This is a genomic window from Sphingomonas sp., assembly GCF_025353885.1.
Classification (GTDB): Bacteria; Pseudomonadota; Alphaproteobacteria; order Sphingomonadales; family Sphingomonadaceae; genus Sphingomonas_O.
Window position 1 is genome coordinate 1 of record NZ_JANXNX010000114.1, and the last position, 51,521, is coordinate 51,521.

Annotated in this window: 60 protein-coding genes and 1 tRNA gene; 34 read left to right on the forward strand and 27 right to left on the reverse strand. The window is 61.9% G+C overall.

Going from position 1 to position 51,521, the window contains the following annotated elements:
- A partial coding sequence (locus Q0R02_RS12900; protein WP_293884111.1) for an Hsp70 family protein occupies positions 1 to 743 on the reverse strand: 743 nt, incomplete at its 3' end.
- 144 nt (positions 744 to 887) lie between these two features.
- Between Q0R02_RS12900 and Q0R02_RS12905 the strand changes: the two genes are divergently transcribed.
- From Q0R02_RS12905 to Q0R02_RS12915, 3 genes are all read left to right on the forward strand, one after another.
- Positions 888 to 1,322 carry a copper chaperone PCu(A)C gene (locus Q0R02_RS12905; RefSeq protein WP_293884113.1) on the forward strand — a complete coding sequence of 145 codons (435 nt, stop codon included), beginning with the start codon at positions 888 to 890 and terminating at the stop codon, positions 1,320 to 1,322.
- A gap of 7 nt (positions 1,323 to 1,329) precedes the next feature.
- Positions 1,330 to 1,794 (forward strand): vgr related protein, encoded by a 465-nt coding sequence (locus Q0R02_RS12910; RefSeq protein WP_293884115.1) that lies wholly within the window; start codon positions 1,330 to 1,332, stop codon positions 1,792 to 1,794.
- A gap of 600 nt (positions 1,795 to 2,394) precedes the next feature.
- Positions 2,395 to 2,592 (forward strand): hypothetical protein, encoded by a 198-nt coding sequence (locus tag Q0R02_RS12915; RefSeq protein WP_293884117.1) that lies wholly within the window; start codon positions 2,395 to 2,397, stop codon positions 2,590 to 2,592.
- Here Q0R02_RS12915 and grpE read toward each other — a convergent pair.
- The 3 genes from grpE to Q0R02_RS12930 are packed head-to-tail and all read right to left on the reverse strand — an operon-like array spanning position 2,589 to position 4,394.
- A complete protein-coding gene (grpE, locus tag Q0R02_RS12920) occupies positions 2,589 to 3,128 on the reverse strand; it encodes a nucleotide exchange factor GrpE (RefSeq protein ID WP_293884119.1) in 540 nt (179 codons plus the stop codon). The two genes, Q0R02_RS12915 and grpE, sit on opposite strands and share 4 nt — an antisense overlap.
- Positions 3,125 to 4,165, reverse strand: a complete 1,041-nt coding sequence (hrcA, locus tag Q0R02_RS12925) for a heat-inducible transcriptional repressor HrcA (protein WP_293884121.1) — start codon at positions 4,163 to 4,165, stop codon at positions 3,125 to 3,127. Before hrcA ends, grpE begins: the two co-directional genes overlap by 4 nt.
- Before the next feature lie 31 nt (positions 4,166 to 4,196).
- A complete protein-coding gene (locus tag Q0R02_RS12930; protein WP_293884123.1) occupies positions 4,197 to 4,394 on the reverse strand; it encodes a hypothetical protein in 198 nt (65 codons plus the stop codon).
- Between the two features lie 82 nt (positions 4,395 to 4,476).
- Here Q0R02_RS12930 and rph point away from each other — a divergent pair, with 82 nt between their 5' ends.
- Positions 4,477 to 5,193, forward strand: coding sequence for a ribonuclease PH (gene rph / locus Q0R02_RS12935; protein WP_293884125.1), 717 nt, complete (start codon positions 4,477 to 4,479; stop codon positions 5,191 to 5,193).
- The gene (gene rdgB / locus Q0R02_RS12940; protein WP_293884127.1) at positions 5,190 to 5,792 is read left to right on the forward strand and encodes an RdgB/HAM1 family non-canonical purine NTP pyrophosphatase; all 603 of its coding nucleotides are present in this window, start codon (positions 5,190 to 5,192) and stop codon (positions 5,790 to 5,792) included. The genes rph and rdgB overlap by 4 nt, the downstream gene beginning before the upstream one ends.
- A gap of 34 nt (positions 5,793 to 5,826) precedes the next feature.
- Here rdgB and Q0R02_RS12945 read toward each other — a convergent pair whose 3' ends face one another.
- A complete protein-coding gene (locus Q0R02_RS12945) occupies positions 5,827 to 6,483 on the reverse strand; it encodes a CAP domain-containing protein (RefSeq protein ID WP_293884129.1) in 657 nt (218 codons plus the stop codon).
- Between Q0R02_RS12945 and hemW the strand changes: the two genes are divergently transcribed.
- Positions 6,482 to 7,639: a radical SAM family heme chaperone HemW gene (hemW, locus tag Q0R02_RS12950; RefSeq protein WP_293884131.1), complete on the forward strand. Its 1,158-nt coding sequence runs from the start codon at positions 6,482 to 6,484 to the stop codon at positions 7,637 to 7,639. The two genes, Q0R02_RS12945 and hemW, sit on opposite strands and share 2 nt — an antisense overlap.
- 1 nt (position 7,640) lies before the next feature.
- Here the strand turns inward: hemW and Q0R02_RS12955 are convergent, their stop codons facing one another.
- Positions 7,641 to 8,831: a penicillin-binding protein activator gene (locus tag Q0R02_RS12955; protein WP_293884132.1), complete on the reverse strand. Its 1,191-nt coding sequence runs from the start codon at positions 8,829 to 8,831 to the stop codon at positions 7,641 to 7,643.
- Between the two features lie 13 nt (positions 8,832 to 8,844).
- Between Q0R02_RS12955 and rsmI the strand changes: the two genes are divergently transcribed.
- The 3 genes from rsmI to gshB are packed head-to-tail and all read left to right on the forward strand — an operon-like array spanning position 8,845 to position 11,014.
- The gene (gene rsmI / locus Q0R02_RS12960; RefSeq protein WP_293884133.1) at positions 8,845 to 9,678 is read left to right on the forward strand and encodes a 16S rRNA (cytidine(1402)-2'-O)-methyltransferase; all 834 of its coding nucleotides are present in this window, start codon (positions 8,845 to 8,847) and stop codon (positions 9,676 to 9,678) included.
- Positions 9,675 to 10,040, forward strand: a complete 366-nt coding sequence (locus tag Q0R02_RS12965; protein ID WP_293884134.1) for a YraN family protein — start codon at positions 9,675 to 9,677, stop codon at positions 10,038 to 10,040. Before rsmI ends, Q0R02_RS12965 begins: the two co-directional genes overlap by 4 nt.
- Before the next feature lie 23 nt (positions 10,041 to 10,063).
- Positions 10,064 to 11,014: a glutathione synthase gene (gshB, locus tag Q0R02_RS12970; RefSeq protein WP_293884136.1), complete on the forward strand. Its 951-nt coding sequence runs from the start codon at positions 10,064 to 10,066 to the stop codon at positions 11,012 to 11,014.
- On the opposite strand, the gene Q0R02_RS12975 is transcribed toward gshB, so the two are convergent.
- A complete protein-coding gene (locus tag Q0R02_RS12975) occupies positions 11,011 to 11,862 on the reverse strand; it encodes a tyrosine recombinase XerC (protein WP_293884137.1) in 852 nt (283 codons plus the stop codon). The genes gshB and Q0R02_RS12975 overlap by 4 nt on opposite strands.
- Before the next feature lie 18 nt (positions 11,863 to 11,880).
- Positions 11,881 to 12,531, reverse strand: coding sequence for a fructose-6-phosphate aldolase (gene fsa / locus Q0R02_RS12980; protein ID WP_293884138.1), 651 nt, complete (start codon positions 12,529 to 12,531; stop codon positions 11,881 to 11,883).
- A 205-nt stretch (positions 12,532 to 12,736) separates the two neighbouring features.
- Here fsa and Q0R02_RS12985 point away from each other — a divergent pair, with 205 nt between their 5' ends.
- The 3 genes from Q0R02_RS12985 to Q0R02_RS12995 all read left to right on the forward strand — a co-directional run bounded on the left by Q0R02_RS12985 (position 12,737) and on the right by Q0R02_RS12995 (position 16,894).
- Positions 12,737 to 13,066: a hypothetical protein gene (locus Q0R02_RS12985; RefSeq protein ID WP_293884140.1), complete on the forward strand. Its 330-nt coding sequence runs from the start codon at positions 12,737 to 12,739 to the stop codon at positions 13,064 to 13,066.
- A gap of 111 nt (positions 13,067 to 13,177) precedes the next feature.
- A complete protein-coding gene (locus Q0R02_RS12990) occupies positions 13,178 to 15,346 on the forward strand; it encodes a primosomal protein N' (RefSeq protein WP_293884141.1) in 2,169 nt (722 codons plus the stop codon).
- A gap of 30 nt (positions 15,347 to 15,376) precedes the next feature.
- On the forward strand, positions 15,377 to 16,894 hold the full coding sequence (locus Q0R02_RS12995) for a S1C family serine protease (RefSeq protein ID WP_293884142.1): 1,518 nt from the start codon (positions 15,377 to 15,379) through the stop codon (positions 16,892 to 16,894).
- A gap of 9 nt (positions 16,895 to 16,903) precedes the next feature.
- On the opposite strand, the gene ada is transcribed toward Q0R02_RS12995, so the two are convergent.
- From ada to Q0R02_RS13010, 3 genes are all read right to left on the reverse strand, one after another.
- A complete protein-coding gene (ada, locus tag Q0R02_RS13000; protein ID WP_293884143.1) occupies positions 16,904 to 17,953 on the reverse strand; it encodes a bifunctional DNA-binding transcriptional regulator/O6-methylguanine-DNA methyltransferase Ada in 1,050 nt (349 codons plus the stop codon).
- Positions 17,946 to 18,413 carry a DUF1203 domain-containing protein gene (locus Q0R02_RS13005; protein ID WP_293884144.1) on the reverse strand — a complete coding sequence of 156 codons (468 nt, stop codon included), beginning with the start codon at positions 18,411 to 18,413 and terminating at the stop codon, positions 17,946 to 17,948. Before Q0R02_RS13005 ends, ada begins: the two co-directional genes overlap by 8 nt.
- Positions 18,414 to 18,491: 78 nt before the next feature.
- Positions 18,492 to 19,160, reverse strand: coding sequence for a dienelactone hydrolase family protein (locus Q0R02_RS13010; RefSeq protein WP_293884146.1), 669 nt, complete (start codon positions 19,158 to 19,160; stop codon positions 18,492 to 18,494).
- A 138-nt stretch (positions 19,161 to 19,298) separates the two neighbouring features.
- On the opposite strand from Q0R02_RS13010, the gene Q0R02_RS13015 reads away from it, so the two are divergent.
- From Q0R02_RS13015 to Q0R02_RS13045, 7 genes are all read left to right on the forward strand, one after another.
- A complete protein-coding gene (locus Q0R02_RS13015) occupies positions 19,299 to 19,853 on the forward strand; it encodes a F0F1 ATP synthase subunit delta (protein ID WP_293884147.1) in 555 nt (184 codons plus the stop codon).
- Between the two features lie 8 nt (positions 19,854 to 19,861).
- Complete coding sequence (gene atpA / locus Q0R02_RS13020) at positions 19,862 to 21,391, forward strand: F0F1 ATP synthase subunit alpha (protein ID WP_293884149.1); 1,530 nt, start codon at positions 19,862 to 19,864, stop codon at positions 21,389 to 21,391.
- Positions 21,392 to 22,276, forward strand: a complete 885-nt coding sequence (locus Q0R02_RS13025; protein WP_293884151.1) for a F0F1 ATP synthase subunit gamma — start codon at positions 21,392 to 21,394, stop codon at positions 22,274 to 22,276. It begins immediately after the preceding gene.
- 26 nt (positions 22,277 to 22,302) lie between these two features.
- Positions 22,303 to 23,835 (forward strand): F0F1 ATP synthase subunit beta, encoded by a 1,533-nt coding sequence (gene atpD, locus Q0R02_RS13030; protein ID WP_293884153.1) that lies wholly within the window; start codon positions 22,303 to 22,305, stop codon positions 23,833 to 23,835.
- Positions 23,836 to 24,102 carry an ATP synthase F1 subunit epsilon gene (locus tag Q0R02_RS13035; RefSeq protein WP_293884154.1) on the forward strand — a complete coding sequence of 89 codons (267 nt, stop codon included), beginning with the start codon at positions 23,836 to 23,838 and terminating at the stop codon, positions 24,100 to 24,102.
- A gap of 234 nt (positions 24,103 to 24,336) precedes the next feature.
- Positions 24,337 to 25,845, forward strand: coding sequence for a CpaF family protein (locus Q0R02_RS13040; RefSeq protein ID WP_293884156.1), 1,509 nt, complete (start codon positions 24,337 to 24,339; stop codon positions 25,843 to 25,845).
- 59 nt (positions 25,846 to 25,904) lie between these two features.
- Positions 25,905 to 26,726 carry a methyltransferase gene (locus Q0R02_RS13045; protein WP_293884158.1) on the forward strand — a complete coding sequence of 274 codons (822 nt, stop codon included), beginning with the start codon at positions 25,905 to 25,907 and terminating at the stop codon, positions 26,724 to 26,726.
- A 6-nt stretch (positions 26,727 to 26,732) separates the two neighbouring features.
- Here the strand turns inward: Q0R02_RS13045 and phaR are convergent, their stop codons facing one another.
- Positions 26,733 to 27,299: a polyhydroxyalkanoate synthesis repressor PhaR gene (gene phaR / locus Q0R02_RS13050; RefSeq protein ID WP_293884160.1), complete on the reverse strand. Its 567-nt coding sequence runs from the start codon at positions 27,297 to 27,299 to the stop codon at positions 26,733 to 26,735.
- Between the two features lie 179 nt (positions 27,300 to 27,478).
- Here phaR and Q0R02_RS13055 point away from each other — a divergent pair, with 179 nt between their 5' ends.
- Positions 27,479 to 28,657, forward strand: coding sequence for an acetyl-CoA C-acetyltransferase (locus Q0R02_RS13055; protein ID WP_293884214.1), 1,179 nt, complete (start codon positions 27,479 to 27,481; stop codon positions 28,655 to 28,657).
- A gap of 4 nt (positions 28,658 to 28,661) precedes the next feature.
- Here Q0R02_RS13055 and alr read toward each other — a convergent pair whose 3' ends face one another.
- The 4 genes from alr to glmU form a co-directional block, all read right to left on the reverse strand.
- Positions 28,662 to 29,699, reverse strand: a complete 1,038-nt coding sequence (alr, locus tag Q0R02_RS13060) for an alanine racemase (RefSeq protein WP_293884162.1) — start codon at positions 29,697 to 29,699, stop codon at positions 28,662 to 28,664.
- Positions 29,700 to 29,726: 27 nt separating this feature from the next.
- Entirely contained in the window at positions 29,727 to 31,331 is a 1,605-nt protein-coding gene (locus tag Q0R02_RS13065) for an MFS transporter (protein WP_293884164.1), read from the reverse strand.
- Between the two features lie 67 nt (positions 31,332 to 31,398).
- Positions 31,399 to 33,222: a glutamine--fructose-6-phosphate transaminase (isomerizing) gene (gene glmS, locus Q0R02_RS13070; RefSeq protein ID WP_293884166.1), complete on the reverse strand. Its 1,824-nt coding sequence runs from the start codon at positions 33,220 to 33,222 to the stop codon at positions 31,399 to 31,401.
- A gap of 1 nt (position 33,223) precedes the next feature.
- Positions 33,224 to 34,573, reverse strand: a complete 1,350-nt coding sequence (gene glmU / locus Q0R02_RS13075; RefSeq protein WP_293884167.1) for a bifunctional UDP-N-acetylglucosamine diphosphorylase/glucosamine-1-phosphate N-acetyltransferase GlmU — start codon at positions 34,571 to 34,573, stop codon at positions 33,224 to 33,226.
- Positions 34,574 to 34,661: 88 nt separating this feature from the next.
- Between glmU and Q0R02_RS13080 the strand changes: the two genes are divergently transcribed.
- Together Q0R02_RS13080 and Q0R02_RS13085 are read left to right on the forward strand one after the other, a co-directional pair.
- Positions 34,662 to 35,336: an HAD-IA family hydrolase gene (locus tag Q0R02_RS13080; RefSeq protein ID WP_293884168.1), complete on the forward strand. Its 675-nt coding sequence runs from the start codon at positions 34,662 to 34,664 to the stop codon at positions 35,334 to 35,336.
- Positions 35,333 to 35,692, forward strand: coding sequence for a hypothetical protein (locus tag Q0R02_RS13085; protein WP_293884170.1), 360 nt, complete (start codon positions 35,333 to 35,335; stop codon positions 35,690 to 35,692). The genes Q0R02_RS13080 and Q0R02_RS13085 overlap by 4 nt, the downstream gene beginning before the upstream one ends.
- Here Q0R02_RS13085 and Q0R02_RS13090 read toward each other — a convergent pair whose 3' ends face one another.
- From Q0R02_RS13090 to Q0R02_RS13105, 4 genes are read right to left on the reverse strand one after another with little or no spacing between them, the layout of a single operon-like run.
- Entirely contained in the window at positions 35,693 to 36,691 is a 999-nt protein-coding gene (locus Q0R02_RS13090) for a nucleotidyltransferase family protein (RefSeq protein ID WP_293884172.1), read from the reverse strand.
- On the reverse strand, positions 36,688 to 37,542 hold the full coding sequence (locus tag Q0R02_RS13095; protein WP_293884174.1) for an HprK-related kinase A: 855 nt from the start codon (positions 37,540 to 37,542) through the stop codon (positions 36,688 to 36,690). Before Q0R02_RS13095 ends, Q0R02_RS13090 begins: the two co-directional genes overlap by 4 nt.
- Entirely contained in the window at positions 37,539 to 37,799 is a 261-nt protein-coding gene (locus Q0R02_RS13100; RefSeq protein ID WP_293884176.1) for an HPr-rel-A system PqqD family peptide chaperone, read from the reverse strand. Before Q0R02_RS13100 ends, Q0R02_RS13095 begins: the two co-directional genes overlap by 4 nt.
- 9 nt (positions 37,800 to 37,808) lie before the next feature.
- The gene (locus Q0R02_RS13105; protein WP_293884178.1) at positions 37,809 to 38,246 is read right to left on the reverse strand and encodes a hypothetical protein; all 438 of its coding nucleotides are present in this window, start codon (positions 38,244 to 38,246) and stop codon (positions 37,809 to 37,811) included.
- Positions 38,247 to 38,365: 119 nt separating this feature from the next.
- Here Q0R02_RS13105 and Q0R02_RS13110 point away from each other — a divergent pair, with 119 nt between their 5' ends.
- The 5 genes from Q0R02_RS13110 (at position 38,366) to Q0R02_RS13130 (ending at position 42,794) form a co-directional block, all read left to right on the forward strand.
- Positions 38,366 to 39,619, forward strand: a complete 1,254-nt coding sequence (locus Q0R02_RS13110; RefSeq protein ID WP_293884180.1) for an ATP-binding protein — start codon at positions 38,366 to 38,368, stop codon at positions 39,617 to 39,619.
- A gap of 99 nt (positions 39,620 to 39,718) precedes the next feature.
- Positions 39,719 to 40,411 (forward strand): phosphate signaling complex protein PhoU, encoded by a 693-nt coding sequence (gene phoU / locus Q0R02_RS13115; RefSeq protein WP_293884182.1) that lies wholly within the window; start codon positions 39,719 to 39,721, stop codon positions 40,409 to 40,411.
- Positions 40,412 to 41,110 carry a phosphate regulon transcriptional regulator PhoB gene (gene phoB / locus Q0R02_RS13120; RefSeq protein WP_293884184.1) on the forward strand — a complete coding sequence of 233 codons (699 nt, stop codon included), beginning with the start codon at positions 40,412 to 40,414 and terminating at the stop codon, positions 41,108 to 41,110. It abuts the gene before it with no gap.
- A gap of 174 nt (positions 41,111 to 41,284) precedes the next feature.
- A complete protein-coding gene (locus tag Q0R02_RS13125) occupies positions 41,285 to 41,623 on the forward strand; it encodes a hypothetical protein (protein ID WP_293884186.1) in 339 nt (112 codons plus the stop codon).
- Between the two features lie 118 nt (positions 41,624 to 41,741).
- A complete protein-coding gene (locus Q0R02_RS13130) occupies positions 41,742 to 42,794 on the forward strand; it encodes a hypothetical protein (RefSeq protein WP_293884188.1) in 1,053 nt (350 codons plus the stop codon).
- Between the two features lie 3 nt (positions 42,795 to 42,797).
- On the opposite strand, the gene Q0R02_RS13135 is transcribed toward Q0R02_RS13130, so the two are convergent.
- Positions 42,798 to 43,133, reverse strand: a complete 336-nt coding sequence (locus Q0R02_RS13135) for a DUF2794 domain-containing protein (RefSeq protein ID WP_293884190.1) — start codon at positions 43,131 to 43,133, stop codon at positions 42,798 to 42,800.
- Positions 43,133 to 43,816, reverse strand: coding sequence for a serine O-acetyltransferase EpsC (gene epsC, locus Q0R02_RS13140; protein WP_293884192.1), 684 nt, complete (start codon positions 43,814 to 43,816; stop codon positions 43,133 to 43,135). The genes Q0R02_RS13135 and epsC overlap by 1 nt, the downstream gene beginning before the upstream one ends.
- Positions 43,817 to 43,940: 124 nt before the next feature.
- Between epsC and Q0R02_RS13145 the strand changes: the two genes are divergently transcribed.
- The gene (locus Q0R02_RS13145; RefSeq protein ID WP_293884194.1) at positions 43,941 to 44,708 is read left to right on the forward strand and encodes a sulfite exporter TauE/SafE family protein; all 768 of its coding nucleotides are present in this window, start codon (positions 43,941 to 43,943) and stop codon (positions 44,706 to 44,708) included.
- Positions 44,709 to 44,721: 13 nt separating this feature from the next.
- Here the strand turns inward: Q0R02_RS13145 and Q0R02_RS13150 are convergent, their stop codons facing one another.
- Genes Q0R02_RS13150 through pgsA form a run of 3 tightly spaced genes read right to left on the reverse strand, consistent with a single transcriptional unit; the run spans position 44,722 to position 45,965 of the window.
- The gene (locus tag Q0R02_RS13150) at positions 44,722 to 45,162 is read right to left on the reverse strand and encodes a molybdenum cofactor biosynthesis protein MoaE (protein ID WP_293884196.1); all 441 of its coding nucleotides are present in this window, start codon (positions 45,160 to 45,162) and stop codon (positions 44,722 to 44,724) included.
- A complete protein-coding gene (locus tag Q0R02_RS13155; RefSeq protein ID WP_293884198.1) occupies positions 45,159 to 45,413 on the reverse strand; it encodes a MoaD/ThiS family protein in 255 nt (84 codons plus the stop codon). Before Q0R02_RS13155 ends, Q0R02_RS13150 begins: the two co-directional genes overlap by 4 nt.
- Complete coding sequence (pgsA, locus tag Q0R02_RS13160; RefSeq protein WP_293884200.1) at positions 45,414 to 45,965, reverse strand: CDP-diacylglycerol--glycerol-3-phosphate 3-phosphatidyltransferase; 552 nt, start codon at positions 45,963 to 45,965, stop codon at positions 45,414 to 45,416.
- An 84-nt stretch (positions 45,966 to 46,049) separates the two neighbouring features.
- On the opposite strand from pgsA, the gene Q0R02_RS13165 reads away from it, so the two are divergent.
- A complete protein-coding gene (locus Q0R02_RS13165) occupies positions 46,050 to 47,318 on the forward strand; it encodes an MFS transporter (protein ID WP_293884202.1) in 1,269 nt (422 codons plus the stop codon).
- A 328-nt stretch (positions 47,319 to 47,646) separates the two neighbouring features.
- Positions 47,647 to 48,093, forward strand: a complete 447-nt coding sequence (locus tag Q0R02_RS13170) for a cytochrome c family protein (protein WP_293884204.1) — start codon at positions 47,647 to 47,649, stop codon at positions 48,091 to 48,093.
- A 41-nt stretch (positions 48,094 to 48,134) separates the two neighbouring features.
- Here Q0R02_RS13170 and Q0R02_RS13175 read toward each other — a convergent pair.
- Together Q0R02_RS13175 and Q0R02_RS13180 are read right to left on the reverse strand one after the other, a co-directional pair.
- Positions 48,135 to 48,210: transfer RNA gene (locus Q0R02_RS13175), tRNA-Ala, on the reverse strand.
- 59 nt (positions 48,211 to 48,269) lie between these two features.
- The gene (locus Q0R02_RS13180) at positions 48,270 to 48,590 is read right to left on the reverse strand and encodes a TIGR02300 family protein (protein WP_293884206.1); all 321 of its coding nucleotides are present in this window, start codon (positions 48,588 to 48,590) and stop codon (positions 48,270 to 48,272) included.
- Between the two features lie 97 nt (positions 48,591 to 48,687).
- Here Q0R02_RS13180 and aroA point away from each other — a divergent pair, with 97 nt between their 5' ends.
- From aroA to Q0R02_RS13200, 4 genes are all read left to right on the forward strand, one after another.
- On the forward strand, positions 48,688 to 50,004 hold the full coding sequence (aroA, locus tag Q0R02_RS13185; protein WP_293884207.1) for a 3-phosphoshikimate 1-carboxyvinyltransferase: 1,317 nt from the start codon (positions 48,688 to 48,690) through the stop codon (positions 50,002 to 50,004).
- Positions 50,005 to 50,012: 8 nt separating this feature from the next.
- Positions 50,013 to 50,264, forward strand: coding sequence for a hypothetical protein (locus tag Q0R02_RS13190; RefSeq protein ID WP_293884209.1), 252 nt, complete (start codon positions 50,013 to 50,015; stop codon positions 50,262 to 50,264).
- Entirely contained in the window at positions 50,261 to 50,884 is a 624-nt protein-coding gene (gene cmk / locus Q0R02_RS13195) for a (d)CMP kinase (protein ID WP_293884211.1), read from the forward strand. The genes Q0R02_RS13190 and cmk overlap by 4 nt, the downstream gene beginning before the upstream one ends.
- Before the next feature lie 170 nt (positions 50,885 to 51,054).
- The coding region (locus tag Q0R02_RS13200; protein WP_293884213.1) for a S1 RNA-binding domain-containing protein at positions 51,055 to 51,521 on the forward strand (467 nt) is incomplete at its 3' end.

Here is a 51,521-nt window from a genome sequence, read left to right on the forward strand (position 1 = left end):
GTCAGGTCGATGCCTTCGGTCTTCTGGAAGTCAGCCGCAAGAAACTCGACCACCTTCGAATCGAAATCCTCGCCACCCAGGAAAGTGTCCCCGTTGGTCGACTTTACCTCAAATACGCCATCGCCGATCTCGAGGATCGAAACGTCGAACGTGCCGCCACCCAGATCGTAGACCACGATGGTCTTGCCGTCCTGCTTGTCCATGCCATAGGCAAGGGCGGCCGCAGTCGGCTCGTTGATAATACGCAGCACTTCCAGCCCGGCGATCTTGCCGGCATCCTTGGTCGCCTGGCGCTGAGCATCGTTGAAATAGGCCGGCACCGTGATGACCGCCTGCGTGACGGTTTCACCGAGATAGCTCTCCGCCGTCTCCTTCATCTTCTGAAGGATGTACGCGCTGATCTGCGATGGCGAATAGTCTTCGCCCGCCGCCTTAACCCACGCGTCGCCGTTCGGACCTTTCGAGATCGAATACGGGACCAGCTCGGTGTCCTTCTTGGTGATCGGGTCGTCGAACCGGCGACCGATCAGGCGCTTTACGGCGAAAATCGTCGAATCAGGGTTCGTGACCGCCTGACGCTTGGCCGGTTGTCCGATCAGCCGCTCGCCATCCTTGGCAAACGCCACGATCGACGGCGTCGTGCGCGCGCCTTCGGCATTTTCGATGACCTTGGGCTTGCCACCTTCCATGACGGCAACGCACGAATTGGTCGTACCCAGATCGATCCCGATAACTTTAGCCATAGTTTCAACTTACCCCGTGCAGCTTCGGGCGCGCCTCGAGCACCGCCCATGTGATTGTTTCAGACCCGGATATAGGGGGCCTTTGTCTTGTCGCAAGAAGCACAGGATAGTAGCTGTCGCACAATGGAACCAAAGGGCATGACGATGAAGCGAATATTCGGGCTGATTGCGTGCGGGGTTTTGGTTCTGGGCGGGTGCAGCAAAAAGCCGACTCTGAACGTCACCGACGTGTCCGTGCGCCTGCCGGCGGTGCCGCGTTCTCCGGCTGCGGCTTATTTCACCGTCACGGGGGGACCGGTTGCAGATCGCCTGATCGAGGTTACATCGGAAAACGCAATCCGGGCGGAACTTCACGAATCGATGGCGCATGGTGGCATGGCCGCGATGAAGCCAATCACCGGCGGCGTGGCAATCCCGGCAAAGGGCACGGTAAAGTTCGAATCGGGCGGCAAGCACGTCATGTTCTTCGACGTGAACCCCGCACTAAAGCCCCCGCGCACCATGCCGATCACGTTCATCTTTGCAAGCGGAGAGCGGATCGTTGTCGGCGCGGTGCTGAAGCGGCCGGGAGAGCAATAAACTCCGCATGAGTTCGCGCCCCCTCACCGCCGCCGAAGCCGCGCTGGCATTCTCGGTGTTCGGGCAAGCGATCGACTACGACCGGGTGCGTTTGCACAATGCGAAATGGATATTCTTCCACCCTCGCCATACCGCGATGGCTCCCGACGGCGACATCTGGTTCCACCCCGGGGGCGACCTGTATTGCGCCGACTTTTGCGAGGGGCATCTGAGCGAACAGGGCTTGTTCATCCACGAAATGACGCACGTCTGGCAAGCTCACCGTAGCGGTCGCTGGTGGCTGCCGATGATGCGCCACCCGTTCTGCCGTTATGATTACACGATAACGCCGGGGAAGCCGTTCGGACACTACGGCATCGAACAGCAGGCGGAGATCGTGCGGCATGCTGTTCAACTGCGGCACGGTGGCGTGGTCGCGGGGAAGCCGGGGACGGACGTGTATGAAGCTCTGTTGCCGTTTAGAATGGTTTGAACGTCCGATATTGGTGGAAAGCGGACCGGCGGCTTTCGGGTCGTTTTCAGCAATAGCTGCCCTTCGCCGTGTGCGGCGCGAGTTGAACGATCAGTCCATGCGGAACGTGACCGAAGGTCCACCATGGGCCGGGAGCACGTGGTGTTTTGTGATCTGCGCGCGCGCCGTATGCGATCCTAAGCTCTTTCGGCCCAAGCCACGAGATGCGAACACCGACGACACATTCGTCGCTGAATACACGGTCTGAGTATCGCGACGGACCTGTGCCCGAGAATACATAAACGTCCTGTCCCGTGCCGACCATTGCGCCACCTTGCGTGTCTTCGACGTAGGCTGCTGTAAGCAAACCGTCAGGGCTTTTGGCTCGCTGAACCACGTGCAAATAGTCAGAATCAGGCGAACACCCACCTACGATAAGCATCATCGCGGTGAGAACGTGCAGCTTCAACATGCCGCTATGTAGCGAAAACCATTCATCGACAAAAGACAGCTTTTAGGAATTCGGATGGGGGCAACCAACGGCAGACTCTGGGCAAAAGGCGCCGATAGGTCATCCCGCCTTTTACCCGCAATTAACCATCGCCCCCGCACTATCGCCGCATGAAATACCAGCATGATTCGTTCACCGCCGACCCGGCTCCCGACGCATCCGGAAGTCTTGCCATGAAGACTGCCTTACGCGAATTTCGGAATATCATGCGTCAATCGCCAGCCGCACATCCGATGCGTGCAGAAATGCTTGGCGTGCTGGCGGATGCCCGCAAGAGCATCGACCGCATCAATGCAAAGGAGGCCTAACCGGCCTTCGCCACCCCGACCATTGCTGGCCGCAGCAACCGGTCCTTGATCATATACCCCGCCTGCATTTCCTGAACAATCGTCCCCGGCGCTAAGTCGCTCGGCATTTCCAGCATTGCCTGATGACGATTCGGATCGAGCTTCTCACCCACAGAGACGATCTTGGTAATGCCGTTACGCTGGAAAACTGCGGCCAGTTCGCGCCCGGTGGCATCGAGCCCGACGACCAGCCCCTTGAACTTCTCGTCCTCGCGCAACTCCGCCGGGATGGCGTCGAGCGCGCGTGACAGATTATCGGCGACCGATAATATATCGCGCGCAAATCCCGTCGAGGCATAGGCCCGCGCGTCCTGCGCATCCTTTTCCAACCGACGACGCACGTTCTGCGTTTCCGCTTGCGCATACAGTGTCGCGGCTTTCGCATCGGCCAGTTCTGCTTCCAGTGCGGCCGTCCGATCCTGTTCCTCAGGGTTCGGTTCGGAAGGCGCGCCTTCGTCGATCATCGCGTCTTCTGCCGTCAATTCTTCGTCGTTCATGCCATCAATCTCGTCAAAGTCTGTGCTGTAAAATCTACCATCGGTACGACGCGCGCGTAATTCAACCGCGTTGGGCCGATTACACCTACTACGCCGACGACCCGACCGTCGCTCCCGCGATAGGGTGCCGCTATCACCGACGACCCCGACAATGCGAACAATTTGTTTTCCGAACCGATGAATACCTTGGTCGCGGAGCCGATGCGGGCGCTGTCGAGCAGGCGGGCGATTTCCTCCTTGCCCTCGATTTCGCCCAGCAACTGCCGCACCCGTTCCAGCGCTGCGGCGTCGCCATCCTCGATCAAATTGGCTTGTCCGCGCACGATCAGCACGGGGCGCGCGGCGTGGTCCTCCGACCAGATGGCCAGGCCGCTTTCGATCAGCCTGTGCGAGGCCTCGTCCAGTTCCGCGCGTTCCTGCTGCACCTGCCCGGCAATCTCCGCCGCAGCCTCTGCCAGAGTCTTGCCCGACAGGCGCGCAGTCATGTAATTGCCCGCCTCGGTCAGCGCGGACGCATTCATGCCCGCTGGCAACGCGATCACGCGGTTCTCGACCGAGCCATCGTCACCGACCAGCACGATCAACGCCTGATCGGGTGACAGCGAGACAAAGGCAAACTGCTTCAGGCGCGGTTGTCGGGTCGGAACCAGCACCAGTCCGGCGCACGACGACAGTCCGGACAGGGCCAACGTGGCCGCCGCCAGCGCGTCCTCGATCGGTCCGCCCGCCGACAGCCTGCTTTCGATGACCGCGCGTTCCTCGCGCGTCGGTTCGGCGACCTGCATCATGCCGTCGACGAACAGCCGCAGCCCGGTTTCGGTCGGCATCCGACCCGCCGAAGTGTGCGGCGCAGCCAGCAGGCCAAGTTCCTCCAGATCCTGCATCACGTTGCGGATCGACGCGGGCGACAGGTTCAGTCCGGACAGTTTGGAAATGGTCCGTGACCCAACCGGGGCGCCGGAATCAATGTATGATTCCACCACGATGCGGAACACATCGCGCGCCCGGTCGGTCAATTCGGTTACGGGTGCCGCCACCCCTGTTATGTCGGACCGAAGGGCTGCCGCGTCAACGGTTGCCGACGCGACGTGAAATGAGGATGATCGCGGCCCCGGCAAAAGCAATTATGATCCCGCGCGTCCGCCAGACACTCTGGTCGAGCATGAAGCTGTCGGAGGGCCAATGAACCACGCCCGAACCTTGCAGTGCAAACAGGACCCCCGCCAGCAGTGCAACGATGCCGATGATCAACAGAATGATGCGCATAGCGTCCAGTTCCCCAAATGGCTGGCGGTCGGCCAGTCAGGCCGCTAGATGCGCCCAACAAACCATCAAGGACAAGCCCCTTATGCGCCCATCAGGCCGCACTCCCGATCAGATGCGCATCATCACCATCGAACCCGCGTTCACCAAGCATGCCGAAGGGTCCTGCCTGATCTCGTTCGGCGACACCCGCGTGCTGGTAACGGCAAGCCTGGAGGAAAAGGTCCCGCCGTTCATGCGCGGCAAGGGAGAAGGCTGGGTTACAGCCGAATATGGGATGCTGCCGCGCGCCACCAACACGCGGAACAACCGTGAAGCCGCCAAGGGCAAGCAATCGGGTCGCACGCAGGAAATCCAGCGCCTGATCGGTCGTTCGCTGCGCTCGGTCATGGACATGAAATTGCTCGGCGAACGCCAGATCACGCTCGATTGCGACGTGATCCAGGCCGATGGCGGCACCCGCACCGCATCCATTTCGGGCGCGTGGGTCGCTATGCGGCTCGCGGTCGACACCTTGCTGGCCGACGGCAAGCTGACCGTTGATCCGATCAAGCAGAAGGTCGCGGCGATCAGCTGTGGTATCTACGAAGGTACGCCCGTTCTGGACCTCGACTATATCGAGGATTCGAACGCTCATGCCGATGCCAATTTCGTGCTGATCGAGGATGGCAATATCGCCGAAGTGCAGGCCACTGCCGAAGGGGCGACGTATGACGAGGAAGCACTGCTTCGCCTCCTTCGGCTCGCCCGGATGGGTTGCGCCGACATTTTTGCGGCGCAGGCGAAAGCCACCGGTCGGTGACCTTAAAGCTCGCGCCTGGCAAGTTGGTCATTGCCAGTCACAACCCCGGCAAGGTCCGCGAAATCCGGGCGCTGCTGGCACCTTACGGGATCGGGCCAGTCTCGGCAGCGTCGCTTGATCTGCCCGAGCCCGAAGAGACCGGCACGACCTTCGCCGCCAACGCTCTGTTAAAGGCACGCCAGGCGGCGGACCTGTCCGGCCTGCCCGCGCTGGCCGACGACAGCGGCCTGTGCGTCGATGCGTTGAACGGTGATCCCGGGATATTCTCCGCGCGCTGGGCGGGTGAGACCAAGGATTTCGGCGCGGCGATGCGCCTGGTCGAAGAGCACATCAGCCGCGCGCCCAAGGGTTCGGGCCGTGGCGCACATTTCGTCTGTGCGCTGGCGTTGTGCTGGCCCAACGGCAGCGAAGTCGAAGTGGAGGGTCGCGTGGATGGCCTGCTGGTCCACCCCCCGCGCGGCGGCCGCGGCTTTGGCTATGACGCGATGTTCATAGCGAATGGCCAGACACTCACGTTCGGCGAGATGGACCCTGACGCCAAGCACGCGATGAGTCACCGGGCGGACGCCTTTGCAAAATTGGTGGCGGCGGTTTTCTGAAACTCGCAGGTCGTCCTGCGGCACCTGACTTAGCCTATGGCGCGAACGCATCCCGGCCAACGACATTCCCGGCGGGGAAATACCGGCAAACCAGGTACTCGTCGCTGGCGTTGCTCGCGACCGCGCACCCTACCGCTTTGGTTTTCGCCCAGATGATCTGTGTGTAATGGCCAACCTCATGCCAGGATTTGGTGGCGCTGACATCGGGAAATAACCCCCGTCGGAAATCCCGTCGTTCGTCTACCCACGATCCCGTCATGTCGGCATAGTGATAGGCTCGCCGCGTTCCCATCCACAAGTTTTCGCCCTCGACCGGCCTTCCGGCGCACCGTGGCGCATGGGCAAAGGTTCTCGTCGCGGCCAGCGTCGCTGCATAGGCCGCGGCATTGGCGGCCAATCCGTCGTCCCAGATCAGCGGCGCGACCGACACGGCGGCACGCGCGCGATTGTGGTCGCGCAACATCGTCGATCGGAAAATGGCCTCGCCGCGCGGCTGAGGTTTGGGATCGTCCCAGGGCTCGACGATTTCAGGAACTTCGTGCGCGTCGTCCCCGGCCGCATCCTCCGCTGGCAGGTCTTCGTATGATATTTCCTCGACCACCGAAACACTGATCGGCGCGGCGTGGCCGGTCCCGGCGACCAACAGTGGCAGCGCGAGCAATAGTCCGGTAAGCGAGCGGCAAATCATCATGACGACCCTCCCTGCCCCGACCGAAGTGAACAATGTCCTAACTGGGCCGCTGGCTCTCTATATTCATTGGCCGTTCTGCGTTTCGAAATGTCCCTATTGTGATTTCAACAGCCACGTCCGTGAAGGGGTCGATCAGGCGGCCTGGTTGAACGCGCTGCTGGCCGATCTCGCTTACGAGGCATCGCTGTCGCCGGGCCGCCCGCTAGGTTCGATCTTCTTTGGCGGAGGCACGCCGTCACTGATGCCGCCCTCGACCGTTGCGGCGCTGATCGACGCCGCCGTCAACCATTGGTCTCCGGCTGACGACATCGAGATCACGCTAGAGGCCAACCCTTCCTCGGTGGAGGCAGCGCGTTTTGCCGATCTCGCCAGTGCCGGGGTCAACCGGTCGTCGCTGGGGGTGCAGGCATTCGATAACGACACGTTGGCGTTTCTGGGCCGGGCACATGATGTCGAGGAGGCGCTGGTCGCACTCACCACCGCACAGATGAACTTCGGACGGGTCAGCTTCGACCTGATCTACGCCCGCCCCGGCCAGTCGATCGCGCAATGGGAGGCTGAACTGGCCCGCGCACTGTCGTTCGGGACCGAGCATCTGTCGCTCTACCAGCTTACCATCGAAGCGGGCACGCGCTTTGCGACGCTGGTCCAGCAAGGCAAATTGTGTCCTGTCGATGGCGACCGTGCCGCCGACCTGTTCGAAGTCACGCGCGCGCTGACCAACTTCGCTGGATTGCCTGGCTACGAAACATCCAATCACGCGCGCTCTGGAGCAGAGAGCCGCCACAACCTGACCTATTGGCGCTATGGCGACTATGTCGGCATTGGCCCGGGCGCGCACGGGCGGCGCGGGGGGATGGCGACGACGCGGCACAAAAAGCCCGAAAACTGGATCGCCGCGGTGGCGCGCAACGGTCACGGCCTGCAAGCCGAGACCGCGCTGTCCGTCGTGGAGCAAACCACCGAAGCCCTGTTGATGGGGCTTCGATTGCGCGAGGGTGTGGACCTCGCGCGGTTCGCAGATGCTGCGGTCGACAAACTTGCGACCGAGCGCTTGTCCCAACTGGGACTGGTCACGCTGTCCGGGACCCGACTGAAAATCACCGAGCAGGGAACGCTCCTGCTCGATGCCATCCTGCCCCAGATTATTGCTTAAGTCAGAACCCGCGCGGGGCTGGCGAGATCACGGTGAACCCGGTCGGCCCCGCCTGCTGAACCTCCAGCGCTCGTTCGGCTATGCCCTCGCGGTTGAAACGAAATGCGCCGTCGATGCCGGAGAACCCACCGGCATCGCTCAGGGCCGATTGCGGGAACGCGGTGCCGACGCGCCATTCGCCCGCGATCCGCGTCACTAGGAGTACAGCATCGTAACCCAGGCTGGCGAGCCGATAAGGCGACCGCCCGAACCGCACCCGGTATTTCGCCGCGAGTTGACTATACAGCCCGTTCGAAACGCTGGCGAACCAGGCGCCCTTTAATGCCGGGCTGGCCGCCATGCCGGTCTCGGTGTTCCACAATTCGGTGCCGAGAATCTGCGCCGACCGACCGCTTCCCGCCCGAATGCTTGGGATTGCGGCAACAGCGGTCCGCCCCGAATCGGCAATCAACACCGCCTGATACGGCGACGCAGCGTTCATTTTTGTGATTGCCGCCTTCACCGACCCCGGCGTCCGGTCGAAAGTCTGCACCGACACCACTTGCCCGCCGTTCGATTCGACAGCACGCAGCAGCGCCGTCGATGATCGCTGACCATACAGCCCGACCGGCATCAGTCCGGCAAATTTCGTCAGGCCCTTCGACTTGGCATAATCGACCACGCGACCAATCGACTGCGCCGGCGCATACCCCATCACGAACGTGCCGTTGCCGGCCACACCGGTATCGTTTGAAAAGGCAATCAGCGGAACCTTTGCCGCGCGAGCAATGGGCGCGACGATACGGACATCCTCGGCCAGCAGTGGCCCGAGGATGACCCGGTTGCCCTCGGCAATGGCGCGCTGGGCAGCAGTCGCCGCCCCGGCGCCGGTATCGTACATGGTGACCCTGATTTTCTGGCCCCCGGTGTCGAGCACGGCAAGATTCGCGGCGTTCGAGATCGATGTGCCTACGCCTGCGTTCGGGCCAGTCAGCGGCACCAGCAGCGCGACACGGTGGCGCTCGGCATCGCTTGGCAAAGATGGTCCGATCGGGTCGGGCCGGGTGGCGGTCGGTGGCGGAGCGAGGGGGCCGGGCCGCCCCTTTGGAACCACCTGGCACGCTGCGAGCAACGTCACCACTCCCAGGCCAACCCATTTCGCCAGCCCTCGCGCACGTGCAACCCCTTGCTCGCGTGCCTGTCCCTCTGCCATCAGTCTCACCCTTATGAACGCAATACTCAAACCCGGTCTTTATATCGTCGCGACCCCAATCGGCAATCTTGGTGATCTGAGCCCGCGCGCCGCCGAGATCCTGGCCAATGCCGACGTGATCGCGGTAGAGGACAGCCGTGTCACCGCTAAACTGCTGCGCCATATCGGTATCCGTAAAACTATGGTGCCGTATCACGACCATGTTGCCGACGGCGTGCGTCCGGCATTGATCGCCCGTATGGGCACGGAATCGGTCGCGCTGGTATCGGACGCCGGGACACCACTGATATCCGACCCGGGTTACAAGCTGGTCCGGGACGCTCGTGCGGCGGGGATCGCCATCGTCACCATCCCAGGCCCATGCGCCGCCGTCGCCGCGCTGACTTTAGCGGGCTTGCCGACCGATCGTTTCCTGTTCGTCGGGTTCCTGCCGTCGAAGGCCAAGGCGCGTGTCGAGGCTATTGCAGAGATTGCCACGATCCGGGCGACGCTGATTTTCTACGAATCGGGACCCCGCCTCGCCGCGACGCTGACCGCGCTCGCCCAGACACTAGGCGACCGCGAAGCTGGCGTGGCGCGCGAGATGAGCAAGATGTTCGAGGAGTGCGTGACCGGATCGCTGGCCCAACTCGCGACGCGCTATGCTGAGGCCCCACCGAAGGGCGAGATCGTTATTGTCGTCGCGCCGCCGGGGGAGCCGGTCGCTGCCACCCAAGCCGACGGTGATGCCGCTCTCGCCGAAGCGCTGACGCGCCTGTCGACCGGGCGTGCGGCTAGCGAGGTAGCCGGGCGCCTCGGCCTCGACCGTCGTGCACTTTATGCGCGGGCGCTGACGATGAAGATTTGACCGCGCCTGCCAGGACCAGGCAGGCGGCCGAACAACGCGGGCGCAGGGCGGAGCGATTCGCGGCGACCTGGCTGCGGCTAAAGGGGTGGAAGATACTGGCCCAGCGCGTCCGCACGCCTGCGGGAGAGGTTGACATCGTCGCTCGCCGCTCCGGTCTGGTCGCCTTCATCGAGGTCAAGCATCGCGCCACCGTGGCCGAACTCGATTTTGCCATCGACGACTTCCGCCTCCGCCGGGTCGCGGCCGCCGCAGAAATCCTGATCGCTCGGTTTGCGGAGCCCGGCGACGATATCCGGATCGACGTCATCCTGCTCGCACCCCGGACATTGCCGCGCCACATCGAAAACGCATGGTGCGGATGACGATCCGGAGTTAGGGCGATTCCATGACCCTTAAAATAGCGTTCCAGATGGACCCGATGGAAACCCTGAACATCACGGGCGATTCCAGTTTCGCGCTGATGCTGTCGGCGCAAGCGCGCGGCTATGTGCTTTACCACTATCTTGCGCCTGACCTGACCTGGGATGGAGGACGGCTTTACGCTATGGCCCGGCCGGTAACCGTGCAGCGCCAACCCGGCAATCATTTCACGCCGGGTGAGCCGGTCATTCTCGATCTCGGGCGCGACGTCGATGTCATCCTGATGCGGCAAGATCCGCCGTTCGATCTCAGCTATATCACCGCGACACATTTGCTCGAACGTATCCAGGGTGACACGCTTGTCGCCAATGATCCGGCGTCGGTCCGCAATGCGCCCGAAAAACTGTTCGTGCTCGACTATGCCCATTTCATGCCGCCGACGATGATCACCCGTTCGCTTGGCGCAGCGCGCGAATTCCTGAAGGAGCATGGCGAGATCGTCCTGAAGCCGCTCCACGGCAACGGCGGCAAGGCAATCTTCAAGATCGGCAGCGACGGCGCTAACCTCGCCTCGCTGATCGAAGTGTTCAACACGGCCTATGTCGAACCGCACATGGTCCAGGCGTTCGTTCCGACCGTAGTCAAGGGCGACAAGCGCATCGTGCTGGTCGACGGCGTGATCGCGGGCGCGGTAAATCGGATCCCGGGCGACGGGGAGATTCGATCGAACCTGGCCGTTGGCGGGACAGCGGCAAAAACCGAACTGACCGCGCGCGAGATCGAAATCTGTGAGGCATTGGGACCGGAACTGAAAAAGCGCGGGCTGATTTTTGTTGGGATCGACGTGATCGGCGGCGAGTGGCTGACCGAGATCAACGTGACTTCGCCAACTGGCATCGTGGCGATCGACACATTCAACGGCACCGACACCGCTGCAATGATCTGGAACGCGATCGAGGCGCGGCTGAACGCCTAGCCGTGCGGATGGGCGTTGCGGTAAACGTCCAGCAGATGGGCGGCGTCGACCGATGTGTAGATCTGGGTCGACGACAGGCTGGCATGACCAAGCAGAGCCTGTAGCGAGCGCAGGTCCGCTCCCCGACCGAGCAGATGCGTCGCAAAGCTGTGGCGTAGCGCGTGCGGTGTCGTCCGCGAAGCCAGCCCCAGGCGACCCCGCGCACCCTGTACCGCGCGGCGGATGATCTCGGGCTTCAGCGGCCCACCGCGCGCACCGCGAAACAGTGGCTCGGCGTTCTCGATCGGCCACGGACAGAGCTTTGCATAGGCCTCGACCGCGTCGCGGACCGGACCGATCAGCGGCACCATCCGGGTCTTGTCGCGCTTGCCGGTCACGCTCAGGACCGCGCCCAGCGGCAGGATCGCGCCGGTCAGCCCGACCGCCTCACCGATCCGCAGACCCGCGCCATAGAGCAGCATCAGCACCGCCCAGTCGCGCGCCGAAATCCACGCCTCGGCAGACTGTTCGGCAATGTCCTCGGCCAGCGCCACCGCCTCGTCGGGCGAAATGGGTCGCGGCACCCCCTTTTTTACGCGAGGTCCTTTCAGCTTGGGAGTCGCGCCTTCGCCACCGACAAAAGTCAGGAAATTCCGGAGCGCGGACAGTTCGCGCGCGGCGCTCGCATTGCCGATGCCGTCGCTGCGCCGCTCCGCCAGGAAGCTGCGCAGCTCCGCCGATGTCGGCACCCGCGCCGTGCCAAGATGCGCGACCAGTCGCTCGGCAGTCGAGACATAAGCGCGGACCGTGTGGAGCGAACGACGCCGGTCGCGTGACAGGTGCTCGGCATAGGCCTGCACCGCGGTCATGTCAGCCGGCTCCGGTCATCAGATGGTCTGGCCGGTCTTTGCCCAGTCGGCCATGAATCCTGCCATGCCCTTGTCGGTCAGCGGATGGTTGAACAGCGCCTTGATCACCGAAGGCGGCGCGGTCATCACGTCGGCACCGATCCGCGCCGATTCGAGAACATGGACCGGATGGCGCACGCTCGCGACCAGGATTTCAGTGGCAAAGGCATAGTTGTCATAGATCAGTCGGATATCGCGAATCAGGTCCATACCGTCGAATCCGATGTCATCGAGGCGCCCGACGAACGGAGAGATGAAACTGGCCCCCGCCTTGGCCGCGAGCAGCGCCTGATTCGGTGCAAAGCACAGCGTTACGTTGACCATCGTGCCTTCGCCCGACAACGCCTTGCAGGTTTTCAGCCCGTCGATCGTCAACGGCACCTTGATGCAGACGTTGTCGGCCAGCGCGCGCAACACTTCGGCTTCGCGCATCATCCCGGCATGGTCGAGCGCGATGACTTCGGCGGAAACCGGTCCATCGACCAGTCCACAAATCTCCTTCACAACTTCGACGAACTGGCGGCCCGACTTGGCGATCAGCGAGGGGTTGGTAGTCACCCCGTCGAGCAGGCCGGTCGCGGCGAGTTCGGCAATGTCGGCAGTATCGGCGGTATCGACAAAGAATTTCATGTTCGGACGTGTCCTAAGTTTGGAGTCGCAGAAGTCGCAGTAAATGAGCAATAAAGTTGCGTGACGCTCCATCCGCCAGGTCGGTGCAGACGCCATGCCAAAATTGGGGCGGATAGGACAGATGGAATCGCGATTGCACCCAATTTGCGGTTTGCGCGTTGTTGGACCGCACCTCTGCAGGTCGCACATATCAAGGATCACAAATATGAAGAAAATCGTAATCGCACTGGCGTTGGCCGGTCTCTCGATTGGAACCGTCGCACAGGCCGATATTCGGATCAATGCGCGCCAGGCCAACCAGCAGCGCCAGATTGACGCCGGGAAACGGTCGGGCAAGCTCAGCCGGGCCGAGCGCGACCGCCTGACCGCCCAGCAGCATTCGATCGATCGCACCAAGAAGCAGGCGGAGCGCAGCGGCGGACGGTTTACCGACGCCGAAGTTCGGCGGGTGAATGCACTGCTCGACCGATCGCAGAACGATATTGTCCGCGCCAAGCATAACCGCGTGCGTGGCCGGAACGGCGTGCACCTTTAAACACTGGCCGCGCCTGCTTTCAGGGGAGAAAGGGAGCGCCCGCACAGGGTCACCTGCTCCCCTGATCTGGCGAAGGAAGACAGGGTCCCCGTAATGCGGTTAAGGGGACCAATGTCCCGCGCCCGCGTCCTGTTGTTGAACTCCGCACTGGGGCCGCTCGATTACCGGGTGCCGCGCGGAATGACGGTGGTACCGGGAAGCATCGTGCTTGCCCCGCTCGGGCCACGCCAGCTAGCCGGGGTGGTATGGGACCCCGCACAAATGCCCTCCGATGCAGAAGTCGGCGACAATCGGCTGCGCAACCTTGTTTCGGTCTATGACCTGCCCCCGCTGTCGGCCCCGTTGATGCGGCTGATCGAATGGACGGCGAACTATTATCTTGCCCCGCCCGCTGCGGTCCTGCGCATGGCACTGGCGAGCGCGTCGGCGCTCGACGACCGCCGTTCGGTGATCGAATATCGCGCAACTGGAACCCTGCCCGACCGGCTGACACCACGACGCGCACAGGCGCTGGAACGGATCGGAGAGCGGCAGGGACTGGTCCGCGAACTGGCGATGATCGGGGACGTGTCCGACGCGGTGATCCGCGGGCTGGTCAAGATGGGCGCGATCGAAGCGGTCGAGGTGAGCATCGACGATGCCTATCCGCTGCCCAACCCTGATTTTGCCCCACCCGAACTCTCGAATGAGCAGGCCGCTGCGGCAACCGAGCTGGTCAACGCCACCGAGGCGCACGACTTTTCGCCGATCCTGCTCGACGGCGTGACGGGGTCGGGCAAGACAGAAGTCTATTTCGAGGCCATTGCCGCCGCGTTGCGTTCAGGTCGGCAGACATTGGTGCTGCTCCCCGAAATCGCACTCACCGAACCGTTCTTGCGACGATTCGAGGCGCGGTTTGGGCACCAGCCGGTCGCCTGGCATTCGGGCCTGCGCCAGTCACAACGCCGCCGTGCCTGGCGCGCCATTGCCAGCGGCGAGGCCAAGGTCACCGTCGGTGCTCGATCGGCGCTGTTCCTGCCCTATCCCGATCTCGCGCTGATCGTCGTCGACGAGGCGCACGAAACCAGCTTCAAACAGGAAGAAGGCGTCCATTATCACGCACGCGACGTCGCCGTGATGCGTGGGCGGTTCGAGGGGTGTCCGGTCATCCTCGCCACCGCGACCCCCGCCATCGAGACGCAAGCGCAGGTCGCGCTCGGCCATTATCGCGAATTGAAGCTGCCCGGTCGCTACGGCCCTGCACAAATGCCCGACATCGCGGCCATCGACCTGTTGCAGGACCCGCCCCTACGCGGTCGCTGGATCGCACCGCCTCTGGTTGCGGCAATGACCGAAACGCTGTCGCGCGGGGAACAGTCACTGCTATTCCTGAACCGCCGCGGCTATGCCCCTTTGACGCTCTGCCGGACCTGTGGCCACCGCTTCCAGTGCCCGAATTGCACTGCCTGGATGGTCGAACACCGGCTCGTCGGGCGACTGCAATGCCACCACTGCGGACATATCATGGTCCCGCCGAAAAAGTGCCCCGAATGCCAGGCAGAGGATTCGCTGGTGGCGGTCGGCCCCGGCGTCGAACGGATCGCCGATGAAGTCGCCGAACTGTTTCCCGAAGCCCGCCGCGCGATCGTCACCTCGGACACATTATGGTCACCCGCCAAAGCCGCCGAATTCGTCGGGCGCATGGAGGCAGGCGAGATCGACATCGTCATCGGCACGCAACTGGTGACCAAGGGCTATCATTTCCCCAATCTGACGCTGGTCGGGGTAATCGATGCCGACCTGGGCTTGCAGGGTGGCGACCTGCGCGCCGCCGAACGCAGTTTCCAGCAAATCGCCCAGGTTTCAGGCCGCGCGGGACGGGGAACCAAGCCCGGTCGCGTGTTCGTCCAAACGCACGAACCAAATGCGCCAGTTATCAGGGCGCTCGTTTCAGGCGATGCCGAAGCCTTTTATGCTGCCGAAACCGCGAGCCGCCGCGAAGCCAATGCGCCGCCGTTCGGGCGACTCGCGGCAATCATCGTGTCCTCCGAGGATCTGCAAGAGGCCACCAACACCGCACAAGCGATCGCCAAGGGTGCGCCGATTGTGGAGGGCATGGAAGTTTATGGCCCCGCCCCTGCCCCGCTTGCCATGCTGCGCGGGCGACACCGGATGCGTTTATTGGTCCATGCGCGCCGTGCTCTGGACGTCCAGGACGTTATCCGTGCATGGCTGGGACGGCTCGACTGGCCACGCGGCGTTCGGGTCGCGGTCGATGTCGATCCCTATAGTTTCGTATGACGCGATCATTTTAGTGACTGGGAATTGTTGATGCTGGGTCGGTGGGTCGGATTGTTATTGCTATGTTGTGCATTGCCCGCGCTGGCGCAGGACAATCGCGACATCGACGCAGTCTCGCGCAGCGTCGTCCGCGTCGTCGTTGTAGCGGGCGGTGTGGAAGGCAGTGATGTTGGCATGGGCAGCGGCGTCGCCATCACCCCGAACCGCATCTTGACCAACGCTCATGTGGTCGAAAGCGCCGTCACTGGCGAGGGTTTCGTTGGCATTGTCCCATCCGAAGGCACGCGCCGCTACGAAGGCAAGGTCGTGGCCTATCGGGCCGACCTGGACCTGGCGGTGATCGACATCGGCAGCGGTCGTATTCCGCCCGCCACGTTGTTTTCGGGTGTGATGAGCGACGGGGCACAAGTTGCAGCACTCGGCTACCCCTATGGCGTCGATCGCGCTCTGGCAGGCGGCATGACCACCGTCGTCACGCCGCAATCGCCGGTCAAGTCGCTCGGCCATGTCGCCGGACGCAGGTCGAACGCGCAATTCGACACGGTGCTTCACGATGCCGCGATCGGGCGCGGAAATTCGGGCGGTCCGCTTGTCGATGCCTGCGGCCGCGTCGTCGGCATCAACAGTTTCCTGTCGATCAGCGAGGGTATCGATTCGACCTTCGCCTTCGCCATATCGGTACGCGAACTGTTGCCGTTTCTGCAAAAGGCAGGCGTCGCGGCGGCGATCGTTGGAACGCCCTGCCTATCGGACAGCGAGGCGGGAGCGCGGGATGCGGCGCTGGTCAAGGCCGATGAAGCGGCGGCAGCGTTGGAAGCGCACAAGGGCGATGCCGATGTGACCAAGGCCGCCCAGGAAAAAATGACCATTCGCGACCAGATTTCGGGGGAGCGGGAAAATGGCATGGCAATCGCTGCCGTGCTGCTGGTGGTCGGCGCGCTGGCGCTGGCGGGTGCGGGCGTGGCGCAGATGGAAAAGCGCAACCGGATTGCCATTGGAGCGGTCGTCGTTGGAATCGCGCTGATCCTCGCCGCCGTCATCGTGTATCTGGGACGTCCCAAACTGACCGATGTCGAGGATCGCTATGCCCGGCTGCACCCGGTCGTGGCAAAGATTTCCGACACCGGCGTCAGTGCTGCCGGAAGCAATATCTGCACCTTCGTCGCCGATCGCAGCCGGGTGACGGTGTCGAAGACCGACGACGTCCCGCTCGACTGGCAGGACGATGGCTGTGTCAACGGCAAGACCCAATATGGCGCGAATGCCGGGACTTGGAGCCGGTCGTTCGTGCCCAATACCGAACCGACGGTGACCGTCCAGACTTTCGACCCGGCTAAGCGGCGCTATACCGTCGAACGCTTCCTGATGGCCGCCGATGCGATGGACAAAGCGCGGGCCGTCCGCGCGCAATATCCGGCGAAGGGTTGCCAAACCGATCCCGGCGCGCGCCAATCGGTCAGCGAAATGCAGACGGCGATTCGCCAGACTCTGCCGCCGTCGCCCAATGAGCGGCTGGTCTTCGACTGCCGCGCGGTGGCGAAACTGTGACGCCTGCGATCACCCCGGCCCGCGCCGGGGTGACGCTGTTTTCGTCCACTCGCGCTTCAGCAATTCGACCTTGCGCTCCAGCCCATAGGCATAGCCGCCCAGCGAACCGTCGGTCCGTAGTGCCCGATGGCAGGGGATCAGCACAGCCACCTGGTTCGCTCCGCAGGCCGACCCCACCGCACGCACCGCCTTTGGATTGCCGGCCTTCGCCGCCAGCGCTGCGTAACTGAGCGTCTCCCCGGAAGGGATGCGGGCCAGCTCGCGCCAGACCGCCTGCTGGAAAACCGTGCCCGCAACGTCCAGTGGCAGGTCGGGCAAGTGCGCAGGATCCGCGACCGCAGCTATCGCCCCCGCGATCAATTCGGCCATCGCCGCGCCACCCTCCTCGATCACCGCCTGCGGAAACCGCCGCCGCAATTCATGCTCGTCCTCATCGAACGACAGTCGGCATATTCCCCGGTCGGTCGCTGCCAGCAGCATCGATCCCATGACCGTATCGACGATCGCATAGCGGATCAGGACCCCCGCCCCGCCCCGCTTCCATGCCGAGGGGGTCATGCCAAGCCGATCGGGTGCGGCCGCATAAAATCGGCTGGCGCTTTGATAACCTGCATCGTAAATCGCCCCGGTAACCGACCCGGCTCCCGCCAAAGATGCCTCTGCGCGCTGGGCCCGTAGGCCCCGGGCATAAGCGGCGGGCGTCACTCCGGTGTCGCGCTTGAACAGTCGGTGAAAGTGGTGCGGCGCATAGCCGACAGCAGCAGCCAGCGCCTTCAGCCTCGGAACCTGGTCCGCACCCGCGATCAGCGCCAGCGCCTGTGCCACAGCCTCTCGGTCGCGCCCGACCTCATCGGGCTTGCACCGCAGGCAAGCACGAAACCCCGCCGCCCGCGCCGTTGCCCCGTCCGTGTAGAACGTCACGTTCTGTCGCAACGGGTGGCGCGCGGCGCAACTCGGCTTGCAGTAGATACCGGTTGTCCGGACCGCGCCAACGAACTGTCCGTCGAAGGCGCGGTCACGACTGGAAAATGCCTGCCACGCCGCCCCGGCGTCAATCATCGGTTCGCTCCACCACCGCCGCAAAGCAACCATAGGCTGCGTAGTGCGCGTGGATATAGGCGGTTTCCGGCTTGGCGAACAACGAGCGGACCCGGCCATCGGCTTCGCCCGGCGCAGCCAGCACGCCCTCGATCAACATGGCGTCGGCATCGAACGCCCGCAACGAAAGAGTGCACTGGTCGAACAACGGGGGTTGGCGGTCGACGAACTGCGCCGCAGCCACTGCATTTTCGCGAACATAGATCGCGTGTGACGCGCGAAACGGGGTCGCGACGTCGTGCGAGACATGATTGAGCAGGATCAGCGATTCACCCACGGGTGCTGCCTCCAGCGTGATCCGGCACGGCGAGCGCGGAGTGGCCACCACGCGGATTGCGCCCTGTTGCGCCAGTTCCTCCTCGCTAGCGCCGATAAACGAGGCAAATTGTGCGACTTCCAGACCCTTGATACGATAAGCCATGCTGGTGTTCCTTCATGATGAGAAACTCTGGCTAGACTTCCCAGTTTGCCCCAGCATCCCGTTGCTTGCTGTCAAACCTCAGCCACCATTCTGGCGGAACAAAGCCAACGTCCGTTCGCGCGCCAGTTCCGCGCTCGGTTCGTGGAAATCCTTGCGACGGTCTGAATTGAAACCGTGCCCGGCTTCATACACATAAACCGTTACATCGGGCTGCGCTTCCTCGACGGCGTCGACGTCAGCGATCGAAATGCCCGTGTCGAACCGTCCGAAATGCAGGATCGTCGGGCATCGGGGATGCTCGGTCGGGAAGTTCTTGATCAGACTGCCATAATAACCCGAAGCCGCCGCGAGCCCCTCAATCCGGCACGCCGCCAGAAACGCAATCGAACCCCCGTAGCAATAGCCGGTTATAAAGACCGGCCCCTTGTCCTTCAGCGCATCGACGCAGGTTTTCGTATCGGCCATCGACAGGTCGAACGGGTGGAGCTCGCGGGCAAGCTGGACGGCGCGGGCCAAGCCTTCGCCATCGTAACTTGCCTCGAACCCAGGATGCTCGCGGTCGAACAAAGCGGGTGACAGGACTTCATAGCCATCGGCGGCATAGTGGTCACACAATTCGCGAATATGTTCGCTGACGCCGAAAATTTCCTGGATCAGGACCAGCCCCCCGCGCCGCTCTCGCAATGGCAGCGCGCGGTACACATCGACCTGCGCTCCGTCAGACATCGTCATCTTTTCAAAAGCCATTTCACTCTCCGGTTTCGCCAAACCTTTGCCCGCTGTCTTGCGTCGCAGCAAGAGCGATGCTAGGCGCGCGCCGTCGGCTATCGGGAGCTTTGCCGCACCCAACCAGCCAAAATTAAACCACTTAGGGGACTGCCACGCGTGGAGAATTCCGGCGCCATTCAAGCTAGCCTAGCAGGGCGCTATGCCAGCGCACTGTTCGGACTCGCGCGCGAAGCCAAGAGCATCGAGGCGGTCGAAGCCAGCCTTTCGACGCTCGATTCGGCCTTCGCCCAGTCAGACGACCTGCGTCGTCTGATATCGAGCCCGCTGGTGTCGCGTGAGGGTGCGACGGCAGCGATCAAAGCCGTTGCGCAGGAACTTGGGCTCGACCCGCTGACGACCAACTTCCTCGGCGTCCTTGCAACCAACCGTCGCCTGAACAAGGCAGCGTCGGTCATCACGGCATTTCGCGAACTGGCGGCCAACTTTCGCGGTGAAGCCACTGCCGACGTGACCACGGCACATCCGCTCGACGATTCGCAGGTCACCGCTTTGAAAGCCAAGTTGAAGGCCCGGATCGGCCGCGATGTGGCCGTAACACTGAAGACCGACCCGGCTATTCTGGGGGGGCTGATCGTGAAGATCGGCAGCCAGATGATCGACGGTTCGATCCGCACACGACTGAACACCCTCGCGCACGCGATGAAAGGCTGATTACGACAATGGATATCCGCGCCGCAGAAATCTCACGGGTCATCAAGGACCAGATTTCATCCTTTGGCACCGAAGCCGAAGTCTCCGAAACCGGACAGGTTCTGTCCGTCGGCGATGGTATCGCCCGCATCCACGGCCTCGACAATGTCCAGGCCGGTGAAATGGTCGCCTTTGCCAACGGCGTTCAGGGCATGGCGCTTAACCTGGAGGCCGATAACGTCGGCGTCGTGATTTTCGGCTCCGATGCCGAGATCAAAGAAGGTGACGTCGTCAAGCGCACCGGCACGATCGTGGACGTTCCCGTCGGCAAGGGGCTGCTCGGCCGCGTCGTCGATGGCCTCGGCAATCCGATCGACGGCAAGGGTCCGATCGTTTTTGAAAAGCGCAGCCGCGTCGAAGTCAAGGCGCCCGGCATCATCCCGCGCAAGTCGGTCCATGAACCAGTGCAGACCGGCCTGAAGGCGCTCGACGCGCTCGTTCCCGTTGGCCGTGGTCAGCGCGAACTGATCATCGGCGATCGTCAGACCGGCAAGACCGCCGTCGCGATCGACACTTTCATCAACCAAAAGGACGGCCATAAGGGCGACGATGATTCGCAGAAGCTGTTCTGCATCTATGTCGCCATCGGCCAGAAGCGTTCGACGGTCGCACAGATCGTCCGCGCGCTGGAAGAGAATGGCGCGATGGAATATACCATCGTCGTTGCCGCGACCGCTTCGGAACCGGCCCCTCTCCAGTTCCTGGCACCCTATACCGGCTGCGCGATGGGCGAATATTTCCGCGACAACGGCATGCACGCGCTGATCGTTTATGACGATCTTTCCAAGCAGGCGGTTGCGTATCGCCAGATGTCGCTCTTGCTGCGTCGTCCTCCGGGCCGCGAAGCCTATCCCGGCGACGTCTTCTACCTGCACAGCCGCTTGCTGGAGCGTGCTGCAAAGCTGAACGATGCCAACGGCAATGGTTCGCTGACGGCGCTGCCGATCATCGAGACGCAGGCGGGCGACGTTTCCGCTTATATTCCGACCAACGTGATTTCGATCACCGATGGTCAGATTTTCCTTGAAACCGATCTGTTCTTCCAGGGCATCCGTCCTGCGATCAACGTGGGTCTGTCGGTTTCGCGCGTTGGTTCGGCGGCGCAGACCAAGGCGATGAAAAAGGTCTCCGGATCGATCAAGCTGGAACTGGCGCAGTATCGCGAAATGGCGGCATTTGCCCAGTTCGGTTCCGATCTCGATGCCTCGACGCAGAAACTGCTTAACCGTGGTGCGCGCCTGACCGAATTGCTCAAGCAAAAGCAGTTTGCGCCAATGCCGTTCGAAGAGCAGACCGCGTCGATCTTCGCTGGCGTCAACGGCTATCTCGACACCATCCCGGTCAACGCAGTGACCCGTTTCGAGGAAGCTATGATTTCGGACCTGCGCGCCAATCATTCGGGTGTGCTGAAAACGATCCGCGATACCAAGGATCTTGGCGACGAAGCGAAGAACGGCCTGAAAACCGCTCTCGATGCGTTCGCAAAGACGTTTGCATAAATGGCGAGCCTCAAAGCCCTGAAAATGCGGATCGGCTCGGTGAAATCGACCCAGAAGATCACAAAGGCGATGAAGATGGTCGCCGCTGCCAAACTGCGCCGTGCGCAGGAAGCAGCGGTTGCCGGTCGTCCCTATGCCGAGCGGCTCGAAGCCGTCATGGCTTCGCTCGCGTCCAAGGTTACGGTCAGCGCATCGTCACCGAAACTGCTCGCGGGCACCGGCAAGGATCAGGTTCACCTGATCGTCGTCGCGACGTCCGAACGCGGCCTGGCGGGTGCGTTCAACACGAACATCGTCCGTGCCGCGCGCAAGAAGGGCGAAGAGCTGGAGGCCGCGGGCAAGACCGTGCGTTACTATCTGGCTGGTAAAAAAGGTCGTGTGCTGAAGCGCTTCCTGCCGACCCAGATCGCGCATGATCAGGAAATGGGTCACATTAAATATGTTGCCTTCTCCGATGCTCAGGTCGTCGCCGAAGATCTGATCGCCCGCTACGAAGCCGGTGAATTCGATATTGCGCATCTCTTTTTTGCAAAGTTCCAGTCGGCGCTTGTGCAGTTTCCGACCGGCATCCAGATTATTCCGGTGCCACTCGCTGCTGCAACGACCGAGCCCGTGGCCCCTGCTGGCGCTGCGGCGGTCGAATATGAACCCGATGAAGAAGGCCTGCTCGCCGAGCTACTGCCGCGCAACATCGCGATCCAGATTTTTCGCGCGCTGCTTGAAAATGCGGCATCGGAACAGGGCAGCCGCATGACCGCAATGGACAATGCGACGCGCAACGCCGGCGACATGATCAACCGGCTGACAGTGCTGTATAATAGAACTCGTCAGGCTGCGATCACGACTGAACTAATTGAAATTATTGCTGGCGCTGAAGCGCTCTAAACCGAACCGAAGGCAAGGACTTAAAGATGGCAACCGCAGCCCCAACCGCAGACAAGGCCCCTCGCAAGCCGCGCGTGGTAAAGACGCCCGTAACCGATGCAGTCGACACCGCGCCGGTCCAGACGTCGAACAACATCGGCCGCATCTCTCAGATCATTGGCGCCGTCGTCGACGTGACGTTCGAGGATCAGCTTCCTGCCATTCTCTCGGCACTCGAAACCGACAATAACGGGGTCCGCGTCGTTCTTGAGGTCGCACAGCATCTCGGCGAGAACACCGTTCGCACCATCGCGATGGAAGCGACCGAGGGTCTTACTCGTGGCCAGCGCGTCACCGACACCGGTTCGCAGATCCGGATGCCGGTCGGTCCCATGACTTTGGGCCGCATCATGAACGTCATCGGCGAGCCCATCGATGAACGTGGCCCCATCGGCGCGACGATCACCGCCCCCATCCACGCGCTTGCTCCGCTGTTCGTGGATCAGTCGACCGAGAGCAGCATCCTCGTCACCGGTATCAAGGTTATCGATCTGCTCGCGCCCTATGCGCGTGGTGGTAAGATCGGCCTGTTCGGCGGCGCTGGCGTCGGCAAGACGGTGCTTATTCAGGAATTGATCAACAATATCGCAAAGGGCCACGGCGGCGTGTCGGTGTTCGCGGGCGTCGGTGAGCGGACCCGCGAGGGTAACGATCTGTATCACGAGTTCCTCGACGCGGGTGTTATCGCCAAGGATGCCGACGGCAACCCGACGCCAGAGGGTTCGAAGGTTGCGCTGGTGTTCGGCCAGATGAACGAGCCACCGGGAGCACGCGCCCGCGTCGCCCTGTCGGGCCTGACCATCGCCGAGTATTTCCGCGATCAGGAGGGACAGGACGTCCTGTTCTTCGTCGACAACATCTTCCGCTTTACGCAGGCCGGTTCGGAAGTGTCCGCACTGCTGGGTCGTATCCCTTCGGCGGTGGGTTATCAGCCGACGCTCTCGACCGACATGGGTGCCCTGCAGGAGCGGATCACGTCGACCAACAAGGGTTCGATCACTTCGGTTCAGGCGATCTACGTTCCTGCCGACGATCTTACCGATCCAGCCCCGGCGACATCGTTCGCGCATTTGGATGCAACGACCACGCTTAACCGCGCGATTTCGGAACTGGGTATTTATCCAGCGGTCGATCCGCTCGATTCGACGTCGCGCGTCCTGACGCCTGCCGTCGTTGGTCAGGAGCATTATGATACCGCCCGCGCCGTTCAGGAAACACTGCAGAAGTATAAGTCGCTGCAGGATATTATCGCCATTCTGGGCATGGACGAGCTTTCGGAAGACGATCGGCTGACCGTCAGCCGTGCCCGCAAGATCCAGAAATTCCTCAGCCAGCCGTTCCACGTGGCAGAGGTTTTCACCGGCATCAGCGGCAAGTTCGTGCAGGTCGAGGATACTGTGAAGTCGTTCAAGGCCGTCGTCGAAGGCGAGTATGATCACCTTCCAGAGGCTGCGTTCTATATGGTCGGCGGCATCGACGAAGCCGTTGCCAAGGCCAAGAAGCTGGCGGACGAAGCCTAAATGGCTGACATCCACTTTGAACTGGTAACCCCGGAACGCGCGGTGCTGAGCGCGGACGCACACATGATTGTCATTCCGGGTAGCGAAGGCGACATGGGCATTCTGCACGGCCACGCGCCGGTGATGACCACGATCCGCGATGGCGAGATTCGGATTTATTCGAACCCGACGACCATCAGCCAGCGCATCACTGTCGCGGGAGGGTTTGCCGAAGTAAGCGCATCTGGGCTTACGGTGCTTGCCGAACAGGCGACGTTGCTGGGCTGACAATTGCTGAAAAGCCTTCGTTTTCGTCATCAGACCCTTCTTCTGCGGTCATTCTGAAACCGTTTCAGGATGACGGGTGTTGTGGACAATTCTCCCTCAGCGCATTGACGGATGCCGTCCCACCGTGTCGTCCGTCCTGAAAACACGGTGCGCATTAGGACATTCTAAAAGTTTCCGGTTTATTCACCCTGATTGGCCATCACTTCTTTGGCACTCGGCTGTTCAGGGTATTATATGAGCGCTTTCGGACGACGCGGTGGGGTAAACGGGACGACGGGTAATAATCGCCCGGCTTTCGGAGTTGCACGACCCATGCAGGGATCGGGCGGCGCACCCGAGGGCGGCGCACAATTCCCGCCGATCGAGGGAGCGCCTGAGCTCGATGAAAAACCACGCTCGACCGATCGCAACGGCGATGCAATGTCGCGCCTCAACGATCGCCAGACCGACGAAGCCGAAGTCGCACCGAAAGCCGAAGGCTTTGAAGCCAGCGTCCACAAGATCAAGGAACAGGTGCTGCCGCGCCTGCTAGAGCGCATCGATCCCGAAGCCGCGGCCACCCTTAACAAGGAGGAACTGGCCGAGGAATTTCGTCCGATCATCGGCGAAGTTCTTGCCGAGCTGAAATACACCCTGAACCGCCGCGAACAGTTTGCGCTGGAAAAGGTCTTGGTTGATGAATTGCTCGGTCTCGGACCGCTGGAGGAATTACTTAACGATCCGCTGATCACCGACATCATGGTGAACGGCCCGAACCAGACCTATATCGAGAAAAAGGGCAAGCTGGTGATCGCCCCGATCCAGTTTCGTGACGAGGAACATCTGTTCCAGATTGCGCAGCGGATTTGCAACTCGGTCGGTCGCCGCGTCGACCAGACGACGCCGCTCGCCGATGCGCGTCTTGCCGATGGTTCGCGCGTCAACGTTATCGTGCCCCCGCTGTCGCTGCGCGGCACCGCCATCTCTATCCGTAAGTTTTCCGCCAAGCCGATCACGCTCGACATGATGGCCAAGGGTGGTTCGATGTCCGACAAGATGTCGACCGCGCTCAAGATTGCCGGAGCCTGTCGCTTCAACATCGTCATTTCGGGCGGCACCGGCTCGGGCAAGACGACAATGCTCAACGCCCTGTCAAAGATGATCGACCCCGGCGAGCGTGTGCTGACGATCGAGGATGCCGCCGAACTTCGCCTGCAACAGCCGCACTGGCTTCCGCTCGAAACACGCCCCGCCAACCTGGAAGGGCAAGGCGCGATCACCATTCGCGATCTTGTCATCAACGCGCTGCGTATGCGTCCGGATCGCATTATCCTCGGCGAAATTCGTGGTCAGGAATGTTTCGACATGCTGGCGGCGATGAACACCGGCCATGACGGGTCGATGTGTACGCTCCACAGCAACTCGCCGCGCGAAGCTATCGCGCGTATGGAAAACATGGTGATGATGGGCGACATCAAGATGCCCAAGGAAGCCATTTCGCGCCAGATTGCCGATTCTGTGGACCTGATCATTCAGGTAAAGCGTCTCCGCGACGGTTCACGCCGCGTCACCGACGTGACCGAGGTCATCGGCATGGAAGGCCCTGTCATCGTGACACAACAGCTATTCAAATTCGAATATCTGGACGAAGATGCTGACGGCAAGATCATCGGCGAATATCGTTCGATGGGTCTGCGCCCCTACACGCTTGAAAAGGCCAAGCAATACGGCTTCGACCAACCTTATCTGGAAGCCTGCCTGTAAGGTTGCGCCATTTTCAGGGTTAGCTAGAATGTCCCGGTCATTTCAGCCGAGGATGTTTCATGCGCCAATACCCGTTCGTGATTGCCGCCATTGCCGTCGTCGGCATTTCTGCCCCTCTTGCGGTGCAGGCCAGACCCGCAGTCCTGGCGGCCCGCACGGCGATTGATGCAGCAGTTGCAGCACCGTCGCGGACGCCCGCTAACCGAGCGCGCGATTCTTATCGCCACCCTGCTGAAACGCTCGCGTTTTTTGGGATCAAGCCCGGTGATAAGATCGTCGAGCTGTTTCCATCAGGGGGCTGGTATACCGAAGTGCTCGCGCCCTTTGTCAATGCAGGCAACGGTTCGCTGATCGTCGCTGGACCTGCTGGAAAGGCCGATGCCGCCATCGCCACGAAGCTGGCAACCAACCTGCCGGTTTATGGCAAAGTGACCCGGGCGCGTTTTCCGTCCACCGCCACCGAGCCGGGGATTGTGGCAAATTCGGTTGATGCCGTTTTGACATTCCGTAACATTCACAATCTGACCATGAGCAAGGAAGACATCAGCGCAAGTGCCTTCCGGCAAATGTTCGCGATGCTGAAGCCCGGCGGCGTATTGGGTATCGAGGAACATCGTCTGCCTGAAAACATGGACAGCACGCGCGAAAAAACCAGCGGCTATTTGAAGGTTTCCACCGTCAAGGCGCTTGCTGCAAAAGCCGGGTTTCAGTTTGCGGGATCGAGTGAGGTAAACGCAAACCCGCGCGACACGCATGATTACCCCAAGGGTGTCTGGACCCTTCCCCCCAATTATGCCGAGGGTGACGCCGATCGTGCGCGCTATGCAGCGATTGGCGAAAGCGACCGTATGACACTCAAGTTTGTCAAACCCAGGAAGTAATCCCGCTCAGGCGTTCTTGGCCTGCAACAACGCCAGTTGGGCCTTGAGCGCAGTAATCTCATCGTCCTTCGACGGGGCGTCAGTCGGCTCGCCTGCAGCTTCGGCAGTGTCGATGCCCGGCTTGAACGCGCTTGCTGCAGCCTCGAACATCGCCATGTTCCGCTTGGTCAGTTCGGCGAACGGCCCCGCCGTGAACGCACCTTTCAGCGCGTCGTGGAACTGCGTCTGATTGCGGCGAAAGGCCACCATCGAAGCTTCGAGATATTGCGGAACCAGCGACTGCATCGAATCACCGTACATCGAGATCAACTGACGCAGGAAACTGGACGGCAGCATGGTTTCACCACGGCTTTCCTCATCCATGATTATCTGGGTCAGTACGCTATGTGTGATATCCTCATCGCTTTTGGCATCGAGCACCTTGAACTCCCGGCCCTCGCGCGTCAGTTTCGCCAGGTGTTCCAGCGTGATGTAACTAGAGCTTTCGGTGTTGTAGAGCCGCCGGTTGGCATATTTCTTGATGATCACCGCCGCAGGTTCGCCGTCGGCGTTCAGTTCGATTTTCTTTGCCATCGCGAGATCCTCCCAAATTATCAAATCAGCTTAGCACCTTACCATGACGCGCTGCAACATCCTGTGAATACGACTCACGCAGCGCCACGCGGGAAGGCGCCTTGGCATTTTCCGTGAAACCATTGTTGGCATCACGAATGCGAACCTTGTAAATGAGGCGCGTAACCAAGGAGTTCAGTTTGACCGACATCGTCATCACAGCAGCCCGTCGTACGCCAGTGGGAAGCTTCATGGGCAGCTTTGCAGCGGTTCCCGCGCACGAACTGGGCCGCGCTGCCATCGTCGCTGCACTGCAATCTGCGGGCGTGGCGCCAGAGGAAGTTTCGGACGTTATCCTCGGCCAAGTGCTGACAGCGGCGCAGGGGCAAAACCCTGCGCGCCAGGCTTCGATAGCAGCGGGCATCCCGAAGGAAGTGACCGCGCTCGGCATCAATCAGGTCTGCGGGTCGGGCCTGCGCGCCGTGGCAATGGCAGCACAGTCGATCATGGCGGGGGACGCCGCTATCGTTGTCGCGGGCGGGCAGGAAAGCATGTCGATGTCGGCCCACGCCCAGGCTTTGCGCGCGGGTACCAAAATGGGCGCGGTGGAATTGATCGACACGATGATCAAGGATGGACTGACAGACGTCTTCAACAATTATCACATGGGCATCACAGCCGAGAACGTTGCAACGGAATATCAGATCACACGCGAAATGCAGGACGCGTTTGCGGTCAGGTCGCAGAACAATGCCGAGGCCGCCCGCGCCGCCGGCCGTTTTGTTGATGAGATTGCCGCCGTCACGGTCAAGGGACGGAAGGGCGACACCATTGTCGACCGCGACGAATATATCCGCGACGGCGTGACGCGGGAAAGCCTGGCAGGCCTGCGCCCAGCCTTCATAAAGGATGGCACGGTCACCGCGGCAAACGCCAGCGGGTTGAACGATGGTGCCGCCGCACTCGTCCTGATGTCAGCGGCAGAGGCTGCACGACGCGGCGCTCCCGTGCTGGCACGAATTGCAGGATGGGCGACTGCGGGCGTCGATCCATCAGTCATGGGCATAGGTCCGGTGCCCGCTACGCGCCGCGCGCTTGAAAAGGCGGGGTGGAGCATCGCCGATCTCGATCTGATCGAGGCCAACGAAGCATTTGCCGCGCAAGCCCTCGCTGTCGGCCAGCAACTTGGGTTCGACCCCGATAAGGTCAACGTGAACGGCGGAGCGATCGCGATCGGCCACCCGATCGGCGCGAGCGGGGCGCGGGTGCTGACGACCCTGCTCCACGAAATGATCCGCCGCGATGTCAAAAAGGGGTTGGCAACGCTGTGCATCGGTGGCGGCATGGGGATCGCCATGGCGGTCGAGCGCCAGGCCTGAAGGGTCAGGACTGGCGCCAGATCCTGTCGAAACGCCTGCCAAGGACTGTCAGCAATTCATATTGCGACAGGCCCGAGGCGCGGGCCGCAGTCGGCAGGTCGTAGTCGATTGCCACCCAGTCGCCTTCGTGAAGGTCCGGCTGGGCATCGACTGCAATTGCCAGAAGGTCCATCGAAACCCGACCGGCCACGGGGAAGCGCCCCTCCCCGCATGAACCGCTGTCACCAAAGCTGCGCAGGTAACCGTCGGCATATCCGATGTTGAGGATCGCGATTTCGGTGTCCTGCGTGGCAACGAAGGTCGCGCCGTAGCCGACCGAATCACCGCGCGCGACCCGCCGACGCTGGACGATCTGGGCCTGCGGAAACGCAACTTGCACGATATGGCCGCGCGCTTCGGGCCGGGGCTCCCCTCCATAAAGGGCCAGCCCGGGGCGCGTCAGTCCGAGGCAGTTTTGCGGTCCAAGCAAAATGCCCGCCGAATTGGCTATGCTCATGCGCCGTGCGGAAGTCTTGCCGGCCAGGGTGACAAAGTCTTGCAACTGGCGATCGTTCAGCGGGCTGTCTTCGTCCGCGCAGGCGAAGTGGCTCATCAGCGTGTCGATTGTCAGATCCGCCAGCCGTCCATCGGCGACGTGCTGCACCGACAGGCCCAGGCGATTCATGCCGGTGTCGATCATCACGTCGCACGGGCGGCCGGTCGCTTGCCAGCGATTTACCTGTTGGACGGTGTTCAGCACCGGCCGGGCCTCCAATACGCGGGCCAGCGCCATGTCTTCATCACGCACGCCGTGGAGCACCGACAGTGTAGTGCCTTCTGGCAAAGGTCCCAACTCCTCGGCCTCGGCCCAGGTCGCAACGAAGAAATCTCGGCATCCGGCGTTGGCCAGTCGTCGCACCACTTCGACTGCGCCCAGGCCATAGCCATCGGCCTTGACCGCCGCACCACACGCGGCGGGGCCGCTTTGCCCGGCAAGCCAGCGCCAGTTCGCAACGAGCGCATCGCCATCAAGTAAAAGGCGTAATGGACGAAAAGCAGTCATCGGGAACCCGTGATCGACGGACGCACTTCAGTCCAGTTTTTTTCCCGAGGTCTCCGGTAATCCAAACAACAGCACGATGAAGGCCATTGCCACCACGATGATCGTGTACCAGATTCCGGCAAACGGATCACCGGTCCGCGCCACCACATATTGGCTGATGAACGGCAGGAAGCCGCCGAAATATCCGGTGCCGATATGGTAGGGGATGGACAGGGACGTATAGCGGGTGCGCGCGGGGAACAGTTCGACCAGATAGGCGGCGACCGGGCCGAACGTCATGCCCGACAGAAAGCCGATGATCGTGACGCAAAGAACCAGCAACGCGGCATTGCGCAGCGGCGGAACCGTCTTGTCGAGCGGATACCCCTTTGCCTTCAGCGCCGCTTCGAGCAAAACGGGATCAGAGACATCGACAACGGTGCCCCCGATAGTAACGCCGGGGGCAGCCCCCGCGGCGCCCTTGATCTTGGTATAGGCGACACCCTTTTTCGATAGCGCATCGAGCAGCTTGCCGCACGCCGTCGACTGACCTTTGGTCGCGAAGGGATCGTAGCGGCAGTCGCTGCCGGACACGACGACGGGAGATCGCGCCATTGCCGCACTAAGGCCGGGGTTGGCGAGGCTGGCCATCCAGTGAAACAGTGGGAACATCAGGACGATAGTCAGGGCATACCCCGTCAGGATGATCTTCTTGCGACCGATCCTGTCGGACAGCCAGCCGAACAGCACAAACCAAACAAGGCTGAAACACGCTGCAATTCCGATGACGATTCGCGCCGCGGTATCGTCCATTCGCAACGCATTCTGTAGGAAGTACAGCGCCTGGAACTGGGCAGTGTACCAGACCACGGTCAGGCCGGCGGCAACACCGATCATTGCCGCCAGCACACGCCGGACCTTCGGCCCGCTATCGAAAGCCTCGCGCAGGGGGTTCTTCGACGTGGCTCCGGCGGCCTTCATTGCCGCGAACACCGGGCTTTCGTTCAGCTTCAAGCGTATCCACAACGATATCGCCAGCAGCAGGAAAGAGAAGAGGAAAGGGATGCGCCAGCCCCAGGATTCCCATTGGACGGGATCGACAAAAGCACCCGAGGCGAGCACGACCATCAAACTGAGGAGGAACCCCCCGATCACGCTTGCCTGAATAAAGCTGGTGTAGAAACCACGGCGGTTGGCAGGCGCATGTTCGGCAACATAGATCGCGGCTCCACCATATTCTCCGCCGAGCGCCAACCCTTGCAGCAGTCGCATTCCGACCAGCAGGATTGGCGCGACGATGCCGGCCTGAGCATAAGTTGGCAGAAATCCAATCGCGCCGGTGGCAAGGCCCATCAGGGTGATCGTAATAAGGAACGTGTATTTCCGGCCCAGCCGATCACCGAGTATCCCAAAGACGACCGCACCGACCGGACGAACGCCGAAGCCGGCCCCGAATGTCGCCAGGGCAAGAAGGAAGCCCGCGCCGGGTGATGCGCCTGGGAAGAACAGTCGACCGATCAGCGCCGCAAGCGTGCCATAGACGAAGAAGTCATACCATTCGAACACCGTGCCAAGTGACGATGCGACGATGACCAAGCGGTCGCACTTGATGTCGATCGTCGGCGTGGTTCCGACCGTCTGCGTGTCGGCCATTGCCGCTCTCCCGTATATTCTCCGTTATGTCATAGGGGCAGGCCCACAGGGAGCAAGCGTCTCTCAGTCATTCAACCGTAACAGATTTCGCCAGATTCCGGGGTTGATCGACGTCGGTCCCCTTCAGCACAGCGACGTGATAGGCCAGCAGTTGCACCGGCACCGCATAAACCAGCGGTGCGATTAGCGGATGGACCTTCGGCATTTCGATCGTCGCCAGCGCCTCGTCACCCGCTTCGGCCAGCCCCTCGGCATCTGAGATCAGGACAACCCTTGCTCCGCGCGCCATCGCCTCATGCATGTTGGACACGGTTTTTTCAAACAGCGGCCCGGCAGGTGCAAGCACGATCAGCGGCACCTTGTCATCGATCAGTGCAATCGGCCCGTGCTTCATTTCACCCGATGCATAACCCTCGGCATGGATGTAGCTGATTTCCTTCAGCTTCAGTGCACCTTCGAGGGCCATCGGATATTCGGGGCCGCGCCCCAGATACAACACGTCGCGGGCGGCAGCGATGAAATGCGCCATGCCTTGGATGGCCTCATCACGCATCAGGGCGGCGTTGACCGCAGCGGGCGCTTCGGTCAGGTGATGGACGATATCACGCTCCTCCTCGGCCGACAATTTGCCCTTGGCCCGCGCAAGATTGACCGCGAGCGCCGCCATCACGGCAAGCTGACACGAGAACGCCTTGGTCGACGCAACGCCGATTTCGGGGCCGGCATGGGTCGGCAACAGCAGGTCGACTTCGCGCGCCATCGACGATGTCGGGACGTTGATGATCCCAGCCGTGGTGACGCCGTTCGACTTCATATGGCGCAGCGCGGCGAGCGTGTCGGCGGTTTCGCCCGATTGCGAGACAACTATGCCGAGCACCTGGCCCGTCAGCACAGGATCGCGATAACGGAATTCAGACGCAACATCGACTTCGACCGGTAGGCGCGCCATCGATTCGATCCAGTATTTGCCGATCATGCCGACATAGGAAGCCGTGCCGCACGCGACGATAACCACGCGCTCCACTGACGACAGGTCGAAATCCATCTGCGGCAAGGCGACCTGCTCCTCCAGCGGACGAAGGTATGAGCGCAGCGTCTGGGCGACAACGATGGGTTGCTCGTAGATTTCCTTCAGCATGAAGTGGCGGTAATTGCCCTTGTCGATCGACAGCGAGCTTGCCCCGGAAATCGTGATCGGCCGATCGACGGGTTGGTTGTCCTTGTCGAACACCTCCGCACCGTCGCGCGTGATGACCACCCAGTCGCCCTCCTCCAGATACGATATGCGCTGTGTCAGCGGCGCGAGCGCGAGCGCGTCAGAACCGAGATAAGTCTCGCCGTCGCCATATCCGACCACCAGCGGCGAACCGAGCCGCGCGCCGATCAACATGTCGGGGTGCTGGCGAAAGGCGATGGCGAGCGCGAAGGCACCACGCAACTGGGGCAAGGCATCTTTCAGCGCGTCCTGTGGCGACAGCCCGGCCTCCACGCCTTCGCTGACGAGGTGGGCAACGACCTCGCTGTCGGTTTCGCTCTGAAACACCCGACCGCGGGCCGTCAGCATTTCGCGCAATGCCTTGAAGTTTTCGATGATACCGTTGTGGACGAGCGCAACTTCTCCCGTTGCGTGCGGGTGGGCGTTGTTGGCTGTGGGCGCGCCGTGCGTGGCCCAACGAGTATGGGCAATCCCTGTCAACCCCGATGCGGGATCGTCGGCGAGCACACGCACAAGGTTGTCGAGCTTGCCGGGCGCGCGGCGGCGGATCAGTTCACCATGATCGACGGTGCAGATGCCTGCTGAGTCATACCCGCGATATTCCATGCGGCGCAGGCCAGCGACCAGCCGATCGGCGACAGGCGTTTTTCCGACAATTCCGATAATTCCGCACATATTATTTTGCTGCTTTCTTCGCTGTCATTGCCGCCCTAAACTTTGCCGCCCAGCCGGGCTTTGCCTCTTGCGCGCCGCGCGCTACCGCCAGCGCGTCGGCGGCAACGCTGCGCGTAATGACCGATCCCGCCCCAATAATGGCGCCGGGACCGACGGTTACCGGAGCGACGAGCGCGGAGTTCGACCCGATGAACGCTCCCTCTCCGATTACGGTCCGGTATTTCAGAAAGCCGTCGTAGTTACAGGTGATCGTGCCGGCGCCGATGTTCGCGCGCGCGCCAATGTCCGCATCGCCGATGTAGCTGAGATGATTGACCTTCGCGCCCTCGCCCAGCGTGGATTTCTTGATCTCGACGAAATTACCAACCTTCGACTTTTCACCGAGGACAGCGCCGGGGCGGAGACGCGCATAGGGACCGACTTCGACACCGGTGGCGATGGTCGCGCCTTCGATATGGCAAAATGCGCGGATGCTGACGCCGTCCGCGACACTGGTTCCCGGTCCAAAGACGACATTGGGCTCGATCATAACGTCGCGACCTATCCGTGTGTCCCAGGAAAACCAAACCGTCCGGGGGTCGACAAGTGTGGCTCCACCCGCCATCGCAATGGCGCGGCGCCGGTCCTGCCAATCGCTTTCGACGATCGCGAGTTCGGCGCGACTGTTCACGCCCGCCACTTCCTCGGCCATAGTTTCGATGACGGCGCTGTCCCGCCCGTCCCCCCGCGCGAGCATCACGATGTCGGGAAGATAATATTCGCCCGCCGCATTGTCGTTGCCGACGCGCGACAACAGGGCGAACAGATCCGTCGCGCGGACGGCCATCAGGCCCGAGTTGCACAAGGTCAATGCGCGCTCGTCGGCACTAGCGTCCTTGTATTCGACCATCTTGCGGATCGTCCGACCGTCATCGCTGACAATCCGGCCATAGGCCCCAGGGTCATCAGGGCGGAAACCCAGCACGACCGCGACGGGCCCGTCGCTTTCGTTCAGGCGCTCCAGCATAGCGTGCATGGTCGCCGTCGTCACCAGCGGCACATCGCCATAGAGGATCAGGACGTCGCCTTTGAAGCCGTCCAGCGCGGGAGCCGCTTGCAGGACCGCATGGCCAGTGCCCAATTGTTCGACCTGAATAGCGACTTGCACCGGCGTCCCGGCCACCGCGGCCACGATTTGCTCACGCCGCGCGCCCGCCACGATCACCGTAATGGCCGGAGAAAGTGCAGCAGCGCTTTCCAGCAGATGCAGCAGCATGGGTCGTCCAGCGATCGGGTGCAGAACCTTGTGCAGGTCCGATTTCATCCGGGTGCCCTGCCCTGCGGCCAGCACGATTACAGCGATTTCGGACATCTACACTCCCGCGACTAATAGCTCGCCATACGACGTCCTTACGACGGAGGCCTTGCCACTTCCAGTATGCCCGGGGCATGGGCGGCGAATGAACGATTTTCCATTTGCCATTGTCGGCTTCGACCTGGACGGGACCTTCCTTGATACGTCGGCGGACCTGACCGCGGCGGTCAACCATGCGTTGGGCAGCGCCGGTCGTTCGCTGCTGAGCATCGAACAGGTCAAGCCGATGATCGGGGGTGGGGCCAAGCACATGCTCGAGCAGGGCATGGCCGCGACCGGAGGCTGCCAGGCCGCGGAGTTGCAGGTGCTGTACCGGCAGCTACTGGATTATTATGAAACCAATATCTCGACGCATAGTCAGCCATTCCCGGGAGCGTTGAAGGCACTGGACGAGCTTGACGGCATGCACGTGAAGGTCGCCATCGTCACCAACAAGTTTGAAAGTTTTGCGGTGAAACTGCTCACCGAGTTAGGCTTCCTCGACCGGTTCATGACGGTCATTGGCGGGGACACCATGGGGCCTGGACGGGCCAAACCCGCGGCTGATCCGATCCTCGAAATGATCGACCGCTGCGGTGGCGGCCGCACAGCGTTCGTCGGTGATTCGATTTACGACATAATGGCCGCAAAGAATGCCGGCATCGCCAACGTCGCGTGCAGCTTTGGCTTTCTGATGCAGCCGGTGGGCGAGTTAAACGCTGATGCCGTGATCGACCACTATGATGAATTGATCCCGACGCTGCGACGGATCGGCGCATGACCAAGATCTTTATCGAGCGCGCCGCCCTGTGGCTGGTTATCACGGCGGCTGTCGTGCTCGCCTTGCTACCGCGGCCACCCAAGCTGTTCCTCGACCAGTTCGGTGATAAATTCGAACACATGACGGCTTTCGCAGTCATGGCGCTGCTGGCCGCAATCGCCTATCCCAGTGCCCGGCTGACCAGGATCGCAGAGCGGCTGTCGTTCCTAGGGGCGCTGATCGAAGTGGTGCAATCGATCCCCGCGCTCCACCGCGACTGCGACATCATGGATTGGGTTGCGGATACGTCTTCGATCATCGTCATGCTGAGCCTTGTCGCGCTGATCCGCTGGCGTCGCCAACCGATGAGCGACTGATCATCGCCGCCATTTGACCCATAGATGCCGTGCCAGCATCAGCGGCGGCATCCGCAGCCAGTGTGACCGGACGTAGAACATCAACCTTAGCCATGGCCGAGTTTCACCGCCCCAGCCATCCCGTGCCGTCAGTCGCGCGCGGTAAAACCTGTCGCCAAAGCGCACGTCACTCTGGGGGATCGGCGTATCAAACAACGCCGCACTCAACCGGAGTGCCCTGCGCGTTTCCCGATCCAGACCATGCAGCATGGCGCGCGTTTGCAGTCGCTCGTGGAAACCGTCGTCGTCGAACTCCCGCACCAGCCGGTCGATGTCCCACAGATTGCGCAATCCTCCTGCCAGGTCGCCGTCGGCCAGCAGATGGGCTGCGGCATGGACGATCATGTCCTCGGGAGCCAACATCGAGAACCCGTCGTTCAGTGCGACACGCGCGCTTAGCAACGCCCCGGCGTCAGGTATCGGGCGCGCCGTCAGGGGCAGGATTGTATGGTGGACATCAATCATCCGGTCCCGTTCGCGGTGGATCAGCGGCGGCAATTCATGCATCCAGCGACGATAATACGCGTCGTCATAGGGATCTGGCTTGACCCATTCCCATCCCGCAGCCAGCAGCGCCGACTCGACCGCGGCGAGGTCGTGGCGCTGCACCAATATATCGAGATCACCGATCAGCCGCCCCCGCCCCGCATCCAGCCCGGCGGCAACGAATGCCGAACCCTTCAATAGCACCACCGGCACGGCCAGCGGGGCCAGCGCCCGCCACGCCATTTCAGCTTCCCACAGCGCGTGCGTGCGCCCGGCTTCGGCGTTGGCCCTTGCCCCCGCCAGCACCCGCTGGACCTCAAGCGGCAGGGCAAGTCCGTCGAGCCGATATGCCAGGCTGCCGGCCAGTCGCTCCGCCTTGGCGATCGTCAACAGCGCGGTCCAATCTGCCGCATCAAACGCCAGCACGCTTTGCGGATCGGCTAAGGCGCGCGTCAGCACGCGGGCATCGGTCAAAGCGCGCGCCACAGGTCTTCGACCAGAGAGAGAGCGGTCGCCGTATCGGGATAATCGATTGCCCGCGCAGGCACCGTAGTCACCAACCGGGTTAACGCAACGAACCCCGGCTCCCCCAACGCAAAGTAGTTGGTTGATGCCTGCGTCAGCCGAACAAAGGCCTCGCTGATCGCAACATCGCGAACCTCGCGGGCCGGACCAAAGGAGGGAAACAGGATCAGTGCGGGCTTGGCGGGTTCATGCATCCGGGCAATCGCCGTTGCTGCTGGCCGCAGATGACGGATGTCACCCTTCGGCGTGCCCTTCAGGATCGGCCCGAATTGATCGTCTGGCAAAATCGCCCCCAGCGCCGCGATGCTTTCATTTTTCAGGCTGACGGGTCGCGGAAATGGAAAGGCCATCCCGGTGGCAGGCTCGATAAGGACGAACTCATCCCCCATGAACCGCCACCCACTTGCGCCCAGCAAGGCCGATAGCGTGGATTTCCCCGACCCCGACTCCCCCGTCAGGATCAGGGCGCGACCGTCGCGTTCAACGCTGGCCGCGTGCAACAACAGAAAGCGGCGCTCCCCTAACGCGACCTGAAGGTTCATTCCCATTTCGGCGGCAAGCAGCCCCTGGGCCAGCGGCAAGGGCACGGCTTCGGGCAGTATATGGTCGCCCTTGATCGCCACCGACGGCCTGATCAGCCGACGCCAGGGACGCGGGGGCTCCAGTCGAACGGTAAAGTCCGGGATCGGCGCGCGTGGATATCCGGCATAAAGCGCTGTCAGGGATACAATCGGTTGCCGCGATGCCGACCCTATCCGAAACCCGACCGGACCGACCGTAACATCGAACGAATATCTCATCTCAGGCAAAGTAGCCCGGTCGCAACCATTTCATCCAGCCGCTCTTGCAGCCGGGCACGGGTTTCGACCGCTTCCTGTATGCCCAGCCTGTCCAGTATCTCGACGACCGTACCGTCAGAACCGTTTAATACTCCCAGTATTTCGGGGACGGGCTCGGCGCCAAGATGCGTCTGCCCCGACCGTCGATGATAGATTGCGGTCAGGACATCGAGTGGAACAATCTGCAACAGGGCTTGCGGATCGGCGCGATAGCGCATCGTCCGATGTCAGCGACCCGGCATCTGGAGCGAGGCATAGCAGGTAAAGCCGCTTTGCCCGTGTTGCAGGCGCCTGATGTAATTGGTGTAGGCACGGCTCGCCTCGGGATCGGCGCCGGGCAGCGTCCGCCCGTGCAATGCCTGTTTGACGTCCTCGCCTTTGAGCGGTCGACCGGGCGGCGCAAAGGCTCCTGCTGTTCCCGGACGCACGAGGGTCCCGTCGGCGGCAACATATTGTCCCCGGCGCGCAGCATCGGGGATTGGGATTTCGCAGTTCATGACGGAAGCCGCACTTTGCGCGAGGGCGGGGCGGATGGTCACTATCGCGGTTGCGCCAATGGCACCCAGGCGCAGCAGGGAACGTCGCGTCGAAAGACTATCTTGAGCGGCCAAGCCAGCGGCTGCCCCGCTGGTTGTCGACTGATCGCTGCCCGTGTCATCCATCATGCTGTTCCTAACCTAATCCCTGTCATAAACACAAAATCGCGCGCTGGCGACGCTCGATGGTTAACAACGACGCGGATTGTCGCTTACGACTGTCGCAAAGGGGGACTATTACCACCTGCATGAATCCCGTCAGCACAGCCCGTATCGTCATTGCTCTGATCGTGACAACCGCCGTTGCGCTCGGCGTCCAACTGGCCGGTGCCAATCTTTCGGCCTTCGCGACCGCGATGATTGCCGGGATCGGCACCCTGTTGATCATTACGGTCGGTCGTTCCGACACCTACCCGATGACGACGGCGCGGATCTCCCCCGAAACCGTTACCGAGGCCGAGGTGCGCATTGTCGAAGCCATCGGCGAACCGGTGCTCGTTGCAACGAACGGCCGGGTTCGCATTGCCAATGCGGCAGCCCAAACCTTGTTGGGAACACATATCGTCGACGAGGATCTGCGACTGGCTGTCCGTCACCCCGCTGCGTCCGAACGACTCGCACCGGGCGCCGCCGATGGGTCGGTCGAACTGGTGGGGCTCGGCGGACGCGACCAGCGCGTCCAGATGCGGGTTGCCACGATCGCGCCCGGCGAGCGGGTGATTCACCTGATCGACCGGACGACCAGCCATGCTGCCGAACGGGCACGCGTCGATTTCGTCGCCAATGCCAGCCATGAGTTGCGGACTCCACTTGCTGCGATTCTTGGCTTCATCGAGACACTCGACGACGAAAAGGCAGGCAGCGATCCGGAGGTGCGCGGGCGATTCCTGGGCGTGATGTTTAAGGAAGCGCGGCGGATGCAGCGCCTGATCGACGACCTGATCTCGCTCAGCCGGATCGAGTCTGAGAAATACCAGATTCCCGAAACTCCGGTGTCTTTGGGTGCGCTGGTCGAGGAAGTCGCGGGGGAATTGCGCGACGAGGCCGGTGATCGTCGTGCCGACCTTATCCTTTCGCTGGATGCTGAAATCCCCGAAGTCTTCGCGGATCGCTCGCAGATCAGCCAGGTGATCCATAATCTGGTCGGCAATGCCTATAAATATGGCCGGGTCGGCGCGCCTGTCACCGTCGAATTGCGCCGCGAGAATCATCTCATTCGTTTGTCGGTGGTAGATCAGGGCGAAGGCATCCTGGCCGAACACCTGCCGCGATTGACCGAACGTTTTTATCGGGTGGATTCAGGGCGAAGCCGGTCACTCGGCGGCACCGGGCTGGGGTTGGCGATCGTCAAGCACATCGTTGAACGCCATCGCGGCAGGCTGGAAATCGTCAGCAAGATGGGTGTCGGTACGACGGTATCGATGATCCTCCCACCGGCGTCCCTCTTGCCGACGCTCCCCCTCTCGACGTTATCGAGCGTAACAAAAGCGACACAGATCTGAAACATTAAGCAACTCAATCGCTGCTAACCGGCTACAGACAGGGGGCAATGCGGGTGGAATGACCCACCGCAAATCAGACAACCTGGTTGGGATGGCATATTGGCCGAGCACACTATCAAAGCATTCGACGTCGAGATTGGCGAATTGCGCGGATTGATTTCAGAAATGGGCGGACGTGCAGAGGCTGCGATCGAAAAGGCAATGGCGGCGCTTGTGCGTGGCGATGCCACGCTCGCGGCCAGCGTGATCACCGATGACAAAAAGATCGACATGCTGGAAACGCAGGTAGAAAAGCTGGCGGTCCGGATCATCGCCATCCGCGCGCCACTGGCCGACGACCTGCGCGAAGTCGTGGCCGCGCTGAAGATTGCAGGCGTTATCGAACGGATCGGTGACTATGCAAAGAATATCGCAAAGCGTGTCAACACGCTGAAGGATCACCGTAAGATCGAACCCGTGTTGGTTTTGCCGGCGATGGCGCATGTCGCCAGTGAAATGGTTCATGACGTGCTGGACGCGTTCGCTGCGCGTGATGCCGACGCGGCGCTGCGGGTATGCGAGCGCGATCGTGAAGTCGACGATTTCTACAATTCAATCTTTCGCACATTGGTGACTTACATGATGGAAAATCCGGCAACGATTACCAGCGCCGCGCATCTGTTGTTCATCACCAAAAATATCGAGCGGATCGGCGATCACGCGACCAACGTCGCCGAGATGGTCTATTTTGCGGCTACCGGGAATTACATGGCCGAGCGCGAGCGCGGCGAACCAGCATATGGAACCGAATAAATGGGGCGAGCGAAAATGTTGCTGGTTGAGGATGACGCCGCGCTGGCCGAATTGCTCGTCTATCACTTCAAGCGTGAGGACTTCGAGGTCGTCCAGACGCCGGATGGCGAGGAAGCGCTATTGTTGGCGCAGGAAACCCCGCCCGACATCGTTCTGCTCGACTGGATGGTCGAGGGGATTTCAGGCCTTGAAGTCTGCCGCCGCCTGCGTCGGATGAGTGAAACCGCGAACGTGCCGATCATCATGCTGACCGCGCGCGGCGAAGAGGAGGATCGCGTGCGCGGCCTCGAAACCGGTGCCGACGACTATGTCACCAAGCCATTTTCACCGCGCGAACTGGTCGCCCGCGTCGGCGCGGTCCTGCGCCGCGTGCGGCCCGGCCTGGCGGGCGAGGTGCTGAACTATGCTGACATCGAAATGGATACCGTGGGGCACAAGGTCAAACGGTCGGGCTCGATGGTCGCGCTCGGCCCTACCGAGTTCCGCTTGCTCAAACATTTCCTGGAACACCCAGGCTGGGTGTTTTCGCGCGAACGCCTGCTTGATTCGGTCTGGGGCCACGACAGCGACATCGAACCCCGCACCGTCGACGTCCATATCCGTCGCCTCCGCAAGGCGATCAACGACGGCGGTCGGCCCGATATTATCCGCACCGTCCGCTCGGCGGGCTATGCCCTCGACGCAGAAGGTCGGCTTTAAGTTTTAGGGAAGCGAAGACAGCATTGCCTTGACGTCATTCTGCCAAATTCGTTTCGGCTCGATGCAACGCTTTTCAGTCTGAAACATTTGATGACCGTGGCCTTTGCTTTGCGGCTTGGCCGTAAAGCGGCGCGTTCCCCCTCGCGTCGTCGAGGATCAAATGGAGAAAAACCCGTGAAAAGCTTGATTTTTGCCGCCGCCCTGATGATGGGCAGCGCCGCAGTGGCGCAGATGGCCCCACCCGCACCTGCCGACGCAGGGGCCGCGACCATGCCAGCAGACCCCGCAGCACCGCCGCCCGCCGATTCCGGTGCGTCGATGCCGCCACCGGCAGCACCGAACACCATGGCAACTCACCCAGCGGCGCCGATGGCTTCCGCTGCCGCGCCGGGTCCCCAAGCCAGCTACCCACGCTGCTCGAAAATGGTCACCGACCAGTGTCGCCAGGGATCAGGGCGTGAATCCGACACCATGGGCGGCAAGCCCGCGCATCGGCATTCGCGTCACAAATAATCTCCGAAGCTGATTAGTTAACGGCGTCCGACTGAATCAGTCGGACGCCGTTTTCGTTTGCCGGTATTGGAGTATCAACTTTTTCGCGGCATGATCGGTCCAGACGGGGAGTGATCATTTGTATAGCGAAAACGAACTCGAATCGGCGGTAGCGTCAGGCACGCTTTCTCGCGAAGCCGCCGACGCTCTGCGCGGCCATGTGGCGAACATTCGCCAGACGCCCTCGGCCGATGAGGAGCAATTCCGGCTGATCACCAGCTTCAACGATATTTTCGTCGCCATTGCAGGGACGCTCGTGCTGGTCGGCGCGGGCTGGCTCGGCGGCGGCATCTGGCCACCGCTCGGTGGACTGGCAGTCGCCGCGGCTGCGTGGGCGATGGCCGAATTCTTTACGCGCCAGCGACGGATGGCGTTCCCCAGCATCGTTTTCTTCATTGCCTTTGTCGGCGGGGTCTATGCGTTCGGGATGTTCGGCATCCTGTCCTCGCTGGGCATCACCGGTGTCAGCCTGTTCAGCGGCACGTCGCGCAATTTCCTGATCGCGCAGTCGGTCGGCGCTGCGCTCGTTGTCGGGGCGAGCTGGCTGCACTGGCGGCGGTTCATGGTGCCAATCGCCGTCGCCGCCGGGGTCGCGGCCATCGCGCGCCTGCTGTTCACCCTGATCGCCGCCGCGGCCTATCCCGATGTCGGTCAGTGGATGCTCTTCCTGGTGCTGGCGGGCGGCCTGACGATCTTTGCTTATGCGATGTGGTGGGACATGAGCGATCGCGACCGCAAGACGCGCAAATCCGACGTGGCTTTCTGGCTGCACCTCGCCGCGTCACCGATGATCGTCCACCCGATCTTTGTGCTGCTGGGTGTCAACATCGGCATCAGCGAAGGCAATTCCGTGGTGATCGCCGTGCTTGCCATTGTCATTTACGCCGCTCTTGCGGTCGTGGCGCTGATCGTCGATCGGCGGGCAATCCTGGTCTCGGCGCTGGTCTATGTCCTCGCAGCGGCAATCTACCTCGTCTCGAAGATCGGGTCATCCGGCCTTAGTTTTGCGCTGGCGATCATTATCATCGGGTCCAGCCTGCTGATGCTGTCGGCGTTCTGGCAGACGATGCGCAAGCAGATTTTGCCACTGTTGCCCGACAGTCTGGGCAACCGAATGCCCGTTGTCGGCTAAGCCCTATTCAGCAACCAGCTTCATCAACCGCCGCTCGATCGGCGCGAGTACCGGCCCAAGTTCGTGTCCGCGCCGCAGGACGACCCCGCCCTGCCCGAACAGCGTCCATTGCCCCTGTCGATTGCGTAGCGACGGGCGCTTCTCGATGCGGAATTCGGGGTTTTCGGCCGTCCGTCGAAAGGCCGAGAAGATGGCTGCATCGCGCCCCAGGTCCATGGCGTAGTCGCGCCAGTGCCCTGCCGAAACCATCCGACCGTAAAGGTCCAGGATGCGCGACAGTTCGCCGCGGTCAAAGCCGACCTGCAACGCTGACCGTGGGAACGGTGCAACAGTGCCCATCAGGCGCGGTTACGCCGATCGGCGTCAGTGCTTTCACTGAGGATTGCGAGCTTTGCGCGCAAGGTTTCGACTTCGCACCTCAGGATCTCGAGTTGCTGGGTGGCCGGGTCGAACCGCTCGCTGCAAGGCGTTCCATAGGGCATAAACCCCTGCTGGTATTCGGTTGCCGCGACCAACGTGGCGCGCGCCGGGATGCCAACCATCGTCGCACCCTCGGGCACGTCCTTGGTCACCACCGAATTGGCACCGATGCGCGCCCGGACGCCGACCGTGATCGGCCCCAGCACCTGCGCACCCGACCCGATGATGACATTGTCGCAGATCGTCGGGTGCCGCTTGCCCGGAACGCCATCAGCCGGGTTGGTGCCACCAAGCGTCACACACTGATAGATGGTGACATTGTCGCCGATTTCGGCAGTCTCCCCAATCACGGTAAAGCCATGGTCAATAAAAAGATTGCGTCCGATGCTCGCGCCTGGGTGAATGTCGATCGCGGTTACCAGCCGGCCGACATGATTGACCAGTCGCGCCGCGAAATACAACTCGCCGCGGAACAGCCAATGGGCAATCCGGTGAAAACCAAGCGCCCAAACACCGGGATAAAGCAACACTTCCCAGCGCGACCGCGCCGCAGGGTCGCGCGACTTCACAGAGTCGAGATAGCTAATCAATGCGTCGACCACGTTCCGCCCCCTTAAAGACTCTGATTGTCATTTAGGAACTGCGGGGCTCGTTGCAACATTTCTCCGGCGATTACACAATCGATTAGCACTTGTTCCAGACCACACTTCAATCCACAGTAATGTCATGGACTTTATCGACATTGCCCACATCGAAGGTCTCTTGCCCTTTATTGCTGTGGGCTTTGGCGCGCAGTTGATCGACGGGGCGCTCGGCATGGCATTCGGGGTAATCTCGAACACTTTGCTGGTCAGCGTGCTGGGCGTAGCACCCGCGCGCGCATCGGCGGGCGTCCATCTGGTCGAAATGTTCACCACGGCGGCTTCGGGAATCAGCCACGCCCTGCATCGCAACGTCGACTGGAAGCTGTTTGGCAACTTGGTGATACCCGGCGTGATCGGCGGCATTGCGGGTGCATACCTGGTGGTCAACTTGGATGCGGCGGTGACCCGGCCCTTCGTTATGGCCTATCTCTCGATCATCGGCATCACGCTGTTCGCGCGGTCGTTCGGCATACCCTCCCAACGCAAGCAACCACGCTTTATCGCGCCACTCGGCTTGGTCGGCGGCTTTCTGGATGCCGCTGGCGGTGGTGGCTGGGGCCCGGTGGTCACATCGAACCTGCTGATCCAGGGCACCGAACCGCGGCGCACGATCGGGACGGTCAACGCCGCCGAGTTTTTCCTGACCGTCACCGTGTCGATCACGTTCATTATCGGGTTGGGGTTCGAGGCATTTACGGTGGCGACGATGGGCCTGTTGATCGGCGGTGTCGCGGCGGCTCCGCTGGGTGCGCTGCTCGCCAAACGCGTGCGGACGATGATGCTGTTGCGCCTGGTCGGTATTGTCCTGATCGCCACCAGCGTCTTCAGTCTTTATAGGGCGCTCGCCTGATACCGTCGGTGATCTAATCCCAGCGCGCGGTAGCCCGGTCGTCGGCTTCCCGCGCCTCGACCCAGCCGGACCGCCCGTCATCGAATCGTTCCTGCTTCCAGAATGGCGCACGCGTTTTCAATGCATCTATCAAGAACGCACAGCCATCCAGCGCGGCCGCGCGGTGTGCCGACGATGTCCCGACAAAAACAATACGCTCGCCCGGAGCCATCGTCCCAACCCGGTGGATGATCGACACCGTATCCAGCGACCATCGCGTAGACGCCTCTTCGCCCAATTCCTGCAGAGCGCGGATCGTCATCGCCGGATAATGATCGAGCGTCAGCGAAACCAATCCGCCGTCACCGCGCACAATTCCGACAAAACTGGCGATTGCACCGATGCCCGGTCCGCCGAGGAAATCGATCTCGACCCCGCAGTCGAAGGGATTGTTTTCGACGCGGACTCGGATCATCCTCCCGTCACCGGTGGAAAAAAGGCGATCTCGCCCGGGAAGCCAAGCGGCGCGTCGAGAGGAGCCATTGCCAGGTCGATAGCCCCGCGAACCTTCTCCAAATCCTTGAAGGCCACAGCATAACCGCCACCACGTTCGCGCAATCTGATGCAAAGTGCGCCCAGCGTATTGTCGCTCGGCACCAGATCGACCAGTTCCTCGCCAATCCCGATGGCGTCGCGGAACCGCGCAAAATAAAGGACTTTCGCCATTCAATCCATGTGCCGAATGCCGACGCGCAGATAATCCCAGCCGGTGATGACCGTCAGGACCGCAGCCGCCCACAGCGAGACGAGACCGACGGTCTTAATCCACAGCAGCAGCGGCAGCGCACCCGCCAGAATCAGTGCGCCCAATGATACGAGTTGCAGCGTCGTCTTCCATTTGGCCAATTGAGAAACTGGTACGGAGACGCGAACCTCCGCCAGGAATTCGCGCAAACCCGATACCGCAATCTCGCGAAGCAGGATCACAAGCGCCGCGATCTTGTGCCACGCCGCGATGTCGCCGGTCCCAACCAGGATCAGGATGACCGACGCAATCATGATCTTGTCGGCAATGGGGTCAAGGAATTGGCCCAGCTTCGACACGGCGCCTTGCGCGCGCGCCAGATAGCCGTCGAAATAATCGGTAATGCCCATCAGGCAATACAGAGCAAAGGCGAGGCCGTATCCCAGCGCCCAGCCCGGAAACCAGAGCAACCAAACGAGCAAGGGCAGCGTCACGATGCGCGACAGGGTGAGAAGATTGGGAACCGTCCACATGCAGCCGTCTGTTATAGCGTTTGGCGCGGCGCGCAAAGCTGGCTATTGGCTGCATAACACAAACGGGCGGGCCGCTTAGTCTTTATGCAAAATACCGTCCATTTGTTGGGACGCCGTCGATTTTTGCCGCTTTTCGTGACCCAGGCTCTGGGCGCGTTCAACGACAATCTCTTCAAGACGGCGATGGTCCTGTTCGTCGTCTACAATGTTTATTCCGACCCCCGGCAGGAAGAGCAATTCAGCGCGCTGGCAACGGCGATTTTCATCGTCCCGTTCTTTCTGTTGTCGGCGGTCGCGGGCCAGCTCGCCGATGCAAACGACAAGGCGAAGCTGATTCGCATCGTCAAAACTGCAGAAGTCGGCATCATGCTAGTCGGCGCGGCCGGGCTGTTCCTCGCCAATATTCCGCTCATGCTGGCGGCATTGCTGGCGATGGGGGTCCATTCGACCTTTTTCGGCCCGATCAAATATGCCCTGATGCCGCAGCATCTCCAGCCCGACGAGGTGTTGGGCGGCACCGGCCTGGTCGAGGCGGGAACCTATATCGCCGTGCTCGGCGGGACGATCGTAGCAGGATTGATCAGCGCGCAGACCGCCGCCTACGCGGTTGTCCTTGTCGCCGTGCTGGGCTGGTTCGCTGGCCGCGAGGTGCCACCTGCACCGCCGGCCGGCATCCCCGATCCGATCGACTATAACATCTTTCGCGCGTCCTACCGCCTCGTTTACGGTACGCTGCACATCCGTCGATTGTTCCTCGCCATCATCGCGATCAGCTTTTTCTGGACCATCGGCGCGGTGCTGTTCATCCAGTTTCCGCCACTGGTCAAAAATGTCCTGAATGCCGACAAAAGCGTCGCCAGCCTGTTTCTCGGGATATTTTCGGTCGGGATCGCGATTGGATCGGTGGTCATCAATCGCCTGTTGAAAAGCGAAGTTTCCGCGCGTTACGCACCGGGGTCGGTGATCGTCATGGGCCTGTTCGTGCTCGGCTTTCACTTCGTCGCGAAAAACTGGGAAGAAACCAGCAGTGCGCCGATGCACACATTGCTCGGCTTTGCCCAACATCCAGGGGCACCCGCGCTCATCATCTGCCTGTTGGGGATCGCGACTGCGGGGGGCATGTTTGTCGTGCCGCTCTACGCATTCTTGACGACGACCGTCCCGCAAAGCGAAACCGCTCGGACGGTTGCCGCCAACAACCTCGTCAACTCAGGCGCGATGGTCATCGGATCGGGCATTGCGATCGGCCTCAGCGCACTCGGCGTGTCGGCTGTCGATCAATTCCTCCTGACCGCGGCGATGTGCGTGGGATCCGCCTGGCTGGCGTGGAAACTGCACCTCGCCTGCGACTGACGATCCTGATCGTTTCGATCAGGACAGGAACCCATAAAACGCCATGAAGCCGGCTATGAACGTCATTAGGAACAACTGTGCGTCCGACATCGGGACCGGTTTTGGCGCAGGGGCGTAATACACCGGCAGCGTAGCACGAAATGGGTGACGGGAGGGCTGAATGCCGATGGCCAGACTGTGTAACATCATCAAAAGTTAACGTTCTGGTTACCACAATGGCCAGCGTTAATTTCGGGCCGGGTGCCACTGTCCGAAGCTGGGACGATTGCGGCGGAGGGGCATCGCTGTATTAAGCGGTTAGTCTTTCTCGCGAAAAACCAGGAACGCCATGTCCAGACTTCCACTACTGGTCAGCCTCGTTGCGCTGACCGCTTTGACTGCCTGCTCGAAAGAGCCTTCGGGTGATACCGGCGTCCCCCAGGCCGCTGCCGCTGACGTGGTAAGGGGGGTGAAACTGGCCAGTTTGAAAGGCGATTCTGCAGCCGGGGGTGCTGTGTTCGCGCAATGCATGGCGTGCCATGTGACAGAGGCAGGCGTTAATCGCATGGGACCCTCGCTCCATGCGGTCGTCGGGCGCAAGGCCGGTTCGATTGACGGGTTCCGATACTCCCCCGCCATGAAAGCAAGCGGCGTCACATGGAGCGAAGCCAAGCTTTTCGAATATCTGGAAGCCCCCCGCCGCGTCGTTCCGGGCACCACGATGGGCTTCGCCGGACTGGCAAACCCCCAGCAGCGCGCCGACGTTATTGCTTATCTGAAGGCGAACGCCGGGTAAGGGCGCTGCCCGCCGTCGGCGACGGGAAAAGCTAAGAAGTTTGGTGGAGCCTAGCGGGATCGAACCGCTGACCTCTACACTGCCAGTGTAGCGCTCTCCCAGCTGAGCTAAGGCCCCATCAGGGACGCGCGGCATATGACAGGCCGCGCGCCTATGCAAGACAAGTCTGGAATTACTTAGACGTCGCCCTGCGTTGTGCCGGTATCGACACCCAGGTCGTCGTCGCCGCCCAGATCGACTTCATCGTCGGGCGATTTCTCGGCATCCTCGTCGACGTCGATGTCCAGGTCGCTGTCGCCAAGATCGGAATCGTCCTTGACGTCGGCATCCTTCTTGACCGCGTCGAACGGCAGTGGCTGCTTCGACTTCAGGATCGACTCGGGAGCCCATTCATTGGCGCAGTTGATGCAGGTGACCGGGTCTTCTTTGGTCAGATCGTAAAAGCGCGTGCCGCACTTGGGACAAGTGCGCTTCGTGCCCCATTCAGGCTTAACCATGGGCTTCGTTTCGCTCCGGAAAAATTGAGATCAGCGGGTAGTCCGCAAGTCGGCGCTGCCCTTGCCATAGCCAAACCGCACTGTCAAAGCCGCTGCCATGCCTACCCCCCGCAGCTTTTCTCAGAGTGGCCCGCTGACAGGGGCAATCACCGTTCCCGGCGACAAGTCGATCTCGCACCGCGCCCTGATGCTGTCGGCGCTGGCGGTCGGCGAATCGATTATCGAGGGGTTGCTGGAGGGTGAGGATGTGCTGGCCACCGCCGCAGCGATGCGGGCAATGGGTGCCGATATCCAGAAGCGCGGCGAACGCTGGCATGTCCGGGGCGTCGGGGTCGGTGGCCTGCTCCAGCCCACGACGGCGCTCGAGATGGGAAATTCGGGAACTTCGACGCGGCTGCTGATGGGGCTGGTCGCGAGCCATCCGATCACCGTGACGTTCACCGGCGACGCCTCGCTCAGCAAGCGGCCGATGGGGCGGGTGATCGAACCGCTGGCGACGATGGGGGCGGACATCACCGCCAGCCCCGGCGGGCGGTTGCCGCTGATGGTGCGGGGGATCTGTCCTGCGGTGCCGATCGAATACCGGTTGCCCGTGGCGTCGGCGCAGGTGAAGTCGGCGATCCTGCTGGCCGGACTGAACACGCCGGGCATCACGCGGGTCATCGAGCCGGTGGCGACCCGCGATCACAGCGAGCGGATGCTGGCGGGGTTCGGCGCGGACCTGACCGTAGCAATCGACAGCGATGGCGTTCGGACGATTTCGCTGGTGGGCGAGGCGGAACTGAAGCCGCAGAATTTGACGATTCCCGGCGATCCGTCGTCCGCCGCATTTTTCGTGGTGGCGGCGTTGCTGGTGCCGGGGTCGGTCGTGACGATCCGCAATGTCGGCATGAACCCGACGCGGACGGGACTGATCAAAGTGCTGCGGACGATGGGCGCTAATATCATTTCGAAGGATCGGCAGGTCGTTGGCGGCGAGTTGGTAGAGCATCTCGTTGTTACCCATTCCGCGCTGACCGGAGTCACGGTTCCGCCCGAGGACGCGCCGAGCATGATCGACGAATATCCGATCCTGTTCGTCGCCGCAGCACTGGCGCAGGGTCGGACGACGATGCGCGGGCTGGGGGAATTGCGGGTCAAGGAATCAGACCGGATTACCGTTATGGCACAAGCACTTAGGGCTATCGACGCGCGGGTCGAGGAGCTGCCCGACGGGCTGGTGATCGACGGCACCGGAGGCGAACTGCTGAAAGGCGGAGCGACCGTTGCGGCGCGGCTGGACCACCGGATCGCGATGAGCATGGCGGTCGCCGGGCTGGTCTCTACCAACCCCGTCAACATCGACGACATCGCGCCGGTCGCGACGAGCTTTCCGGGGTTCGAGGCGATGTTGGCCGGGCTGGCGCAGCGATGATCCCGGCGATGACCATCGACCACGCCGACATCATCGGCTTTGGCGGCAGCCTGTTGTTCATCACAGCGTTCCTCTATGCCAACGCCGTCAAGGACATGGACAAGCTGTTGTTCAATGCGCTGAACCTGGTCGGCGCGGTGCTGCTGTTGTATTCGCTGTGGGTGCATCCCAATGTCGCGGCCGCATTCCTGGAGATTTCATGGGCTTGCATCGCGTTGTTCGGACTGGTCAGCGCCGTCCGGACAAGGCGCAAGGCGTGATTATCGCGGTCGATGGACCCGCCGCGTCGGGCAAGGGCACGATCGCGCGCGCTTTGGCCGACCATTATGGCCTGCCCTACCTCGACACCGGATTATTATATCGTGCGGTCGGCATCGCGGTCCTGCGACATGGTGGCGACCCGGAGAAGTGCGCCGACGCCCTGCCCGCCTGCGACTTCAGCGCGGCCATGCTGGACGACCCCGAGATTCGCAGCGAAGCCGCGTCGCGCGCCGCCTCTGCCGTGTCCGCCCACCGCGACGTCCGCGCAGCCCTGCTGGAGCGACAACGCGCCTTTACCCGCCAGCCCGGTGGCGCGGTCCTGGACGGGCGCGACATCGGCACGGTGATCGCCCCGGAGGCGGACGCAAAACTGTTCGTCACCGCCGCCCCCGCCGCCCGGGCAGCCCGCCGGTTCGCCGAATTGACCGCGCGCGGCGTCCATGTCCTGCTCGACCATGTCCTGCACGATATCGAGGCCCGCGACGCCCGTGATTCGGGGCGATCGGTCGCGCCCCTGATGCAGGCACCCGATGCCGACTTGCTCGACACGACCAACATGACTATAGGCGACGCCGTTCGTCAGGCGATTTTCCTGGTGGAAGCTCGGGTCGATCCTTAGCGCGCGTGGGCACGGTCAGTCGGGCCCCCTGCACTATTCGCTGTCCTACTTTCACCGACATCACCAAAGCGGATGCGGCACATGACGTTCGGTCGGTGCGGCACATCTGGTCAAAGACCGCCGGACACAACCGGCTGGCCGGAAATATACCCTGTAGGAATACAACATTTATGGCCACTATGGCACATCCAACCCGCGACGATTTCGCGGCCCTTCTCGAAGAATCGCTCGGAGCCGATGGCGGCTTCGAAGGCAAGGTGGTCAAGGGCACCGTCACCGCAATTGAAAATGACATGGCCGTCATCGACGTCGGATTGAAGTCCGAAGGCCGTGTCCGGTTGAGCGAATTTGCCGCTCCCGGCCAGAAAGCAGATCTGAATGTCGGCGATATCGTCGAAGTCTATGTCGATCGCGTCGAGAATATGCACGGCGAGGCGATGTTGTCGCGCGACCGTGCGCGTCGCGAAGCGGCCTGGGACACGCTGGAGCAGGAATTCACCAAGTCGGCGCGCGTCGAGGGCGTCATCTTCGGTCGCGTCAAGGGCGGCTTCACGGTCGATCTGTCGGGTGCCGTTGCGTTCCTGCCCGGCAGCCAGGTCGATATCCGCCCCGTGCGCGATGTCACCCCGCTGATGGA

What these genes read in the sequence shown, in the direction of transcription:
- Q0R02_RS13145 (WP_293884194.1), top strand. Translation starts at nt 43,941, where the DNA reads ATGGACTTTATCGACATTGCCCACATCGAAGGTCTCTTGCCCTTTATT.
- Q0R02_RS13085 (WP_293884170.1), top strand. Translation starts at nt 35,333, where the DNA reads ATGACCAAGATCTTTATCGAGCGCGCCGCCCTGTGGCTGGTTATCACG.
- Q0R02_RS12955 (WP_293884132.1), bottom strand. Translation starts at nt 8,831, where the DNA reads ATGGCAGAGGGACAGGCACGCGAGCAAGGGGTTGCACGTGCGCGAGGG.
- Q0R02_RS13190 (WP_293884209.1), top strand. Translation starts at nt 50,013, where the DNA reads ATGACCATCGACCACGCCGACATCATCGGCTTTGGCGGCAGCCTGTTG.
- Q0R02_RS12930 (WP_293884123.1), bottom strand. Translation starts at nt 4,394, where the DNA reads ATGCGCATCATTCTGTTGATCATCGGCATCGTTGCACTGCTGGCGGGG.
- Q0R02_RS12915 (WP_293884117.1), top strand. Translation starts at nt 2,395, where the DNA reads ATGAAATACCAGCATGATTCGTTCACCGCCGACCCGGCTCCCGACGCA.
- Q0R02_RS13135 (WP_293884190.1), bottom strand. Translation starts at nt 43,133, where the DNA reads ATGGGCACTGTTGCACCGTTCCCACGGTCAGCGTTGCAGGTCGGCTTT.
- Q0R02_RS13150 (WP_293884196.1), bottom strand. Translation starts at nt 45,162, where the DNA reads ATGATCCGAGTCCGCGTCGAAAACAATCCCTTCGACTGCGGGGTCGAG.
- atpA (WP_293884149.1), top strand. Translation starts at nt 19,862, where the DNA reads ATGGATATCCGCGCCGCAGAAATCTCACGGGTCATCAAGGACCAGATT.
- Q0R02_RS13010 (WP_293884146.1), bottom strand. Translation starts at nt 19,160, where the DNA reads ATGGCTTTTGAAAAGATGACGATGTCTGACGGAGCGCAGGTCGATGTG.
- Q0R02_RS13105 (WP_293884178.1), bottom strand. Translation starts at nt 38,246, where the DNA reads ATGATGGATGACACGGGCAGCGATCAGTCGACAACCAGCGGGGCAGCC.
- rsmI (WP_293884133.1), top strand. Translation starts at nt 8,845, where the DNA reads ATGAACGCAATACTCAAACCCGGTCTTTATATCGTCGCGACCCCAATC.
- gshB (WP_293884136.1), top strand. Translation starts at nt 10,064, where the DNA reads ATGACCCTTAAAATAGCGTTCCAGATGGACCCGATGGAAACCCTGAAC.
- Q0R02_RS12985 (WP_293884140.1), top strand. Translation starts at nt 12,737, where the DNA reads ATGAAGAAAATCGTAATCGCACTGGCGTTGGCCGGTCTCTCGATTGGA.
- Q0R02_RS13180 (WP_293884206.1), bottom strand. Translation starts at nt 48,590, where the DNA reads ATGGTTAAGCCTGAATGGGGCACGAAGCGCACTTGTCCCAAGTGCGGC.
- Q0R02_RS13005 (WP_293884144.1), bottom strand. Translation starts at nt 18,413, where the DNA reads ATGGCTTATCGTATCAAGGGTCTGGAAGTCGCACAATTTGCCTCGTTT.
- Q0R02_RS13080 (WP_293884168.1), top strand. Translation starts at nt 34,662, where the DNA reads ATGAACGATTTTCCATTTGCCATTGTCGGCTTCGACCTGGACGGGACC.
- ada (WP_293884143.1), bottom strand. Translation starts at nt 17,953, where the DNA reads ATGATTGACGCCGGGGCGGCGTGGCAGGCATTTTCCAGTCGTGACCGC.
- Q0R02_RS13045 (WP_293884158.1), top strand. Translation starts at nt 25,905, where the DNA reads ATGCGCCAATACCCGTTCGTGATTGCCGCCATTGCCGTCGTCGGCATT.
- phoB (WP_293884184.1), top strand. Translation starts at nt 40,412, where the DNA reads ATGGGGCGAGCGAAAATGTTGCTGGTTGAGGATGACGCCGCGCTGGCC.
- Q0R02_RS13165 (WP_293884202.1), top strand. Translation starts at nt 46,050, where the DNA reads ATGCAAAATACCGTCCATTTGTTGGGACGCCGTCGATTTTTGCCGCTT.
- Q0R02_RS13025 (WP_293884151.1), top strand. Translation starts at nt 21,392, where the DNA reads ATGGCGAGCCTCAAAGCCCTGAAAATGCGGATCGGCTCGGTGAAATCG.
- Q0R02_RS13155 (WP_293884198.1), bottom strand. Translation starts at nt 45,413, where the DNA reads ATGGCGAAAGTCCTTTATTTTGCGCGGTTCCGCGACGCCATCGGGATT.
- Q0R02_RS12905 (WP_293884113.1), top strand. Translation starts at nt 888, where the DNA reads ATGAAGCGAATATTCGGGCTGATTGCGTGCGGGGTTTTGGTTCTGGGC.
- Q0R02_RS13065 (WP_293884164.1), bottom strand. Translation starts at nt 31,331, where the DNA reads ATGGCCGACACGCAGACGGTCGGAACCACGCCGACGATCGACATCAAG.
- Q0R02_RS13040 (WP_293884156.1), top strand. Translation starts at nt 24,337, where the DNA reads ATGAGCGCTTTCGGACGACGCGGTGGGGTAAACGGGACGACGGGTAAT.
- Q0R02_RS13110 (WP_293884180.1), top strand. Translation starts at nt 38,366, where the DNA reads ATGAATCCCGTCAGCACAGCCCGTATCGTCATTGCTCTGATCGTGACA.
- Q0R02_RS13170 (WP_293884204.1), top strand. Translation starts at nt 47,647, where the DNA reads ATGTCCAGACTTCCACTACTGGTCAGCCTCGTTGCGCTGACCGCTTTG.
- fsa (WP_293884138.1), bottom strand. Translation starts at nt 12,531, where the DNA reads ATGAAATTCTTTGTCGATACCGCCGATACTGCCGACATTGCCGAACTC.
- Q0R02_RS13035 (WP_293884154.1), top strand. Translation starts at nt 23,836, where the DNA reads ATGGCTGACATCCACTTTGAACTGGTAACCCCGGAACGCGCGGTGCTG.
- hemW (WP_293884131.1), top strand. Translation starts at nt 6,482, where the DNA reads ATGACGACCCTCCCTGCCCCGACCGAAGTGAACAATGTCCTAACTGGG.
- Q0R02_RS12995 (WP_293884142.1), top strand. Translation starts at nt 15,377, where the DNA reads ATGCTGGGTCGGTGGGTCGGATTGTTATTGCTATGTTGTGCATTGCCC.
- glmU (WP_293884167.1), bottom strand. Translation starts at nt 34,573, where the DNA reads ATGTCCGAAATCGCTGTAATCGTGCTGGCCGCAGGGCAGGGCACCCGG.
- pgsA (WP_293884200.1), bottom strand. Translation starts at nt 45,965, where the DNA reads ATGTGGACGGTTCCCAATCTTCTCACCCTGTCGCGCATCGTGACGCTG.
- glmS (WP_293884166.1), bottom strand. Translation starts at nt 33,222, where the DNA reads ATGTGCGGAATTATCGGAATTGTCGGAAAAACGCCTGTCGCCGATCGG.
- Q0R02_RS12990 (WP_293884141.1), top strand. Translation starts at nt 13,178, where the DNA reads ATGTCCCGCGCCCGCGTCCTGTTGTTGAACTCCGCACTGGGGCCGCTC.
- Q0R02_RS13100 (WP_293884176.1), bottom strand. Translation starts at nt 37,799, where the DNA reads ATGCGCTATCGCGCCGATCCGCAAGCCCTGTTGCAGATTGTTCCACTC.
- Q0R02_RS12910 (WP_293884115.1), top strand. Translation starts at nt 1,330, where the DNA reads ATGAGTTCGCGCCCCCTCACCGCCGCCGAAGCCGCGCTGGCATTCTCG.
- Q0R02_RS13095 (WP_293884174.1), bottom strand. Translation starts at nt 37,542, where the DNA reads ATGAGATATTCGTTCGATGTTACGGTCGGTCCGGTCGGGTTTCGGATA.
- atpD (WP_293884153.1), top strand. Translation starts at nt 22,303, where the DNA reads ATGGCAACCGCAGCCCCAACCGCAGACAAGGCCCCTCGCAAGCCGCGC.
- alr (WP_293884162.1), bottom strand. Translation starts at nt 29,699, where the DNA reads ATGACTGCTTTTCGTCCATTACGCCTTTTACTTGATGGCGATGCGCTC.
- Q0R02_RS12975 (WP_293884137.1), bottom strand. Translation starts at nt 11,862, where the DNA reads ATGACCGCGGTGCAGGCCTATGCCGAGCACCTGTCACGCGACCGGCGT.
- Q0R02_RS12945 (WP_293884129.1), bottom strand. Translation starts at nt 6,483, where the DNA reads ATGATGATTTGCCGCTCGCTTACCGGACTATTGCTCGCGCTGCCACTG.
- aroA (WP_293884207.1), top strand. Translation starts at nt 48,688, where the DNA reads ATGCCTACCCCCCGCAGCTTTTCTCAGAGTGGCCCGCTGACAGGGGCA.
- phaR (WP_293884160.1), bottom strand. Translation starts at nt 27,299, where the DNA reads ATGGCAAAGAAAATCGAACTGAACGCCGACGGCGAACCTGCGGCGGTG.
- rph (WP_293884125.1), top strand. Translation starts at nt 4,477, where the DNA reads ATGCGCCCATCAGGCCGCACTCCCGATCAGATGCGCATCATCACCATC.
- grpE (WP_293884119.1), bottom strand. Translation starts at nt 3,128, where the DNA reads ATGAACGACGAAGAATTGACGGCAGAAGACGCGATGATCGACGAAGGC.